We start from the raw sequence: 57,671 nt of genomic DNA, 5'->3' as shown, positions 1-57,671 counted from the left end.
CGCGCCATCGACATGGCCCGCGTCAACCTCCTGATCGCGGACGATGTCGGTCTGGGCAAGACCATCGAAGCCGGGCTCGTCATTCAGGAGATGTTGCTACGTCATCGGGCGCGAACCGTGCTGATCGTATGTCCCGCGTCATTGCAAGAAAAATGGCGTGTGGAGATGCTCGAAAAGTTCGGCCTTGATTTCCGTGTGGTCGATACCTCTTACGTCAAGCAGCTACGGCGTGAGCGCGGCATCCATGCCAACCCGTGGACATCCTATCCAAGACTGATCACGTCTATGGACTGGGCCAAAGGCGGAGAAGGCTTGCGCGCCCTGCGCGACGTGCTGCCGCCGCATCTCGGTTACCCGCGAAAGTTCGATTTACTCGTGGTCGATGAGGCTCACAACGTTGCGCCGGCCGCGAGCGTTCACTATGCCCTGGAGAGTCAGCGCACGCGGCTCATCCGTTCTATCGGGCCTCACTTCCAGCACCGGCTTTTCCTGACCGCCACACCGCACAACGGCTATACAGAGTCATTTACCTCGCTGCTGGAACTATTGGACGACCAGCGGTTCGCTCGCAACATCCTGCCGGACGAGAAGCAACTCGCGCAGGTGATGATCCGTCGCCTCAAGAGCGAGCTCGTCGATGCCGAGGGCGAACCGCTATATGCGACACGCAAGTTGCAGGCGCTCGAAGTTGCCTATACGCCGGAAGAGCGCGCGATGCACAGCAAGTTGAACGACTTCTGCGCCAGCCGCGAACAGAGCGCCCACGACAGCGGGTCGTCATTCGGGGTCTCGTTCGTCGATCAGCTCCTCAAGAAGCGTCTGTTCTCGTCCCCGGCAGCGTTCGCCGCCACTTTGGAGAAGCACCTTGCGACCTTGTCCGCGGGCAGGCAAAAGAGGGGTAAAGACCCGTTGGCCGAGCGCATTCTGCGCAAAGCCATCCTTCGGATCGAAGAAGACTACGCCGATGACCGGGATGTCGAGGAAGCGCAGTCCGACGCAGTCGAGGAAGCATCCTGCCAAGCTCCACCGCTGACGCCAGAGCAGCAAGAGATGTTGGCAGAACTGCAGCAGTGGGCGCAGCGAACCAAGCACCAAGCCGATTCGAAGGCCAAAACCATACTCGACTGGCTGTCGTCCAGCCTCAAACCGGAAGGACAGTGGAACGACCGGCGCGTCATCCTTTTCACCGAATACCGCACGACACACCAGTGGATGCACGAAATCCTGGCCAGCCACGGCTTCGGTGCGGAACGCTTGGCCATCTTGCACGGCGGGATGGATCAAAGCGAACGCGAGAAGGTCAAGGCTGCGTTCCAGGCTTCGCCCAAGGACTCCCCCATTCGCATACTGCTGGCTACGGACGCTGCATCCGAAGGTATCGACCTCCAAAATCATTGCAACTGCCTCATCCACCTTGAGATTCCGTACAACCCCAATGTGATGGAGCAGCGCAACGGCCGTATCGATCGCCACGGGCAGCGGCAGAAAGAGGTGTTGATTTGGCATCCCGTCGATGGCGGCGGGCCGGGCACTGCAACGATTGGCGGCCATGGCGACGACATCTTGCGGGCCCTGCGCAAGCTGGATTCGATGCGCGCCGACATGGGCAGCGTGAACCCGGTCATCGCTCCGCAGATGTCCGGCTTGATCGAAGGTTCTCTGAAAGACCTCGACACTCGTATCGCAGAAGCCAAGATCGCTAAGGCGCGGCGTTTTGTCCACGCCGAACGGGAGCTCAAGGATCGCGTCGCCAAGTTGCACGACCGCCTTCTGACCACGAAGCAGGATTTTCACCTCAGCCCAGACCACATCTACATGGCCGTCAAAGCCGGCCTGGCCTTGGCCGACAAACCGCCGCTGGAAGTGGTCGAGCTCGAAGGTGCACTCAACGGCACCGTCTTCAAGATGCCTGCTCTGTCTGGCTCTTGGGCGCGTTGCGCCGAAGGCCTACGTCATCCGCATACGCAGCGCACTCGCCCGATCACCTTCGATCATGAGGTCGCTGCCGGACGCGATGACGTGGTTCTGGTCCACCTCAACCATCGCTTGGTACAGATGTGCCTGCGCTTGCTGCGCGCGGAAATTTGGGCACAGGACGACGTGAAAAGGTTGCATCGCGTCACGGTGCGCGCCGTACCAGACGGTCTGGTCGATGGCCCTGCCGTGGTCGTCGTCTCCCGCCTAGTGATTACCGGTGGCAATCACCATCGCTTGCACGAAGAACTAACCGTCTCCGGGGGCTATCTGCGGGACCAGTCTTTCCGTCGAGAGGACAGCGTGACCCGCGTTCAGCAATGGCTCGACGGTGGCGAACCCATCATTGCTGATGCCGGACTGTTCGATGCGTTGAGGGTCCGGTTCGAGCGTGCGCGTGAGGCCGTACTCCAATCCGTCGATGCCCGCTCGAAAGACCGACTGAAGTTTTTGGCTAACACCCTCGAAACGCGCAAGCAGAAAGAGATCGCAGACATCGCCACTGTGCTCGATGAACTGGAAAAGGCGATCCGGGCAGAGCTCCGCAAAGACGAAGAACCCGAGCAGCTCTCCCTGTTCTCTGAGGACGAGCGTACTCAATTGCGACGCGATACCGCCGCCCTGGAAGCTCGACTCGCCCGCATTCCGGAAGAACGTACCCAAGAAACCGAGGCGATCGAAAAGCGCTTTGCCGGCTTCGTCGATCGCACTTTCCCGGTCGCCGTCATCTTCATCGTTCCTGTGTCAGCAGCCCAGGGGGGAAGTAGATGAACTGGCAGGAATATCAGGAAGCGGTTGCGGTGCTCTACGAGCAGGCGGATGGATTCGGCAACGTGCTCCGGAACGTGATGATCCCGGACAAAGTCACCGGACACGCTCGCCAAATCGATGTCCTGATCGAGCTCGAAGCGAAGGGGCATTCCATCAAGCTCGTCGTCGATGCCAAATTCCACTCTGAACCCATCGATGTCAGGGAGGTCGAGTCGGTTTTGGCGTTGGCTGATGCAGTCGGTGCTAGCAAGGCAGTCATTGTGGCGGCGAATGGCTGGACCTCGCCTGCGGAGATCAAGGCAAGTCATGCAGGCTGTGACCTGAGAATTCTCTCTCTCGAAGAAGCTCTCGATTTGATCGTACCGGACAAGTGGGAGATGTGTCCTTGCTGCCAACGTGACTGCATCGTCCTCGACCAAGACGGGGCTCTGATCACGGAAGACGGCCTGTTGTTCTGGTGGCTCGCCGGTCAATGTCGTGCATGTATGTATTCGTTCGCTTGGTGCCAAGAATGTGGCTCTTACTTGGAAATTCCACGTGGACAGACCGAAGAATGTACGTGCCGTCACCTATGGGAGAACTCGCAGGATGGAATGAACCTGACCTTGCGCGAGGAGCGGGACGATTTGCCGACTGAAGGAAACGAAGCCGAATGACACATCAAACTTCAGACTGGCTCTCGCTGATCGAGATTTCCGGCCCATTCCTGGCCGAGCCCGTATTAAAGGAAGTCTTCCCGCAAGGATTGGAAGAGCTAGATCCCGGCAAGCGCAAGCGGCTGCGACAAACCTATGAGGAATGGTGTGATGCGGTCGAAAGCGGCGATGAGCTGATCGACGCGCTGCATACGGCGTGGATCGATGAGGTGTTGGCGCGCACGCTGGAGCTCGATGAAGACGGCAAGGGAGACGTACTGAAGCGCATGGAGTGGTGTGCAGCACATCTCGCCACCACGCTGATTGAGCACGGGGTCGGCATCGCCCCGGACTATGCCGTGGTCGATGAGCAAAAGGACGACGCGCCACTGATGTTCGTCCACCGGTATGCACCTGATGTCGATCTGAACGATGCGCAGAAATTCGACGGTTGGACCGCCACGCCCGCCGAGCGCATGGTGGCACTGTGCCGGGCCAAGGGCTGCCGCATCGGCCTGGCCACCAACGGTGAGCGATGGATGCTGGTCGATGCGCCTGTTGGAGCTGTCACCAGCTTTGCGAGCTGGTATGCCCGTCTCTGGGTACAAGAGCCCGTCACTTTGCAGGCTTTCGTCCATCTGCTGCGATGCGGTCGCTTCTTCGGCAACGATGACGCAAAGCTGCCGGCGCTCATCGACCGGTCCTTGAGGTTCCAGGACGAGGTGACCGACGCCCTTGGCGATCAGGTCCGCCGCGCGGTCGAAGTGTTGATCCAGGCATTGGACAAGGCCGACCAAGACCGTGGCCGCGAACTTTTGCGCGGCATCTCCGAGCCGGAACTGTATGAAGCCGCACTGACGGTGATGATGCGGCTTGTGTTCTTGCTGTCGGCAGAGGAGCGCGGACTTCTCCTGATGGGAGACGGCAAGTACGAAGCCCATTACGCCATCTCGACGCTGCGATCTCAACTGGTGGTCGAAGAGCCGGAAATCCTGGAGAAGCGCAAGGATGCTTGGTCACGCCTGCTCGCCACCTTCCGCGCCGTATTCGGTGGAATCGAGCATGAAAACCTGCGCCTGCCAGCGCTCGGCGGCTCTCTGTTCGATCCGGATCGCTTCCCGTTCCTGGAGGGGCGCAGCGCCGGCACGACATGGCGCACTGATCCAGCCAAACCACTCCCCATCGACAACCGCACGGTCTTGTTGCTCTTGGAGGCCATCCAGCAATTCCAGGGACGCACGCTCTCGTACCGTGCGCTCGACGTGGAGCAGATCGGCTATGTGTACGAGGGCCTGCTCGAACGCACGGTCAAACGGACGGCCAATGTCACTCTGGACATCGGTGCGACGCTGAAAGCGGAAAAGCCGTTGGTGACGTTGGCCGAACTCGAATCGGCCAAGCTCGACGGAAAAGATCGGCTGGTGGCGCTACTGCGGGAACGCTCCGGTAGTTCCGAAAGCAGGGTGCGAAACGACTTGGCGAAGCCCGTCGATGATGCCTTGTCCGAAAGGCTGTTGACGGCCTGCCTCGGCGATACAGAACTCCTCGGTCGCATCAAGCCTTATGGGCATCTGCTGCGCACCGATCCTTGGGGCTATCCGTTGGTCTATCCGAAGGGCGCGTTCGTGGTCACAACGGGCTCCGACAGGCGCGAGACTGGCACCCACTACACTCCCAAATCGCTGACCGAGGCCATCGTCGCCGAAACGTTGACGCCGATCGCCTATGTCGGTCCCGCCGAGGGGCTGCCGCGCGCAGAGTGGCGACTCAAGTCGCCGGCCGAACTGCTCGACCTCAAAATTTGCGACCCTGCGATGGGGTCGGGCGCCTTCCTGGTACAAGCCTGCCGCTGGCTGGCTGAACGCCTGGCGGAAGCCTGGTCGCGAGCCGAGGACGCCGGTCAAGTCGTAAGCGTCGATGGCGAAGCACTGCCGAATGGGGCGACACAAGAACTGCTGCCTCGCGATGCCGAGGAGCGCATCATCATCGCTCGCCGTCTCGTTGCCGAGCGTTGCCTGTATGGCGTGGACTTGAACCCGCTGGCAGTGGAACTCGCCAAGCTCTCGATTTGGCTGGTGACGCTCGCGAAAGATCGACCGTTCGGCTTTCTCGATCACAACCTGCGCTGTGGCGACAGTCTGCTCGGCATCCATCGGCTGGACCAAATCACCCAGCTCTCGATGACGCCCAATGCCCAAGGCCAACTACGCCTGTTCGGCCAGAACATCGAGCAGGCCGTGCGTGAAGCGATCGAACTTCGGCTCCACTTACGCGAGATGCCCATCCGAGACATTCGTGACGTGGAAGCCATGGCGCATCTGGATGCCGAAGCCCGACGTAGGCTCGAAGTGCCGGAGTCCATTGCCGACGCTTTCATTGGCGAAGTTTTTACGTCCACTAGCAATGGGCCAGCATTGGGGCACAAGTTGGCATCACTATCCATTCGGGCTGGGGAGGCTATCGAGGGAGATCAAGAGGTGTTCGCCTCGTTGCGCAGGAGAGCCTCTTCAGCACTCGCAACTGATCTGCCCGCCGACAAGGCTGCGCGCCGGCCATTCCATTGGCCGTTGGAGTTTCCGGAAGTGTTCGCGCTTGAGCGCGGTGGCTTCGATGCGATCGTCGGCAATCCGCCCTTCTTGGGAGGGAAACGCATCACCGGTGTCGCGGGCACGGCATTCCGTGATTGGCTGGTCACGCATATCGCCGAGGGGCGACGTGGCTCTGCGGATCTGGTCGCCTACTTTTTCCTGCGCGCATGGACCCTGTTGCACGATGGCTGTAGTTTCGGGCTACTCGCCGTCAATACCATTGCGGAAGGTGACACGCGGCAGGTCGGATTGGAGGCGATGGTCGGCGCGGGCGCCGTCATCTATGCCGCCTATCCGAATGAACCCTGGCCTGGCAAAGCTGCGGTTGTCACCAGTCGAGTTCATGTCTACAAGGGTGAGTGGCGTGGCGAACGCTCGCTACTGGGGCGACCGGCTCCCTATATATCGGCGTTTCTTTCTAATCGGGAGGAGTGGAGCCCCAAACTGCTAAAAGCCAACGAGAGTATCGCCTATCAGGGTTCGATTGTGCTCGGTATGGGGTTCGTGCTTTCTCAGGAGGAAGCACGTCGGATGCTAGATGCCGATCCAAAGAATGTGGAGGTAATCTTCCCTTATATTAACGGTGATGACCTCAATTCAAATTCAGAACAACGCCCGAGTCGCTGGGTAATTAACTTCTGGGACTGGTCAGAGGAACGAGCGCGTCAATACGAACTGCCCTGGAAGTGGATAAGTGAACGCGTCCAGCCTGAAAGGCAACGTCGCAATGATCGGGGTGAATACGTGTTGCGCAAGCCACTTCCTGAACGTTGGTGGCAATACGCCGATAAGCGCCCAGCGCTTTATCACGCCATAGGTCGCGGGCAAAACTTCGAGCGCCATCCAGAGGACTGGTCGACTCAGCAGGGACGTTCAATTGCTCTAGGCACTGCGCGACTTTCAAAATTTCTAACATTCAGCCAGCTTCCGAACGATTTCGTCGCCTCTGATCAGATTGTCGTGTTTGCGGTGCCCGATGTTGGCTGGCAGACCCTACTTGATTCGGCGATACACCATGCATGGGCATGGCAGTACCGGTCAACCAGGGGCGTTGGTGTCGTAGGGCTGAGATACGCCCAAACTGATCTGTTTGAAACATTCCCTTGCCCAATAATTGACGCGGAGAATCGAAAGATATTGCTAGAACTTGGAGAGCGCTTGCACCTGACAAGAAAGAGGCTTTGCACTGAGATTTCTGGTGGGCTAACCAAATTGTATAACCTCTATCACGAGGCGTCTGGAAATGTCGAAGAATTGCGCAGCCTCCACGTGGAGGTGGATCGCGCCGTTGCCAAGGCATATGGGTGGGGTGACATTTCACTTGGGCATGGGTACCACGAAGTGCCATATCTCCCGGAGAACGATCGAGTTCGTTTCACGATCTCTGAGCCTGCGCGCGCAGAAGTGCTGCGGCGACTGTCGGAGTTGAATCGTCAACGTTACGAGGAAGAAATTGTCAGACGGGAGCATGCAGGCTCCAATCCGCGTGTTTCAACCCGTGTTCCGCGTACCAATCGCGCTATCGATGTCGCTGCGACTCAACCCTCATTTGACTTCGAGGGTGCCACGACCACCATCAATGGCGCGATGCCAGCCACATCAATCCTCAGTTTCCTGAGCACACACGTCGGCTGGCACGCCAAGGCAGACATCCTCGCAGCTACCGGCATCACGGACGGGCAATGGAACACTGCGATTGCCGACTTGATCGCCAGCGGCAAGGCCGACCGTCAAGGGGAACGGCGAGGGGCGCGTTACAGCGCAAAATCACAAAAGACACAAACCGGGGAGGCTTCGGAATGAGCCAAGGCAGCGCCGCACCGACGTTCGAGATGACGGTCGATCTGAATGTACTCGACCATTTGGGCATCAACCTTTACAGCAATATCGCAGCCGTTTTGACGGAAGCCGTCGCCAATGCTTGGGACGCGGATGCCGAGACCGTCAGTATCAAGGTCAGCGCTAGTAATGATCGAATAGAAATCGAAGACGACGGCATTGGTATGTCGGTCGAAGATTTGAATGCGAAGTACCTTCGTGTAGGTTACCGCCGCCGGGATGAGGATACGGAGCATGGCCGGAAAACTGCTAAAGGCCGCGCGGTCATGGGGCGTAAAGGCTTGGGGAAGCTGTCCCTATTCTCTATCGCCAACGTTATCGAAGTTCAGTCGTCCAAAGACGGGCAGGCACATGGCTTCCGAATGAGTGTCGACGGCATTCATCGCGCTGTTTCGAGAAAAGAGTCCTATCACCCAGAACCGCTCGCTGGCAGTGCCGTAGTGGTCACTCGTGGGACCAAGATCGTCCTCAGCGACATCAAGAGGCAGCGACTTGGAAAAGGTATGGTCGCCTTGCGCAAACGCCTTGCTCGTCGATTTTCGATTATCGGCGAGGCTAGTGGCTTCAAGATCGAGATCGATGGTGTACCCATCACGGCAGCCGATCGCGGTGATCTACCGAAAGTGCAATTTCTTTGGACCTTCGAGGGGAATGAACCAGAGGCTTCGACGATCTCTCATGTGCTCGAACGTGAATCGCTCCCCGCGCGGTTCGAGGCTTGGGATTCGACGTGGCGCGTTAGCGGATGGCTCGGCACTGCTCGCAAGCCCAAAGACCTCGACGATGACGAAGCCGGCAATCTCAATGGCATCGTCGTGTTCGCCAGAGGGCGGTTGTTCCATGAGAACGTTCTCGATCGGCTCAATGATGGACGCCTGTACACCAAATATTTGACGGGCCAGATTGAGGCTGACTTTTTGGATGCCGACGATCAACCGGACATCGCGACGAGCGATCGTCAACGAGTACAGGAGGACGACGAGCGTTACGTCCAATTGATTGCTTTCCTCCGTTCCAGCTTGAATCAAATCGAAAAGAAGTGGAACGAGTGGCGGCGAAAGCATGAGGTCGAGCAAGCCAAAGCAACTTCTCCTGCATTGAAAGATTGGCTGGACTCGCTTGGAGCGGGGTATCGGAAGAGTGCAGAAACGCTCATCGCCAAGCTCAGCGCCCTTCCTGTCGATGAAGAGGAGGATCGCAAGCTCTTGTATCGGCATGGGGTGCTGGCTTTTGAACGAATGAAACTCCGAGGTTCCACGGAGGAGCTTGCGGCCAGTATCGACAGCCTCGACAAGCTGCTGAAACTCCTGGCCGATCGGGATGCATTGGAGGCTTCCCTCTATCGGGACATCGTGAAATCCAGACTTGAGGCGATCGACAAATTCACGGGACTTGTAGATGAGGACGCCAAGGAAAAGGTATTGCAGCAGTATCTGTTCGATCACCTTTGGCTGCTGGACCCGTCGTGGGAGCGTGCATCGGGCAGCGAGCTCATGGAGAAGCGGCTTACGGAGGAAGGCATCATCGTTGACGACCTTACTGAGAAGGAAAAGCTCGGGCGGGTTGATATCAAGTACCGGACGACCGCCGGAAAGCACATCGTCGTTGAACTCAAAAAGGCAGGAAGGCGAATGGCGCTGCACGAGCTGGAGCAGCAAGGCCGTCTGTACGTTGACAAGCTCAAGAAGATCCTCGCCGCGCAGAACGAGTCGTCGCCGAATATCGAAGTTGTGTTCGTCCTTGGTAAGCCAGTGGAGGACGAGATGACCAACCCGGACAGAGTGAAATACGCAATGGCGAGCGTGTCGCCAGGAAGCCGCATCGTCCACTACGACACGCTGATTCATGGCGCTCAGGCGTCCTATTCCGAGTATCTCGAACGGAGCAAGAAGTTCGACAAGCTCGAAAAGATAGTCAGTGGAATCTAAATGACGATGAGCATGCAGAATACTTCCGAAGCCTGGATCACGGTCGATGCTGGACTCGCCACAATCAGCCGGTTCGCACGATTTCAACTCACTCTGACGGGCGACCGCTCTCTGTATCAGGCAGTCGCAGCCGATCACTGGGTACTAGTAGTGAATGGCAATGGCGGTATCACTCGCGTGGGCCGCGTACTGCGGATTCGTTCAGACCTCACGACCACTACGCTCTATTTCGACCGGCTGCTGCAGTTGCGTGAGCCGATTTCACTGGGCCTGACCACACTCTCGCTCCCGGCTTCAGGTAGCGTGGGACGAGTTCAATGGAGCGACTTACTGGCGACCTTGGATGGCGTGCTCCATACACCAATCGGCCGAGTGCCGCTGATCGGTGCAAACAGCGATCCACACGAACTCGCCTACATTCGCGAACTGCTACAACTGGCCGTCACGGACGACTTGTTGGGGCCGGCAGGGGAACCACATGAGCACATCGTGGACATGGGGGTGCGCGACCGGTATCTGGTTGGCAAGCTCGCCCCGCGTGACTCGGCACAGGGTGGAATCGAAGGGTTGGAAGGTCCACTCGCCGACGAAACTCCAGAAGTCCCCGATGCACCCATTGTCCCTGGTCGGCATGAGCCCGGCGCGGAGTTCGGCGGTGCTACGGGGCGGGTTGAGCCCGAGACGGATGCCTCCGACGAGATCGACGCCGCGAGTAACCAGTCGCTGGTCCCTTCCAGTTTCGGCATGACGTTTTGCGTCGCAGGCGACGTGGATCGAATCGAAGTGGAAGCGAGCTGGGGACGCTATGAGCCGCTGTCCCGCGACGATCACGAGTATCTGAAACGTGATGGCAAGAAAGCCAAGGTCTGGCAGCGTATTCCGTGTGGTGGCAAGCTGGTCGTGCCGCTGACGGAGGGGCCGATTCATCATCGCGCACCAGACGGCGATCGGCCAGCAGTGCGAGTGCAGGGCAACGTTCGTGCCCCCAATGCCAACGGCGACCGATTGGTGACCCTCTTTCTCGTCAACGCGCAGGACGATCCAGAGACCAATCGCGATTCCGCTTGGCTGTTCCAGCCCGAGCTTTCGGTACGCGCGGCGCCGGATTCACGCAATACGGCCATCTTCCGGCGCAAGCCGGTGCTGGACGCTACTGGCATGGACATGGAGCGCGAAGCGCTGGAGATGATCTATCGCAACCGGGTGGAGTTCGCGGTAGGTCATGGCGTCGCAGTGCATGCCGAATCGGCGGCCGATGTGACGCTAGCAACCGAAATACGCACGGTCGTCATGCCGCAATATGAGGTCCAGGTCACCGAAACGCCAGGGCTCGATCCAGCCGACAGGCCGGCCATGCGCGAGCTGGTCAAAAGCGGCTTGCTCGACATGCAACGCCTGGCCGAGATCGACAAGGCTGGATTGGTCGCGGCGCTGAATACGTTGACCACGGATTACGCTGCCTGGATCGCAGAGCAGCGGGCACGTATCGGCTCCGAGGTGGTCGGCTACGACGCACAGGCGGGCCAAACGCTCGATCATTGCGAAGAAATATTGGCGCGCTTGCGAAGCGGTATCGAGACGCTAGGTCGAGACGACAAGGCGCTTGCTGCGTTCCGATTCGCCAACCGCGCCATGGCAACCCAGCGTGTACGAAGCATCTATAGCCTTGCGATGCGCCGTGGAGAGAACAAGGCACTGGCCGATTTCGATGTGGCGAGAAATCGGAGTTGGCGTCCTTTCCAGCTTGCCTTCTTGTTGCTGTCGGTACCCTCGCTCGCCGACCCGATGCATCCGGATCGAACGCAGCCCGTCGAAGCATTTGCTGACCTGCTGTGGTTCCCGACTGGCGGCGGCAAGACGGAAGCGTATCTCGGCGTCGCTGCATTCACGATGGCAATCCGCCGCATGCAGGGCAAGCTGGGTGGCTATGACGGCTCTCGCGGTCTGGCGGTGGTCATGCGCTACACCCTGCGGCTACTGACCTTGCAGCAGTTCCAACGTGCCACGGCCCTGATCTGCGCGATGGAAGTATTGCGGAGAGAGGCCGTTGCCAAGGGCGACATGTCGCTCGGCACCGAGCCTTTCACCATCGGGCTATGGGTCGGCAACAAAGTCACTCCCGGCACGACCGATGAAAGTGCGCAAGCCATTGAGGCCATCCGCAATCCGGATCGAAACAAGGCGAGCTTTGCCTCGCCGGCTCAACTGACGAGCTGCCCTTGGTGCGGGTCCGAAATCGCCCCCGGCCGCGACATCAAAGTCGAAAAGGACAAGGATGGCGGGCGGACGTTGGTGTATTGCGGCGACAAAAAGGGGCGCTGCGATTTTTCCGAGGGCAAGTCGAGCAAGCAGCCGCATCCCGGTCTGCCCGTTCTCACCGTCGATGAAGAGATTTACCACCGTCCGCCGACGATGATGATCGCGACAGTCGATAAGTTCGCCATGATGGCGTGGCGGGGGCAGGTTCGCACTTTGTTCGGGCGCGTGAGTGAGGAGTGTCCTCGCCACGGCTTGTTGTGGCCCGGTGCTAGCTGCACTGGCAACCATACGGCTGGCAAGACGGGGCCAGCGACTAAGGTCAAAGCCATCTCTCCCATACGTCCGCCCGATTTGATCATCCAGGATGAATTCCACCTGATCAGCGGCCCGCTTGGCACCATGGTGGGGCTGTATGAATCTGCCGTAGATGAGCTCTGTAGCTGGCGGCTAGATGATCGGGTGGTCAAGCCCAAAGTCATTGCATCGACTGCGACGGTACGCAAAGCACAGCAACAGGTGAACAACGTGTTCATGCGGCGAGTGGCGGTCTTTCCACCGTCCGGCCTCGATGTCGAAGACAACTTCTTCTCGGTGCAACGCGCCATCGACGACAAACCAGGCAGACGCTATGTCGGGGTGTGCTCACCGGGCAGTAGCCGTCCCGCAATGCTGATCCGCGTGTACACCGCGTTCTTGACGGCAGCCCAGGCACTATTCGATCGCTTCGGTGCCGCAGCCGATCCGTACATGACCACGGTTGGTTATTTCAACTCGCTGCGTGAACTTGGGGGCATGAAACGCTTGGCGGAGGACGACGTACAAACTCGTTCTTATCGCGTCCAGATGAGCATGGTGCAGCGACCAGCACTTGCACAGCGCAGTGTCAGCAATATCCGGGAACTGACCTCACGGGTATCGAACCAGGACATTCCGAAGTACTTGGATGAGCTGGAGGTGAAGTTCAAGGCGCAGTTCGACGACACGGCAGGGAAGTACGTTTGCCGCTGGCAGGAAGGTGATAGCAGGGCCATCGACGTGGTCTTGGCTACCAACATGCTGTCCGTCGGGGTGGATGTGAACCGCCTGGGCTTGATGACCGTCAATGGGCAACCCAAGGGCACCGCAGAGTACATCCAGGCTACCAGTCGCGTGGGTCGATCATTCCCTGGCTTGGTCTGTACGGTGCTGACCTGGGCTCGCCCGCGAGACCTGTCTCACTACGAGACTTTCGAGCACTACCACGCGACGTTCTACAAGCACGTCGAAGCGCAATCGGTAACGCCGTTCTCGCCGCGCGCCATGGATCGCGGGCTGACTGGCGCACTTCTGAGCTTGATGCGTCTGGAACATGGGGCGTTCAGCCCGAATGAGGGCGCGGAGAGGCTCGACAAGGCGAACAGGCCGGAAATCACGGACGCTATCGGCATTCTGGTAAACCGCGCCTGGAACGTGAGTGAGCAAGCATCCACGAAGACACGCGCACAACAAGAGCTGAAGGAACGTGCAGACGAGTGGGCCAAGGAGGTTAGCAAAGGCGGCCGTCTGCTGGCCTATGAAAAGCGCGGTCCAAACAAAGATACGACCGTTGCCCTCATCAAGTCTCCCGGCATTCAGGCTTGGGATAACTGGACCGTGCCCATGTCGATGCGCGAGGTGGAGCCGGGCGTGAAGTTGATCATGAACACGGGGCGTATTTCGGACGACTACGAATGGAAGCCTCGTCCGGCAACGAAGGACGAAGACTGACTATGGCGATACAAGAAAAAACTCCAGTCGGTGAGGTGCGGCCAAGCCAACTGCTGTGGACTTATGGTCCTGGCGCATTGATCGATTTGCCCAGCTTGTCTGTGGTCACATTGGGCATCGATCGATGGGAAAAAGATCGCTGCCAGCCCATCCAAGAGGCGCGGTTGTTATCTGCCGTGCGAAAAGTGTTGGGTCAGCAGGTGGAAAGTTTGCGCATGCCGCCGTTCCAGAAGGGGGAACCGGCGGATGTATGGTCTGCCGAGGCCAACATCGGCGTGCCAGTGCGCCCCTTTCCGCGCTGGCTGCGTTGCGTGAAGTGCGGCCTGCTCGCGCCATACGACGGCGGCTTGTTCACGCTGAAAGAAAACCGCTATCGGCCGGAACGAACGCGCTTCGTGCACGCCGGTTGCACGGGCTCCAAGGGTGCCGACAAAGCGAAGGACGCCGATGCGGTACCGGCACGTTTTCTGCTGGCCTGTCGGAACGGCCACTTGGATGACTTCCCTTGGCACTACTTCGTCCATGGCGGTCCCAGCGACTGCAAGGGCACCTTGCGCTTCTTCGAAAGCGGAGCGTCTTTGCAGACCGAGAATCTGTGGGTGAAGTGCGATACCTGCGGCGTCTCGCGAAGCATGGCACATGCGTTCGGCAAGATCGGCAAAGAGAATCTGCCGGCCTGCCGTGGCCGACATCCACATCTCGACCAGTTCGAGCACGATTGTGATGAGGAGGCGCGTGCAGTGCTGCTCGGCGCGACGAACAGTTGGTTCCCGATCACCGTGTCGGCGCTCGCGATTCCACAGCCGAACGTGTCACCGCTCCATCAGATCGTCATCGACTACTGGGACGACTTCGCAGATGTCGAAGACATCTCGGAATTGAAGGGCACCATCAAGGCACTCAAAAAGCGTGGAGAAGCGCAAGGGATCGACAAGCATGAACCAGAGGCCGTCTGGGCGGCGATAGAGGCGCATCGGTCGGGCACGTCGCAGGCCGCCGTCGCCGAATCGGACATCAAAGGCCCCGAATGGGCGGTGCTGACCGAGGCCAATCCCCCGACCGACTACCCCCATTTTTTGAGTAAGCAGGTGGAGGTGCCTGGCGGACTAGAAAAGCTGATCGCTCGGGTGTTGTTGTTGGAGCGCTTGCGGGAAGTGAACGCCCTGCTGGGGTTCACACGGGTGGAAGCGCCAGAGGAATCATCCGATCCCGATGAGCGTGCCCCGATGGCCGACCTTGCTCGCAGCAAACCCGATTGGGTGCCTGCCAATCAGGTGCATGGCGAAGGAATTTTCATCCAGTTCGATGAGCAGGCGCTCAAAACCTGGGAGGGCCGAAAGGGGGTTGAGCGGCTCGACCAAAGGCTACGAGGTGGTCATCGTGGATGGCGAAACGCGCGGCACCTGAACCCAGACGATGGCTATCCGGGAATACGTTACGCCATGCTGCACACCCTGTCGCACTTGTTGATCCGTGAGCTAGCCCTGGAGTGTGGGTACAACGCGGCCAGCATCCGTGAGCGCATCTACGCAGATACGGATGGGGATGACTCGCAGGCCGGCATTCTCATCTACACGGCGGCAGCCGATTCGGATGGGACGCTAGGCGGTCTCGTCGATCTGGGCAAGCCGGAAAACCTCGGCCGCTTGCTGGGACAAGCCCTTGATCGGGCGAAGATTTGCTCATCGGACCCACTTTGCTCCGAACACGATCCCTGCAAGGATCGCTCCTTGCATGGAGCGGCATGTCACGCCTGTTCGTTGGTGGCTGAGACTTCATGTGAGCGAGGGAACCGCTACTTGGACCGCTCATTGCTCGTGCCGACGCTTGATTGTGCTGACGCCGCGTTCTTCCAAGGCTCGTGAATGGAAGCTCTATTGGATGCCGTTGCAGTCATTGCGAGCTTGGTTTCCCCTGAAAAGGTCAAGGCAATCGCTGCGCGGATACGCCAGACTGGTCCAGAGAAGGTTGGAACAGCACTTTCCGGCGTGCTCGGCACACCGGTGGCTGCTGCCGCCGTCGAACGCCTTATCGAGGCATGGAGAAGTACCTCGATCGGCGCAGACGAGTTGGCGTCTATGCTTCTCGTTTCCAGCCATGTCGTCACCAAGGCTGCGCGTGAGCAATGCGCCGAGCTTGTTTGGACAGGGCCAACCACTCCTTTCGTTTCAGCGCGGCGCACTGAACAGGCTCTTTTGCAGGTGATCGATTCTGCTCATTCGACCTTGTTCATCACCAGCTTTGTTGCTTACGACGTATCCAGCATCGTCGCCGCGTTGAATGCCGCCAGCGGGCGTGGGGTGTCTATCTCGATGCTGCTCGAATCGTCACAAGAGCACGGAGGCAGCATTTCCATGGATGTGATTGGCAAGATGCGAAACCTTGTTCCGGCTGCGCGGCTCTACGGCTGGCTGAACAAAACAGATGAGTTCGCCGACGGTCGAGTACATGCCAAAGTTGCCGTGGCGGATGGCAAGATGTGCTTCATCACCAGCGCCAATTTGACCGGGTACGCCATGGCAAAGAACATGGAAGCAGGCGTACTACTTTCTGGTGGACGCATCCCAAGCCTAGTTGAAGACCATTTAACTTCGTTGGTCAACACGAGGACCGTTCAGGCAGTTTGACCGAGAGCCGAAGTCTTCCACCCGTCCAGCTTATCCACCCAGTCTTGCATCATGACTCGCCGCTCGTCCAGGTAGGTGGCATGGTTGTATGTGCGCCGAACACTATTCGGCTCCGCATGTGCAAGCTGGGCCTCAATGGCGTCAGGCCGATAGCCCAGTTCATTGAGCCGGGTGCTGCCCGTGGTGCGCGTGCCATGTGGGCTGTACTTGGTTGCCCAACCGAGCTTCTTGAGGGCCTGTCTCAAGGCCGCGTCGGCCATGGGCCGCTGGCGGTCATCGCGGTTCGGGAAAACGAATTTCGTGTGACCCGTGATTGGATGCATGGCCTTGAGGAGTTCGACCGCCTGAGTCGGTAGCGGAACGACGTGCTCTCGCCGCGCCTTCATCCGACGTGCAGGAATGGTCCACAGCGCCTTGTCCAGGTCGAACTCGACCCACTCTGCTTGGACGGATTCATTTGGGCGGCTGAGCGTCAGCCACATCAGCTGGAAGGCCTTGATGGTCTGGAAGTTGCCGCCATGGCCATCAAAGTCGTTCAGCAGCTGGCCGACTTCCTCCGCGCCGAGGGCGCGCTTATGTTGCGTCTTGTTGGGCGGCAGCGCTTTGCGAACCGGCCAAACGGGGTCAGTGTCCGCCCGTAGCGTCGCGACTGCATGCTCGAACACGCCAGACATGGTGCGCTTGGCTTCAGCCGCTACGGTGGGGGCACCCCGCTTGACCGTCTTGTTGAGAATGTCGAGGACATGGGCCGGAGTGATCTGACGTACCGGCAGCTTGCCAATCGACGGGAAGACCACGCGCTCCAGCATGTCGAGCCGGCGCTTCTTGGTTACTTCCTCCCAGTCCTTCAGGGCCAGCCACTCTTTGGCAATGGCCTCGAATGTATTCGCTGAGTCTTGCTCGCGCTTGATGCGTTCGATCTGGCGATTCTGGACGGGATTGATGCCCTCCCTGACCAGCTTCCGCGCCGCCTCGCACTTATCTCTGGCCTCACCGAGCGTCACGCCAGGGTAGTCGCCAAGCGCGAACCACGAGGCCTTGTCATTGAGCTTGAAGCGATAGCGCCAAGCCTTGATGCCGTTGGGTTTGATTTCTAGGTATAGCCCCTTGTAGTCATTGAGGCGGTAGATGCCTTCTCTGGGCTTGGCGGCTCTGCACTGGGCGTCTGTCAGCATCGTGAAGCTCTCCTGTTCGTCCTCAGGGCTTCATCGTATACATCTTCTTCGGCCTGGCGCAAGATTCATATACACGCCCGTATTCACTTACGCAGCGCCATCAGGTGTCGTTGCATGCAACGAGCTGAAATGAAAAAGCCCCGTATCTACGGGGCTTTGCGTCAATTTCAGTGATGCATCTGCAAGCAGATGCAATCGCCTGAAATGGTTTGCTCGAATCAGACGTTGAACAAAAAGTTCATCACGTCGCCATCATGCACCACGTATTCCTTGCCTTCGGCGCGCATCTTGCCGGCTTCCTTGGCGCCGGATTCGCCCTTGTACTGGATGTAGTCGTCGTAGGCGATGGTCTGGGCGCGGATGAAGCCGCGTTCGAAGTCGGTGTGGATCACGCCGGCGGCCTTGGGGGCGGTGTCGCCGATGTGGATCGTCCAGGCGCGCACTTCCTTCACGCCGGCGGTGAAGTACGTCTGCAGGCCCAGCAGCTTGAAGCCGGCGCGGATCACGCGGTCCAGGCCCGGTTCACTCATGCCGAGGTCGGCCAGGAACTCGGCCTTGTCGGCGTCGTCGAGGTCGGCGATTTCGGCCTCGATGGCGGCGCAGACGGCCACGACCGGGGAGTTGGTCTGCTTGGCGTACTCGCGCACGGCGTCGAGGTGGGGGTTGTTCTCGAAGCCGTCTTCACGCACGTTGGCCACGTACATCGTGGGCTTGGCGGTGATCAGGCAGAACGGGCGGATGGCTTCCCATTCCTCGGGTGCAAGATCCAGCGTGCGCACGGCCTTGGCCTGGTCCAGCACGGCCTGGGCCTTCTCCAGCACGGCCACCAGGCGCTGCGCTTCCTTGTCGCCGGCGCGGGCCGGCTTGATGTAGCGGGCGTGGGCCTTCTCGACGGTGGCCAGGTCGGCCAGCGCCAGTTCGGTGTTGATGACCTCGATGTCGGACAGCGGATCGACCTTGCCGGCCACGTGGATCACGTTTTCGTCCTCGAAGCAGCGCACCACGTGGGTGATGGCGTCCGTTTCGCGGATGTTGGCGAGGAACTGGTTGCCGAGCCCTTCACCCTTGGAGGCGCCGGCCACCAGGCCAGCGATGTCCACGAACTCGACCGTCGCCGGCAGGATCCGCTCGGGCTTGACGATCTCGGCCAGCTTGGCAAGCCGCGCATCCGGCACTTCCACGACCCCGACGTTGGGCTCGATGGTGCAGAACGGATAGTTTTCGGCGGCGATGCCGGCTTTCGTCAGGGCGTTGAACAGCGTGGACTTGCCGACGTTGGGCAGGCCGACGATGCCGCATTTGAGGCTCATGGTGTCAGGCTGGAAATGGCGAAACCCGTATTCTAGCGGATGGGCGTCCCCGGCCGAGGGGGTTTGCGCGGGGCGCCCTGCGCAATGCCGCCCCCGTCACGTCGCTATAATCCAGCCATGTCCGGACCCGCCGCGCCGGCGCCTCGCGCCGCCGCCATATATATGTCGTCGAATCCAACCTCCCGCTTCCAGATCGCCGTCGTCGGCGGTGGCATTGTCGGCAAGGCGTGCGCGCTGTTGCTGGCCCAGCAGGGCATGCAGGTGGCGCTGGTGGCGCCCCGGCCCGTGGCCGGCACCGCCCGGACCGGCGAGGACGACTGGGACAGCCGCATCTACGCGTTCTCGGCCAGTTCGCAGGCGCTGCTCGAACGGCTGAGGGTCTGGGAGGCCCTCGACCCGGCGCGGGTCCAGCCGGTGCGCGACATGCGCATCTTTGGCGACGAGAGCGCCGGCGAGGACCGGCCGTCGCCGCATGGCGACCTTCATTTCTCGGCCTATGCCGCCGCCGTGCCGCAACTGGCATGGATCATCGAATCGGGCCACGTCGAGCGGGTGCTCGATACCGCGCTGCGCTTCCAGCACCAGGTGAAATGGTTCGACGAGACCGCCGACGAGCTGGCGCGCGATATCGACGGTGTCACGCTGACGCTGGCCAGCGGCGCCCGGGTGCGCGCCAACTGCGTGGTGGGCGCCGACGGGGCGCGGTCCTGGGTGCGGCAGCAGTGCCACATCGCCACCACGCAGCGGCGCTATCGCCAACTGGGCGTGGTGGCCAACTTTACTTGCGAATTGCCCCATCAGGAAACGGCGTGGCAATGGTTCCTGGGCGCGCCCGAGAAGCTGATGGCCGACGAGGAGCCCGCCAACGGCGAGATCCTGGCGATGCTGCCGCTGCCCGGCAACCGCGTGTCGATGGTCTGGTCCGCCGACGAGGCCCATGCGCGCGATCTGCTGGCGCTGTCGCCCGAGGCACTGGCCGCCACGGTGGCGCAGATGGCCAGCGGCGCCGTGGGCGCACGGTTCGGCGCCTTGCGTTGCATCACGCCGGCGCAAGGTTTTCCGCTGGTGCTGCAGCGTGCCGAGCAGTTCGTGATGCCGCATATCGCGCTGGTGGGCGATGCGGCGCATGTGGTGCATCCGCTGGCCGGGCAGGGCATGAACCTGGGCCTGCGCGACGTGGTGGAACTTGGCCGCGTGATGGCCGACAAAGAATCGTTCCGCCCCGAGGGCGACCTGCGCCTGCTGCGCCGCTACGAGCGGGCGCGCGCCACGGACCTGCTCTCGCTGACCGCCGCCACCGATGGGCTGCACCGGCTGTTCTCGCTGCCCGGCACGCCGGCCCGGATGGTGCGCAACCTGGGCATGCGCGCCGTGGGCGGTCAGGGGCTGCTTAAGCGTTTTCTGATTGGCCGGGCGCTGGGCTAGGCGGACAATCCCGGCAGGGGCCGCCGTGGCGGCCCGCCGCCTTCCGAATCACCGATCTATCCGGGCCGGCGCCTGACCGGCCTTCCGAAACTGGAGTCACTATGCTGCAACTGTTCCGCCGCCGATCCGCCCGCGTTGCCACCCTCGCCGCGCTGGCGGGCGGTGTGGCCGCCGCCGGATACGCCCTTCACGCGCTGGCCGCGGACGAGCCGGGTACGGACAAGATCAAGGCGTCGATCCAGAAGATGCTGGGCGGCCGCGCCGAGGTCAAGGGCGTGACCAAATCGCCGCTGCCGGGCCTGTACGAGGTCAATGTCTCGGGCCAGATCGTCTATACCGACGCCAGCGGCCGCTATATCCTCAACGGCGAGCTGATCGACACCAGGACCAATACGAACCTGACCGAAGAGCGCCTGGCCGAGATCAACAAGATCAAGTGGGCCGACCTGCCGCTGGCGCGCGCCATCAAATGGACAAAGGGCGATGGCAGCCGCACCGTGGCGGTGTTCTCCGATCCGAACTGCGGGTATTGCAAGAAGATCGAGCAGACCTTCCAGCAGATGGACAACATCACGGTCTACACCTTCCTGTACCCGGTGCTGTCGCCCGATTCGACGGTCAAGTCCAGGCAGGTCTGGTGCTCGGCGGACCGCACCAAGGCCTGGCGCGACTGGATGCTGAACCACACCGCGCTGAGCGGCAACGGCAGTTGCAGCACGCCGGTCGACCAGAACCTGGCGCTGGGGCAGAGCCTGAACATCAATGGCACGCCGGCGGTGTTCTTCACCGACGGCACGCGCATTCCCGGCGCGGCCGACGCCGCCACGCTCGAACGCAAGCTCGCCAGTTTGAAGAAATAACGATGCCGGACTGATCCGGCTGCCCGAAGCGGCCGGACCAGTCCGGCCGTTTTGCATGGCGACGCGCACCACATATTCATAACGGAGACACCGACATGACGTTCCAGGCACTGCTGCTGACCCAGGCCGATGGCAAGACGCAGGCGGAAGTGACGCGGATCGACGAAAACCAGCTGCCCGAGGACGGCAACGTGCTCGTGGCCGTCGATTATTCGACGATCAACTTCAAGGACGGACTGGCGATCACGGGCCGCTCGCCGGTGGTGCGCAAATGGCCGATGGTGGCCGGTATCGACGGCGCCGGCACGGTGCTGTCCTCGGACGATCCGCGCTGGAAGACCGGCGAGCGCGTGGTGCTGAACGGCTACGGCGTGGGCGAGACCCACTGGGGCTGCCTGGCGCAGCGCGCGAAGCTCAAGGGCGAGTGGCTCGTGAAGCTGCCCGACGCGTTCACCACGCGCCAGGCGATGGCGATCGGCACGGCCGGCTACACGGCGATGCTGTCGGTGCTCGCACTGGAGCGCGGCGGCGTGAACGGCCCGGTGCGGCCCGGCGATGGCGACGTGCTGGTCACGGGCGCCTCGGGCGGGGTGGGATCGGTGGCGATTGCCATCCTGTCGAAGCTTGGCTATCGCGTGACCGCCTCGACCGGCAAGACCGGCGAGGCCGATTTCCTGCGCGCGCTGGGCGCCGCCGAGGTCATCGACCGTGCCGAACTGGGCGTGCCGGGCAAGCCGCTGCAGAAGGAGCGCTGGGCGGCGGTGGTCGATTCGGTCGGCTCGCACACGCTGGTCAATGCGTGCGCGCAGGTGCGCTACGGCGGCGTGGTCACGGCGTGCGGGCTGGCGCAGGGCATGGACTTCCCGGCGTCGGTGGCGCCGTTCATCCTGCGCGGCGTGACGCTGGCCGGCATCGACAGCGTGATGGCGGCGATGCCGCTGCGCGAGACCGCGTGGAAGCGGCTGGCGCAGGACCTTGCCCCCGACCGGCTGCAGGCCATCACGCGCGAGATCAGGCTGGCCGAGGCCGCCGACGCCGGCCGCAAGATCGTGGAGGGCGGCATGCGCGGCCGCGTGGTGGTGGACGTGAACGGCTGACCGCGACAGAGTCTGCGCGGAGCGACGTTCCCGCCGCCTTTCGGAACGGGGCGCTACAATTCGCAACCATGACGCCGATCCGCTACGCCATCGCCCCGCTTCAACCCGAAGCCCACCTGTTCGCCGTCACCGTGACGGTGGATGTTCCCGACGCTGCCGGCCAGGTCTTCACGCTACCCGCGTGGATTCCCGGCAGCTACATGATCCGGGATTTCGCCCGCAACATCGTGCGCATCCGCGCCGATGCCGGCGGCGTGCCCGTGCCGCTGACCAAGCTCGACAAGCAGACCTGGCAGGCCGCGCCGCTGGCCGCCGGTGCCGGTCCGCTGACGCTGAGCTACGAGGTCTACGCCTGGGATTTGTCGGTGCGCGCCGCACACCTGGACACCACGCACGGCTTCTACAACGGCAGCTCGGTGTTCCTGCGCGTGGTGGGCCAGGACGACCAGCCGTGCACGGTGGACATCCACGCCCCGGCCGGCGAGCGCTTTGCCGACTGGCGCGTGGCCACGTCGCTGCCCGAGGCCAGGGGTCAGGGCGGCGCGCGCCGCTACGGCTTCGGCCGCTACCAGGCCGCCGACTACGACGAACTGATCGACCACCCCGTGGAGATGGGCACGTTCGAGCTGGCCAGCTTCCGGGCCTGCGGCGTGCAGCACGACGTGGTGTTCACGGGCCGCGTGCCGCAGCTCGACATCCAGCGCGTGTGCCGCGACCTGAAGCAGATCTGCGAGGCGCAGATCCGGCTGTTCGAACCGCGCACCGCCCGGGCGCCGATGCTCGACAGCAACCGCCGCTACGTGTTCATGACCATGGTCACGACCGATGGCTACGGCGGACTGGAACACCGCGCCAGCACGGCGCTGATGTGCGCCCGCAACGATCTGCCGGTCAAGGGCAGCAGCGAACAGAGCGAAGGCTATCGCACGTTCCTGGGCCTGTGCAGCCACGAATATTTCCACACCTGGAACGTCAAGCGGATCAAGCCGGCGGCCTATGTGCCGTACCAGCTGGCGCAGGAAACATATTCGCCGCTGCTCTGGCTTTTTGAAGGTTTTACGAGCTACTACGACGACCTGATCCTGGTCCGCACCGGGCTGGTCACCGAGAAGCAGTACGTGGACATGCTGGCCAAGACCTGGAACGGCGTGCTGCGCGGCAACGGCCGGACCAAGCAGAGCGTGGCCGAGAGCGCCTTCGACGCGTGGACGAAATACTATCGCCAGGACGAGAACGCGCCGAACGCCATCGTCAGCTACTACACCAAGGGGTCGCTGGTGGCACTGGCGCTGGACCTGACGATCCGCGAGAAGACGCGTGGCCGCAAATCGCTGGACGATGTGATGCGCGCGCTCTGGCAACGGTACGGGCGCGACTTCTACGCGCCGGGCGCCCGCCAGCGCGGCGTGACCGAGGCCGAAGTCCATGCGCTGTTCGACGAGATTTCGGGCCTGAAGCTCGGCAGCCTGCTGCGCGCGCTGACCGAGGGAACGGGCGAGATCGGCCTGGCGCCGCTGTTCCGCGCGTTCGGCATCCGGGCCGAGACGCAGAAGCCGGCGGCCACGGCGGCGCTGGGCATCAAGACCCGCACCGAGGATGGCTGGGTGCGCGTGACGCAGGTGCTCGACAACGGTGCGGGGCAGCGGGGCGGACTGTCGGCCGGCGACCTGCTGGCCGCCGTGGATGGCCTGCGCGTGGCACCGGGCCAGCTCGACAAGCTGCTGGGGCGCTACCGTCCGGGCGATGACGTGGCGCTGCACGTGTTCCGGCGCGACGAGCTGCACGTGCTGCCGGTGACGCTGGCGCGCGAGCCGGCTGTGCAGTACAAGGTGTCCGTCGAGGCTGACAAGCATGCGGGACGCTCGCGCTGGCTCGGCCAGTAACCTGCCTGTCGGGGTGCCGTCGCCCGCGAGGTGACGGTATCTGCACCCATTCACCGGCCGCATCGTTTCATGGAATACGCGCACGATCCCCGCACGTTCCTCTACTCGCACTACCTCTACCGGGGTCTGCGCTCGGCCACGGGCGTGATCGGCATCACGCTGGCCGCCATGCAGTTCCTCGACCTGCCCAGCGCCATGGTGGTGTCGGTCGGGGCGCTCTGCACGAGCCTGATGGACCTGCCGAACCCGCTGAACCACAAGTTCAACGAGATGCTGGCCAGCGTGCTGCTGTGCACGGCGGTCACGGCGATGGTGGCGCTGGTCACGCCGTTCCAGCATGCGCTGCCGTTCGTGCTGGTGCTGGTCACGTTCATGGCCGGCATGCTGACGGTGTACGGCAACAAGACCATGTCGCTGCAGTTCTCGATGCTGTTCGTCATGACGCTGACCAGCGGCGAGGAACTGGGCGTGGAGCAGGCGCTGGTGCATTCGGCCCAGTTCGGGATCGGCGCCCTGTCGTACCTCGTCTATGCGATGGGGGTGAGCTGGGTCACCGAGCGCCGCACGCGCCAGCAGGTGCTGGCCGAATCGCTCTACGAGATGGCGAGCTTCCTCGACATCAAGGCGGCCTTCTACGACGCCGGTACCGATTACGAGGAACAGTTCAACCGGCTGGTACGCCAGCAGAGCGTGGTGGCCGAGCGCCAGCAGGCGGCGCGCGACATGGTGCTGCGCGGCAACCGCACCCGGCATGACGGCCTGCTGGTGCAGGTGCACCTGCGCATGCTCGACCTCTACGAATTCCTGCTGTCGACCAATACCGACTATCCGCTGCTGCGCCAGACGTTCGGCGGCACGCCGGTGCTGGACGGCCTGCGCCGGCTGGTGCAGGGGCTGGGCAAGGACCTGGAAGAGATCGCCTACGACATCACGCGCGGCAAGCCGTCGTACAGCGCGTTCGACTACGGCGCGGACCTGCGCGCCGTCGAGTCGGAGATCGACCAGTTGCGCCACCACCATGTGTCGCCGGTGGCGATGGCTGCACTGCAGGAGACGCTGGAGATGATCCGCGGCGCCATCACGCTGCTGGGGCAACTGCACGAGGCGTCGCGCACGCCGGTGGAGCCGGCGCAGGTCCTGCCCGGCTCGGACATGACGCCGTTCCTGACGCGGCAGCGCTACGAGCTGGGCGTGATCCGCGACAACCTGCACTGGCGCTCGCCGGCCTTCCGCTTCGCCATGCGCATCACGCTGGCGGTGGCGGTGGGACTCTGGATCGGTGAGCGCCTGCCTTATTCATCACACGGCTACTGGATCCTGCTGACCATCGTGGTGATCCTGAAGCCCAACTTCAGCATGACGCGCCAGCGCTACAAGGACCGGCTGATCGGCACGCTGATCGGCTGCGTGATCAGCGTGGCGGTGCTGCGCTGGGTGCAGGCGCCGCTGGTGCTGATCGGCATCCTGTACGTGGCGCTGGCCGCCAGCATGGCGTTCGTGACGATCAAGTACCGCTACTCGGCCATTGCCTCGTGCGTGCAGGTGCTGATCCAGATCAACCTGCTGCTGCCGGGCAGCCAGACCGTAGTGGGCGAACGGCTGGTGGACACGATCATCGGCGGCGTGATCGCGTCGGTTTTCAGCTTCGTGCTGCCGAGCTGGGAGTACCGCTCGATTCCCAAGCTCGTGGAGAACGTGCTGCAGGCCAACCGCCGCTACATTGCCGCCACGCGCGACCTGCTGACCCGCAAGGCGCCCGACGACTTTGCGTACCGGGTGCAGCGCAAGCAGTTCATGGACAACCTCTCGACGCTGATCGGCTCGGTCCAGCGCATGCTCGACGAGCCGCGCAGCCACCACCGGGCCGCCGACAACCTGAGCCGCTTCATCAACCAGAACTATCTGGTGGCCGCGCACGTGGCCGCGGCGCGCATCCAGGTGCGGCAGTACTACGGCGAGCTGGATATCCCGGCCGCCGAGGCTGCCATCGTGCAGGCTACCGACGCCGCGCTGCGATCGCTGACGCTGGCCAGCGAGCGGCTGGCGGGCGAGGCGCGGCATGAATCGACCGGCGTGGGGTTCGTGCGCAGCCCGGCCGAGGCTGCCGTGGCCGGGGTGGATCTGGTGCACGAGACCGCGCCGTCCACGGCCGCCGATGCCGCCGCCGACGACGCCAGCGAGCGCCGCGCCCGCATCGCCGACTCCGCCGATCGCCGCCGCGCCGACGAACTGGTGCAGGCCGCCGCCGCCGGGGAGATTGGCGCGGACGAGCCGCTACAGAAATCGCAGGAAGAAAGCGCGGCCTCCAAGGCCAGTTCGTCCGGCCGCGCCGCCAACGCGCTGCTGGAGCGCCGGTTGCGCGCGCTGCGCGAGGACACGGCCAAGATCGCGCTGCGGACCGGGGCCATCGGCCACGCGGTCAGGACGCCGCTGCGGAAGCGGTAGCGTTCGTCCCACCGCTTTTGTTTTCTCCCCTCTGCCGCGTTGCGGGAGAGAGGGCCGCAAGCCAGCGCCAGACTTACGCCGAAGGCACCAGATCGGGCAGCATCAGCATGCCGCTGTGCAGCGAATACCCGTACACCTCGCCGAAGCGTCCCCAATCGATGGCGATGCGCAGCACGGTTTCGGCTTCCTCGGGCTTCAGGTACGCCTCCAGTTCGCGCAGTACCGCTTCCTCGCCCACTTCCCCGTGCTCACTTTCCTCCAGTTCGCGGCGGATATGGGCGGCCAGCGCCACGTGGGCCAGCAACTGCTTGCCGAACAGCACCTTGCGTTCGGGCGGCGGGGTCTGATAGTAGACGCGGCCCAGCGCGGTGGCCGAGATGTCGCCGCGTTCGATGTGCGCCAGGCCGAGCAGTTGCATGGCTTCGCAGGCGGGCAGCAGGTCGTCGTCGGTCAGGCCCGCTTCGGCGGCCAGGTGCGGCAGGTCGGCGCGGCCGAAGAACGGGGATTCGTGGAGCAGGTCGAGCACGGCTTCCATCTGGCCGATGTCGGCGTCGGGCAGGCGATAGCCCAGCGCCTGCGCGGCGGTGGCGGCCGGCACCCGCGGCCCCGGCGTGGCCGGCGAGGTCATCAGCGTGTAGACCTCGTCGACCAGCGCGCGCACCTGGGCGTCGTCGCGGTTGCGGGGGCGCGGGAACGGCACGGGCACCTCGGCACGCACGCGGCCCGGATCGCTCGACAGGATCACGATGCGATCCGCCATCATCACCGCTTCCTCGATGTTGTGCGAGACGATCAGGATGCTGCGGATGTTGGCGCGCCCTGACTGCCACAGGCCCAGCATCTCGTCGCGCAGCGTCTCGCCGGTCAGCACGTCGAGCGCCGAGAAGGCTTCGTCCATCAGCAACAGGTCCGGCTCGGTCACCAGCGCCCGGGCAATGCCCACGCGCTGGCGCATGCCGCCCGACAGCTCGCGCGGCAGGGCGCTGTTGAAGCCCGACAGGCCGATCATGTCGATCGCCGCCTCGGCCCGCCGCGTGCGCTCCGGCCCGGCCACGCCCTGGGCTTCGAGGCCGAGTTCGACGTTCTGCTGCACCGTCAGCCACGGGAACAGCGCGAACGACTGGAACACCATGGCGATCCCCTCGGCCGCCCCCTGCAGCGGCCGGCCCCGGAACTGCACGGTGCCACGGTCCGCGCCGACCAGCCCGGCCATGATCCGCAGCAACGTCGATTTGCCCGAGCCGGATTTGCCGAGCATCGCCACGATCTCGCCCTCGCGCAGCGTCAGGTCCACGCCTTCGAGCACCGCGCGGTCGGCACCGTCGGCCGTGCGGAACATCTTGCCCACCCCCTCGAGCGCAATGACCGGGGCTGCCTGGGTGTTGTCATGCAGAGCCATCGTCGTTTCCTTAAAACTTGGCGCTTCAGAGCCGGTTGCGTGACTGGGCGAGGTCGAACAGCCGGTTCCAGACCAGCCGGTTGCAGCCCACCACGAACAGCGCCATCACGCAGATGCCCAGCGCGATGCGCGGAAAGTCGCCGCGCGCCGTCATCTCGGCGATGTAGCTGCCGAGGCCGGTGGCCACGAGCGTGCGGTCGCCCCAGGTCACGTACTCGGACACGATGCTCGCGTTCCACGAGCCCCCCGCCGCCGTGACCAGCCCGGTCAGCAGGCTCGGGAACACGGCCGGGATCAGGAAGCGCCGCCACAGCAGCCAGCCCCGCAGCCCGAAGTTGCGCGCGGCCAGCCGCAGCTCGGCCGGGATGCCCGACGCGCCGGCCACCACGTTGAACAGGATGTACCACTGGGTGCCGAAGATCATCAGCGGGCTGAGCCAGATCTCGGGGTTCAGGCCGAACCGGACGATTGCCATCACCGCCAGCGGGAACATCAGGTTGGCCGGGAACGCCGCCATGAACTGCGCGATGGGCTGGGCAATGCGCGCGGCGGCGGGGTTCAGGCCGATGCGGATGCCGATCGGCACCCAGACCAGCGCCGCCAGCGCGATCAGCACCACCACGCGCAGCATCGTCAGCGCGCCGAGCCAGAGCACGTGCAGGGCCTCGGCCCAGCCCACCTCGCCCTGGACGAAAAGCACCACGCGCCAGAGTGCGGCCAGCGCCACGGCGACGATCAGTGCGTCGCGCAGGCGGTCGAGCCACGGGTGCCATCGGGCGGAAACCTGGGGCCGGGCCACCACGCGGCGCCGGCGTGCACTCCACGCCAGCGTGCGTGCGGCCAGCGCGGCGGTGCGCGCGAGCAGCGCGTGGACCCAGGCCGAGCGGCGCAGCAGGTTCAGCAGCCACGATTGCGGGGCGGCGTCCTGCGCCAGCGTCTCGAAGCGGAACCGGTCGGCCCAGGCCACGAGCGGCCGGAACAGGAACTGGTCGTAGATCAGGATGCCCACCAGCATGGCCAGGATTGCCCAGCCGATGGCGGCCAGGTCCTGCTGCTGGATCGCCAGCGCAATGTACGACCCGATGCCGGGCAGGCGGATGTCGCGGCCCGAGACGGAAATGGCCTCGGACGCCACCACGAAGAACCAGCCGCCCGACATCGACATCATCATGTTCCAGAGCAGGCCCGGCATGGCGTACGGCACTTCGAGCCGCCAGAAGCGCTGCCATGCCGAGAGCCGGAACATCGTGGCGGCTTCGAGCAGGTCTCCCGGGATGGTGCGGAACGACTGGTACAGGCTGAACGCCATGTTCCACGCCTGCGAGGTGAAGATGGCGAAGATTGCCGCGCACTCCACCCCGGCGAGGTTGCCCGGGAACAGCGCGATGAAGCCGGTCACGGTGACGGACAGGAAGCCGAGCACCGGAATGGACTGCAGGATGTCCAGCGCCGGCACCATGATCTTCTCGGCGGTGCGGCTGCGCGTGGCCAGTGCGGCGAACGCGAACGAGAACACCAGCGAGGCTCCCAGCGCCGCGAGCATGCGGATGCTGGTGCGCATCAGGTAGTAGGGCAGCCAGCCGGGTTCGAGGTGGATGGCCAGGTCCTGGCCGGGCTGGTAGGGCACGTGCATCTGCTGCGCGGCGTACGCGACGATCACGATCACGGCCAGGATGATCGGCAGCAGCGCGAAGTCGAACCGGTTCGGCGGCGCGGTCAGCAGCGGGGCGGTGTAGCCCGGGGGCGGGGTGCGGGGCGTTGGTGGCATCGATACGCCTTTGGGTTTGCTCCCCTCTCACGCAAGGCGGGAGAGGGGTTGGGGGAGAGGGCCAGCGCATCCAGCCCTGACCAGCGTGGCCAAGAACGTACGGCTTGCCCTCTCCCCCGCCCCTCTCCCGCAGGCCGGGAGAGGGGAGACCACCAACGGTGCGCGAGGCGGCTGGGGGTGAGGGCCAAGGCGTCGTATGCTCCTGACACCTGCCCCAACCCTAACGCCCAAACCGACTAGGTAGTTTACCTAGGTAAGGAGTTTTTCATGACAGCCCCCTCGGAAACCTGGCACCTGTTCGCCCACGGCCGCGTGCAGGGCGTCGGCTATCGCGCCGCGTGTGAGGCATGCGCCACGTCACTCGGTCTGACGGGGTGGGTCAGGAATCGCACCGATGGCACGGTGGAAGTGGTCGCCACGGGGTCGCCGGACCAACTGGCGGCGCTGCGGCGCTGGATGGAACAGGGGCCGCCGGCGGCGGAGGTGGCGAAGGTCGATCAGGAAAGCGTGGCGCCCCAAACCTTCGCCGCGTTCACCTTCGGCCCGACCGCCTAGGCATTCAGCCAGTCAATCCCCGGCCGCCCATGCCCTTCCAGCCACTGATTGGCCTGCCGGAAATGCCCGCATCCCAGGAACCCGCGATGCGCTGACAGCGGCGACGGATGCGGCGCTTCGAGCACGCAGTGGGTTTGCCCGGCGAGCAACGCCCGCTTGGCCTGCGCATGGCTGCCCCAGAGCATGAAGACGAGGTTAGGGCGCGCGGCGGCCAGCGCGTGGATCAGGCAGTCGGTCACCGCTTCCCAGCCGCGCTTGGCGTGGCTGGCCGCGTTGGCTTGCTCGACGGTCAGCACCGTGTTGAGCAGCAGCACACCCTGGCGCGCCCAGCCTTCGAGGTTGCCCGAGGCGCGCACTGGTTCCACGCCGTATTCGGCGCCGATTTCCTTGAAGATGTTGCGCAGGCTCGGCGGCACCTTGATGCCGTCGGGCACCGAAAACGCCAGCCCGTGGGCCTGCGGGATTTCCTTGCCGCCCACCGTGCCGGTGCCGTGATACGGGTCCTGGCCGAGGATCACCACCTGCACCGCCTCGGGCGGCGTCAGGTGCAGCGCGTGGAAGACCGTATGCGGGAACACTGGCTTGCCGGCCGCGCGTTCGCCATCGACAAAGGCGCAGAGCGCCCGCCAGTCGGCATTGCCGAGGCAGGGGGCCAGCAGCTTGCGCCAGCCGGCGGGCAGGGCATCGACCTGTTCCTGCAGGCTGGCCACCGCTGCGGCGGGGGAGGAAAGCGGGGTGTCGGTGGCGAAAAGATCGGTCTGCATCGAACGGCTCAGGCGGAAGGGGAGGAAGGATCGGAGAGCCGGTAGCCGCGTGCGGCCTTGCTGAGGTCGGAGGGCGTCAGCGCGGCCGCCTGGCCGAGCCGTTCGCCGAGGGCGCGCAGCGCGGCCACGCCGGTGGCATCGTCAGCGCCATCGCGCGGCAGCCATTCGAGTTCGAGTTCCTGGATGCGCTCGGCGCTCCCGTTGCCGGGCGCCGTGATCGAGCCGGTATCGAGCGCCGCCTCGATGCGCTCGCCATCCTGTTCCACGATCCAGATGCGGCGTGTGAAATCGGTCCGGAACACCGGCGCCAGGCCCTGCAACGGCGCCAGCACGGCGCGCGCCTCGTCCGGAAAGCGGTCGAGGTCGATCGCTTCGCCGCCGATCTCGGTTTCCCACTCGTGGCGCGCAGCCAGCCCGCCGCTGCTGGTGCCCGCCGTCTTCAGTGTCTGCAGCCACTGCTGGCCCTTCTTGCGCAGCCGCAGCGCGGCGCGGGCCCGCGCCAGATCGCGCGCGGGCGTGTCGAGGTAGACGTTCAGCAGCGTCGTTTCGCCCCGCGCCTGCCCGTTGGCGTCGAGCCACGCGGCCACGGCGGCCAGCGCGGCGTCCGGGACGGCGAGTTTCAGTTCGAGTTCGATGGCCATCGATGCAACCGCTCAGGCAAACAGCCGCGCCAGTTCCACGCCCGGTTCCGGCGCGCGCATGAACGCCTCGCCCACCAGGAACGCGTTGACGTTGGCATCACGCATGCGCTGGACATCGGCCGGGCCGAGGATGCCCGATTCGGTCACCACCAGCCGCTCCGCCGGCATCTGCGGCAGCAGGGCCAGCGTGTTGTCGAGCGACACCTCGAACGTGCGCAGGTTGCGGTTGTTCACGCCCACCAGCGGCGTCCGGAGGCGCAGCGCGGCGTCGAGTTCGTCGGCGCCGTGAACTTCCACGAGCACGTCCATGCCCAGTTCGTGCGCGCAGGCTTCGAGTTCGGCCATCAGGCCGTGGTCGAGCGCGGCCACGATCAGCAGGATGGCGTCGGCCCCCCAGGTGCGGGCCTCGTAGACCTGATACAGGTCAACCATGAAGTCCTTGCGCAGCGCGGGCAGCGGGCAGGCACCCCGGGCGCGCTTCAGGAAATCGGCGTGGCCCTGGAAGAAATTGACGTCGGTCAGCACCGAGAGGCAGGCCGCGCCGTGCGTGGCGTAGCTTTCGGCGATGGCTTCGGGCACGAAGTTCTCGCGCAGCACGCCCTTGGACGGCGACGCCTTCTTGACCTCGGCGATCACCCCGGCGTGGCCGGCGGCGATCTTGTCGCGCAGCGCGCGTTCGAAGCCGCGCGGCGCCAGGCCCGGTTCGGCGCGCAGCGCTTCGGCCTCGGCGCGCAGGCTGGGGAGATCGCGCTTCTTGCGCGCGGCGTTCACTTCGTCGGCCTTGACGGCCAGGATCTTGTCGAGAATGTCGGACATGGCGATTTACTTGAATTGCTGCGTGGCGCGCACGAACTGGTCGAGCTTCTCGCGGGCGGCGCCGCTGGCGATGGCCTCGCGGGCGCGTTCGATGCCGTCTTCGATCGAGCTGGCCACGTTGGCGGCGTACAGCGCCGTGCCGGCATTCAGCGTGACGATCTCGCGCGGCGTTCCCGGCACGTTGCCGAGCGCTTCCAATAGCATTTCCTTTGATTCCGTGGCGTCGGCCACCTTCAGGCCCCGGTTCGAGATCATCGACAGGCCGAAGTCTTCCGGATGGATCTCGTACTCGCGCACCTCGCCGTCCTTGAGTTCGCCCACCAGCGTGGCGGCGCCCAGCGAGACCTCGTCCATGCCGTCCTTGCCGTAGACCACGATCGCGTGCCTGGCGCCCAGCCGTTCCATCACGCGCACCTGGATACCGACCAGGTCGGGGTGGAACACGCCCATCAGGATGTTTGGCGCATCGGCCGGGTTGGTCAGCGGCCCCAGGATGTTGAAGATCGTGCGCACGCCCATCTCCTTGCGGATCGGCGCCACGTTCTTCATGGCCGGGTGGTGCGTGGGCGCGAACATGAAGCCAATGCCGGTCTGCTCGATGCACTGGCCCACCTGGTCGGGCGTCAGCAGGATGTTCACGCCGAGCGCTTCGAGCACGTCCGCGCTGCCCGATTTGGACGAAACGCCACGGTTGCCGTGCTTGGCGATCTTCGCGCCAGCGGCGGCGGCCACGAACATCGACGCCGTGGAGATGTTGAACGTGTGCGAGCCGTCGCCGCCGGTGCCCACGATGTCGACGAAGTTCTCGCGGTCGCTGACGCTCACATGGTTGGCGAACTCGCGCATGACCTGCGCGGCGGCCGAGATCTCGCCGATCGTCTCTTTCTTGACGCGCAGGCCGGTCAGGATGGCGGCGGCCATCACCGGGCTGATCTGGCCCTGCATGATCTGCCGCATCAGATGCAGCATCTCGTCATGAAAGATCTCGCGGTGCTCGATGCAGCGGGTCAGCGCTTCCTGGGGCGTGATGGACATGGCGGTTTCTTCAATTTTTTGGGCAGGGGCGGCGGAGGGGGCGTAGGCGGTGAAGTCGGCGCGCCTCATCGCGGGGCCTTGATGAAATTGGCCAGCAGCGCATGGCCGTGTTCGGACAGGATCGACTCCGGATGGAACTGCACGCCCTCGACGTTCAGCGTCTTGTGGCGCACGCCCATGATCTCGCCGTCGGGTGTCCAGGCCGTGACTTCCAGGCACTCGGGCAGCGTCTCGCGCTCGATGGCCAGCGAATGATAGCGCGTGACGTCGAAGTGCCGGGGCAGGCCGGCGAACACGCCTTCCTGCGTGGTTTCGATCTGGCTGACCTTGCCATGCATCACCTGCTTGGCGCGGATCACTTTTCCGCCAAATGCCTCGCCGATGGCCTGGTGGCCCAGGCACACGCCCAGCAGCGGCTTCCTGCCGGCGAAGTGCTTGAGCACTTCCACCGAAATGCCGGCTTCGCGCGGGCTGCACGGGCCGGGCGAGACGCAGATGTGGTCCGGGTTCAGCGCCTCGATATCGGCGATCGTGATCTCGTCGTTGCGGTAGGTCCGCACGTCGGCCCCGAGTTCGCCGAAATACTGGACGAGGTTGTAGGTGAACGAGTCGTAGTTGTCGATCATCAGCAGCATGTCATCTCTCCCGGGGCTCAGAGGTCGGCGTCCAGGCCGTCCTGGACCTGTTCTGCGGCGCGGATCACGGCACGCGCCTTGGCTTCGGTTTCCTTCCATTCGGCTTCGGGGTCGGAATCCGCCACGATGCCGGCGGCGGCCTGCACATAGAGGTTGCCGTCCTTGATCACGCCGGTCCGGATGGCGATTGCCAGGTCCATTTCGCCGCCGAACGAGAGGTAGCCCACGGCGCCGCCGTAGATGCCGCGCTTGCGCGGTTCCAGCTCGTCGATGATTTCCATGGCGTGCACCTTCGGCGCGCCGGACAGCGTGCCGGCCGGGAACGTGGCGCGCAGCACGTCGAGGTTGCTGATGCCGTCGCGCAGCGTGCCTTCCACCGAGCTGACGATGTGCTGCACGTGCGAGTACTTCTCGATCACCATCTTGTCGGTGACCTTGACCGTGCCGGTCTCGGCAATCCGGCCGATGTCGTTGCGCGCCAGGTCGATCAGCATCACGTGTTCGGCGATCTCCTTCGGGTCGTTGAGCAGTTCGTGGGCCAGTTGGGCGTCGCGCTCGGGCGTGCTGCCGCGCGGGCGGGTGCCGGCCAGCGGGCGGATCGTGACGATGCGCGCGGTGTCGCCGTCGCCGTTCGTGCCGCCCACCTTGCGTGTCTCCTGCCGCACCAGGATCTCGGGCGAGGCGCCCACCACCTGGAAATCGCCGAAGTTGTAGAAATACATGTACGGCGACGGGTTCAGCGAGCGCAGCGCGCGGTACAGCGACAGCGGCGAGTCGCGGTACGGCTTCATCAGGCGCTGGCCCACCTGCACCTGCATCATGTCGCCGGCCATGATGTACTCCTTGGCCTTGTGCACGGCGCTCAGGTAGTCGGCCTTGGCGAACTCGCGGTAGACGTCGGTCTGCACCGAGGGGCTCGTCACGGGCACGTCCACCGGCTGGCGCAGCTTCATGCGCAGCTCGCGCAGGCGCTGGCGGGCGCGCGGATAGGCCTCGGGCGTGGTCGGGTCGGCGTAGACGATCAGGTAGAGCTTGCCGGAGAGGTTGTCGATGACCGCCAGTTCCTCGCACAGCAGCAGCTGGATGTCGGGCAGGCCCAGGTCGTCGGGCTTCTGCGTGTCGGCCAGCTTCTTCTCTATATAGCGGACGGCGTCGTAGCCGAAGTAGCCGGCCAGGCCGCCGCAGAAGCGGGGCAGGCCCGGGCGCAGCGCCACCTTGAAGCGCTGCTCGAACGCGGCGATGAAGTCGAGCGGGTTGCCCTCATGGGTTTCCACGACCTTGCCGTCGGTGACCACCTCGGCGCGCTGGCCGTAGGCGCGGATCAGCGTGCGGGCGTGCAGGCCGATGAACGAGTAGCGGCCGAAGCGCTCGCCGCCGACCACCGATTCCAGCAGGAAGGTGTTCACGCCGCGTGTCTGCGACTGGGCCAGCTTCAGGTACAGCGACAGCGGCGTTTCCAGGTCCGCCAGCGCCTCGGCGATGATCGGAATGCGGTTGTAGCCCTGGTCGGCCAGCGATTTGAATTCGAGTTCGGTCATGTCGTTCCTCTCTTGCGGCGCCGGCCGGTCAGGTCGGGTCAGGCGGCACCGGGATGCTGTGTCGGCGGGGCAGGCGACAACCCGCCCCTGGGGCGGTCCGTGGTGCACATGACAATGCCGCGCACACGGCCAGGGGGTGGCGTGTGGCGCGTTCTCGAGGCTAACCGTAGCACAGGCGCACAAGCGCGAGCCGGACTACGGTGCTGGCGGAGGATTCTGCCGGGAAGGCCGGTCGCCGCCTGGGAGGGGGACCGGTCCGGCGGAGCCTGCGGGCCGCGCAATTCCGCGCGTGGTGGCGCGGATCGGCAATGCCCGGCAAGCCCGTCAGGAAACTCGCGAACGCACTTTACGCCTGTTCAGAGGCGCGCCAGCGACGCCAGGGCCAGGCCTGCCGATCACTGCCAGAAAAGATGCGTTTGCGGTTGAGGAACATTGATTGGTGTTCGGCTTCGGAGGAAGTCATCAGCATCAGATTCGACGCTGCGCACCCAGCAGGGCCGCAACGCGAACGATGTCGGGGACTATACCATCGGCGTCAACGGCTTGTACAGGGTTGCCATGGTTGTAGCCATAGGGCATCAACAGCACCCCCATGCCGGCTGCGCGGGCCGCCCGGGCGTCGTTTTCGGAGTCGCCGATGGCCAGCACGGCCGCCGGATCGAGCCGGAATGCCTCGGCCACCTTGAGCAGCGGGAACGGGTCGGGCTTGCGCAGCGCGAAGGCATCGCCGCCGTAGACCACCTCGAAATACTGGGCCAGGCCGGTCTTGGCCAGCAGCGGCTCGGTGAAGTTCCAGGGCTTGTTCGTCACGCAGGCCATGCGCAGTCCCAGCCGCTTGAGCGCCGCCAGGCCCTCGCGCACATTCGGGTAGACATTGGAGAACTGCCCGTTGATGCGCACGTACTCGCGGTCGTAGAGCGCGTAGGCGTCCGCGAACAGGCCGTTGGCGTGCAGCGGGCTGAAGCGGGCGTCCAGCACGCGGCGGATCAGGTTTTCCGAGCCCTTGCCGACGAAGCTGACGATCTCGGCGGCCGACATCGGCGCCACGGACCCCAGGTGCGGGTGCTGGTGCGCCAGCGCCAGCAGCATCGCGTTGACGGCGGCGTGGAAGTCGCCGGCGGTATCGACCATGGTGCCGTCCAGGTCGACGATCACCGCCTGGATGCCGCTCCAGTCCGTGCGGCGCAGGATTTCGTCGGCCATCTTACTTGCCAACCGTCGCCAGCTTGTCGCGGAACGTCCGGATGATGCCCTGGTAGCCGCCGTCGGCATCCGGCTTGCCGAATACGGCGGAGCCGGCCACGAAGGTGTCGGCGCCGGCCGCGGCGATCTCGGCGATGTTGTCGGGCTTCACGCCGCCGTCCACTTCCAGCAGGATCTGGCGGCCGGTGCGGGCCGTGTATTCATCGATGCGGGCCCGCACGGCGCGCAGCTTGACCAGCGTCTCGGGGATGAACGACTGGCCGCCGAAGCCCGGGTTGACGCTCATCAGCAGGATCACGTCCAGGCGGTCCATCACGTGGTCCAGGTGGTGCAGCGGCGTGGCCGGGTTGAACACCAGGCCGGCCTGGCAGCCGTGGTCGCGGATCAGCGCCAGCGAGCGGTCGATGTGATCGCTGGCTTCCGGGTGGAACGTGATGATGTTGGCGCCGGCCTTGGCAAAGTCCGGGATGATGCGGTCCACCGGGCGCACCATCAGGTGCACGTCGATCGGGGCGGTCACGTGCGGGCGGATGGCCTCGCAGACCAGCGGGCCCACGGTCAGGTTGGGCACATAGTGGTTGTCCATCACGTCGAAGTGGATCCAGTCGGCGCCGGCTTCGGTGACGCGGCGCACTTCCTCGCCCAGGCGGGCGAAGTCGGCGGACAGGATGGACGGGGCGATACGGTAGGTGGGGTGGCTCATGGCTAGGCTCTGGAAGCGGGGCGGCACGGGGCCGGCGCGGCATCCGCCGCGGGAATGGCGCGTATTTTACGCCCAACGGCGCCCATCCTGCCCGGCCGGGGCCGGCCGCCCGGAGAATGCCCCGCTTGCCGCTGCCAAGGGCTTGCCGCACAATGCGGACACCCGAGCCGCGCCCCACGGGGGCGGCCTGCCGACCATCCTCACCCGTCGACCCATGAGCGAGTACGCTTTTTCCGTGGCCGTGCGCACGCAGTATCTGCCCGACCAGTCGGACCCCGACCGTGGACGCTATGCGTTCGCCTATACGATCACGATCCACAACACCGGCGAGGTGGCCGCGCAGCTGATCTCGCGCCACTGGATCATCACCGACAGCGACAACGGCACGCAGGAAGTGGCCGGGCTCGGCGTGGTGGGGCACCAGCCGCTGCTCAAGCCGGGCGAGCATTTCGAGTATTCGAGCTGGGCCACGATCTCGACCCCCGTGGGATCGATGAAGGGCGAGTACTTCTGCGTGGCCGAGGATGGCCACCGCTTCGAGGTGCCGATCCCCGAATTCGCCCTGGTGCTGCCGCGCATGCTCCATTGAGGCGCGCGGCGCCGGAACCTATGCGTCCGGCGTGCGGTCTGCTTCCTTCGGCGCCTGGCCGGCGCGCGACGGGTGGTCTTCCGGGGCGCGCGTGGGGCGGGGATGCTTCTTCGCCGTCCCCATCGTCCAGACCACGATGAAGATCAGCAGCAGCAGCGCCAGCCCGGCCTCGGCGGCCAGCAGCAGCGTGGGATGGTTTTCGAAGAACTGGCTCATCGCGGTATGGGGGCGCCCCTGGAAAGCCGGGGAAATCGACGGAACGGCTTCAGATTGTAGGACATGCGGGACGCGCTGCGCCGCCCGCCATGCGGAAGAATCGAACACGATGGCTTATCAGTTTTCCCTGCGCGGAACCCGCGCAACCCCTTCGACTGCCAGTGCCGGCGCAGCCTCGCGTGGCTGGCCCGGCCTGGCCGGCGCGGCGCTCGGCGCCGCGCTGCTGGCCGGCTGCATGAGCGGCCCGCCGCCGCGCATCCTGCCGCCGGGCGGCACGGGCACCACGCCGCCGTCCACCTCGCCCACTGCCGGCCGGCTGCAACCGGCGAGCTGGGCCGACATCGGCGGCTGGAGCCAGGACGACGTGCGCGCCGCCTGGCCCGCGCTGCAGGCCAGCTGCCAGGCGCTGAAGAAGAAGCCCGAGTGGAACCGCGTGTGCACGGTCGGGCTGATGGTCGATGCCGGCGACCTGCCGGCGCTGCGCACCTATTTCGAGACCCATTTCCAGCCGTACCGGGTGGTCAACCTCGACGGCACCGACAGCGGCCTGATCACCGGCTATTACGAACCCATCCTGCACGGCTCGCGCGTGCGCCAGGGGGCGTACCAGGTGCCGCTGTACCGCCGCCCGCCGCAACTGGGCAAGGGCGCGTTGCCGGCACGCGGCGAACTGCTGCAGAACCCGGCGATGCGCGGCAGCGAACTGGTCTACGTGGATGACGCCGTGGAAGCGGCCTTCCTGCAGATCCAGGGCTCGGGCCGCATCCGCCTGCCCGACGGCAAGATCATGCGCGTGGGCTTCGGCGGCACCAACGACCAGCCGTTCCGCTCGTTCGGCAAATGGCTGCTCGACCGGGGCGAGATCACGGCGTCCCAGGCCACGATGCAGGGCATCAAGGCGTGGGCGAAGGCCAACCCGGCGCGCGTCGAGGAAATGCTCAACGTGAACCCGCGCTTCGTGTTCTTCCGCGAACTGCCCCCGAACAACGACGGTCCGGTGGGCGCCCTCGGCGTGCCGCTGACCGCCGAACGCTCGATCGCCGTGGACCCCGCTACGATCCCGCTCGGCGTGCCGGTCTTCCTCTCCACCACCCGCCCGCTCTCGACGGAACCCATCCAGCGGCTGATGTTCGCCCAGGACACCGGCTCCGCCATCAAGGGCGGCGTCCGCGCCGACTTCTTCTGGGGCGCCGGCGACGCCGCCGGCGAAACCGCCGGCCGCATGAAGCAGGGCGGCCGCATGTGGGTGCTGATGCCGCGAGGATAAGTCTCCGGCATCCACATCACCCAATTGGGTGCTCCCCTCTCGCGCCTGGCGGGAGGGGGGCGCAAGAGAAGCAGCACCGCACGCTCCAGCACCGCTTACCCTTTCCCCGCATAGGGTCTTTTGCCCTCCACGCGGTCCGGCATCCCGTTTCTCCAACAGTTCCTGGGCCATCTGCGGCCATGCGCGGCGGCCCATCTGCGAAGTTCCTGACCACCTCTGCCGCAGTTGACGGCCATCAATCCCGCTTTCTCGCTTTATCACGATGATGGGCGCATCGGACGTGTCAACCACGCCAATGCATTTCCCACCCTCGCAAGAGCAGAAACATGAAAGCGACGAGATGGATGTTCCCCGCGCTGGCGGCGTTGCCGCTGGCTTTCTGGATGGTCCAGGGTCACGCGCAGACGGCCGCGCCGCCGCAGCATGCGGCGCCGAAGCTGACCGCTGACGAGTTCACCAAGGCCCGGCAGATCTACTTCGAGCGGTGCGCCGGCTGCCATGGCGTGCTGCGCAAGGGCGCCACGGGCAAGGCGCTGACGCCGGACATCACGCTGGCGCGCGGCACCGAGTATCTGAAGACGTTCATCAAGTACGGCAGCCCGGCGGGCATGCCCAACTGGGGCACGTCGGGCGATCTTTCCGATGCCGAGGTCGACCTGATGGCGAAGTACGTGCAGCTGGAGCCGCCGACGCCGCCCGAGTTCTCGCTCGCCGACATCGAGAAGTCTCGCCGGGACATCGTGCCCGTGGCCAAACGGCCCACGCGCAAGATGAACCAGTACAACCTTGAAAACCTGTTCTCGGTGACGCTGCGCGACTCGGGCGAGGTGGCGCTGATCGACGGCGACAGCAAGCAGATCATCAACATCATCAAGACCGGCTACGCGGTGCATATCTCACGGATGTCGGCGTCGGGGCGCTACCTGTACGTGATTGGCCGGGACGCGCGCCTGAACCTGATCGACCTGTGGATGCCCAAGCCCGACAACGTGGCCGAGGTGAAGATCGGGCTCGAGGCGCGCTCGGTGGAGACCTCGAAGTACAAGGGCTACGAGGACAAATATGCCGTGGCCGGCTCGTACTGGCCGCCGCAGTACGTGATCATGGAGGGCGATACGCTCAAGCCGCTCAAGGTGGTGTCCACGCGCGGCATGACCGTGGACAACGAGTACCACCCCGAGCCGCGCGTGGCGTCGATCGTCGCCAGCCACTACAACCCCGAGTTCGTCATCAATGCCAAGGAGACCGGCAAGATCCTGATGGTGAACTACGCCGATCTCGACAACCTGAAGACCACGACGATCGACGCCGCCAAGTTCCTCCATGACGGCGGGTTCGATTCCACGGGCCGCTACTTCCTGGTGGCCGCCAACGCCTCGGACAAGATCGCCGTGGTGGACACCAAGGAAGACCGCCTGGCCGGACTGGTCGACGTGGGCAAGACCCCGCACCCGGGGCGGGGCGCCAACTTCATCCACCCGAAGTTCGGCCCGGTCTGGGCCACCAGCCACCTGGGCGACGAGACCATCAGCCTGATCGGCACCGACCCCGTGGCGCACAAGCCGCAGGCGTGGAAAGTGGTGCAGACGCTCAAGGGGCAGGGCGGCGGATCGCTGTTCATCAAGACGCATCCGAAGTCGCACAACCTCTGGGTCGATACCCCGCTGAATCCTGACAACAAGCTCAACCAGTCGGTGGCCGTCTTCGACACGAAGCGGCTCGACGGCGGCTTCGAGGTGCTGCCGATCGCCCAGTGGGCCAACCTCAGGGGCGACGGGGCCAAGCGCGTGGTGCAGGCCGAGTACAACCAGGCCGGCGACGAGGTGTGGTTCTCGGTCTGGGGCACCAAGGACCAGGAATCGGCCCTCGTGGTGGTCGATGACAGGACCCGCAAGCTCAAGACCGTGATCCGGGACCCGCGCCTGATCACGCCGACCGGCAAGTTCAACACCTTCAACACGCGCCACGACGTCTATTGATCCGGCGCGGGCGGCTGGCGCGCTGGCGCCGGCCGCCTGCTCCGATCGGTCTTTTTTCAGGAGAACACTATGCATCCCGCAACCGTCCTCGGCGCCGCCCTGCTGGCCGTGGCGCTGCCGCTGTCCGCGCAGGCCAGCGCGGAACTGGCCAAGAGCAAGAACTGCATGGCTTGCCACGCCGTCGACAAGAAGGTCCTCGGGCCATCGTTCAAGGACGTGGCCGCGAAGTACAAGAGCGACAAGGGCGCCGCCGCGCAGATTGCGCAGAGCATCCTCAAGGGCAGCAGCGGCCGATGGGGCGGTATCCCGATGCCGCCGAACGCCGTCAGCGAGGCCGACGCCAACGCGCTGGCCAAGTGGGTACTCGGCCTCTGACCGATGACCCGGCGCCTCACATGGCTGGGCCTGGCGGCGGCCGTGCTCGCGGGCGGCGCGCCCGCTGCACCGCCCGAGCCGGCCGCGCTCCGCCAGGCCCAACTGGCCCGCTGGCTGCGCGATGACTGTGGCGCGTGCCACGGCATGACGCTGCAGGGCGGGCTGGGTTCGCCGCTGACGGCGCAGGCGCTGGCCGGCAAGCCGCGCGACGGCCTTGCGGCCACCGTGCTGCTGGGCCGGCCCGGCACCGCCATGCCGCCCTGGCAACCGTTCATGACGCAGGAAGAAGCCCAATGGCTGATCGATCGACTTCAGGCCGGCACCCCGCCCGCCGTCCCGCCGGCCTTCTCCGACGGCAACTGGTACGACTGAGCGGCCGCGCGGCGCCGTGGCTCGCGGCGGCCTGTGCCGCATCGGCGTGCGCACCGCTCGCGCCGCCCACGGACCTGCGGGGCACCGGTGACCTCGGGGTGGTGATCGAGCGCGCCGCCGGCCGCATCCAGGTGGTGGAAACCACGGGCAGGACGCACCTCGGCACGGTCGAGGGGCTGGGCGACCTGTCGCACGCGAGCGTGGTGTTCGGGCGCGACGGCCGCCACGCCTACGTGTTCGGCCGCGACGGCGGCCTGACGCGCATCGACCTGCTGACCCGGACCATCACCCACCGTATCAGGCAAGCCGGCAACAGCATCGGCGGCGCCATCCTGCAGAACGGCCGGGTGGTGGCGGCGCAGAACTACGCGCCGGGCGGGATCAAGCTGTTCGATGCCGATACGCTGGAACTGCTGGCCGAGATTCCGGCAACGGGCGCCGATGGGCGGCCGTCCAAGGTGGTCGGCCTGGCCGACCTGCCGGGGCAGCGGCTGGCCGCCAGCCTGTTCGAGGCCGGCGAGATCTGGATCATCGACGCCTCGGACCCGCGCCAGCCCGCCGTCACGAAACTGCCGGCCGGCAGGCAGCCGTACGACGCCCTCGTGACGCCCGATGGCCGCTGGTATCTGGCCGGCCTGTTCGGCGAGGATGGCCTGTCGCTGGTCGATCTCTGGCAGGCGCCGCCGGCCGCGCGCAAGGTGCTGTCCGGCTATGGCCGGGGCGAGGCACCGCTGCCGGTCTACAAGATGCCGCACCTGCGCGGCTGGGCGATGGCGCAGGGCCAGGCGTGGCTGCCGGCGATCGGGCGCCATGAACTGCTCGTGGCCGATCCGGCGCGGGGCTGGCAGGAACAGGGCCGCGTGCCCGTGGCCGGGCAGCCCGTCTTTGCGATGGCGCGGCCGGACGGGCGCCAGGTCTGGGTCAACTTCGCGTTCCCGAAGAACGACACGGTGCAGGTCATCGATACCGCCACGCGCCGCGTGGTGAAGACGCTGACGCCGTGCCGGGGCGTGCTGCACATGGAGTTCACGCCGAAAGGCGAGTCGCTCTGGCTGTCGTGCCGCGACGACAACCGCGTGGAGATCTACGACACCGCCACGCTGCGGCGCGTGGCCACGCTGCCGGCCGACCAGCCCTCGGGCATCTTCTTCACCGCACGCGCCCAGCGCATGGGCATGTGAGCGCCATGGTGGACGAGCAACGCTTCTACGACAGTATCCAGCGCGGATTCCCGATCGAGCCGCGCCCCTTCCGCAGCGCCGGCACGCCGCTGAACCTGACCGAGCATGCGGTGCTGAGCCTGCTGGCGCGCGATGTGGGCGCGGGCCGTGTCAGCCGGATTGGCGCCGTTTTCGCGCCGAACGTGATCGGCGCCAGCACGCTGGCCGCGCTGGCCGTGGACCGGGCCGACCTGGCCCGGGTGGCGGCCCGCGTGAACGCCCACGGCGCCGTCAGCCACAACTATGCCCGCAGCGGCCACCGCTTCAACCTCTGGTTCGTGGCGGGCGCCCGCCATCGCCCGGCGCTCGACGCGCTGCTGCGGGACATTGCCGAGGAAGTGGGGCAGACGCCACTTGACCTGCCGATGGAGCGCGAATACCACATCGACCTGGGTTTTCCGATGTCGGGCGCGCGCGGCGCGGCGGGCAACCCGCGCCGGCAGCCGGTGGCGGCCGAAGCACTCGACGACGCCGACTGGCGGCTCGTGGCGGCGCTGGAACGCGGGCTGCCGCTGACGCCGGAGCCGTTCCATGCGCTGGCGCGCCAGAGCGGCATACCGCTGCACCGCGTGCTGACTCGCATCGCGCAATGGCAGGCCAGCGGCGTGATCCGCCGTTTTGGCGCCATCCTGCACCACCGGCGCTTCGGCTACGGGAACAACGCGATGTGTGTCTGGGATGTGCCCGACAACCGCGTGGATGCGGTGGGCACCCGGCTCGCCCGCGTGTCTCCGGTCAGCCTGTGCTACCGGCGCGCACGCCGCGGCCCGGTCTGGCGCTACAACCTCTACGCGATGGTCCATGCGCGCAGCGAAGCCGAATTGCAGGGGGCGCTCGACCACTTCGACCGGCAGGCCGGCATGGCGTCGCTGCCCGGCCTGGTCCTGCGCAGCGGCACTTGCTACAGGCAGCGCGGCACCCGCTACAGCTGGGAGCCGGTGTGCGCATGACGCCGCTCGATCCGCTCGACCGCCAGGTCGTCAACGCCCTGCAGCGCGGGCTGCCGCTGACGCCGCGCCCGTATGCCGACGCCGCGGCGCGGCTCGGCATCGACGAGGCCGAACTGCTGCGGCGCCTGGCATCGCTGCTGGCGCGCGGCGTGCTGACGCGCTTTGGCCCGCTGTTCCAGATCGAGCGCGCCGGTGGCCAGTTCGTGCTGTGCGCGTGCCACGCGCCGGCCGGGCGGCTGGAAGCAGTGATTGCCGCGATCAACGCGCACCGGGAAGTGGCCCATCACTACGAACGCACGCACCGGCTCAACCTGTGGTTCGTCGTGGCGCTCGAAGCAGCGGCCGATCTGCCTGCAGCGCTGGCGCGCATCGCGGCCAGCGCGGGCGTGGAGATCCTGCCGTTCCCGAAGCAGCGCGAGTTCTTCGTCAACCTGTACCTGCCCGCCTGACATGCCCCGACCCGTCCCCATCGATCCCATTGACCCGATCGACCCGATCGACCCCATCGACCGCGCGCTGATCGCCGCCACCCAGGCCGGCCTGCCACTGGTGCCGGCGCCGTGGCGCGTGCTTGGCGAACCGCTGGGCCTGAGCGAGGCGCAGGTGCTGGCGCGCTTCATCGCCATGCGCGAGTCGGGGCTGCTGCGGCGCGTCGGCGCCGTGCCGAACCACTATGCGCTGGGCTGGCGCGCCAATGGCATGACGGTCTGGGACGTCGACGATGCCGAGGCCGGACGGCTGGGCGAACGCGTCGGCGCGCTCGCATTCGTCAGCCACTGCTACCTGCGCCCGAGAGCGCCCGGCTGGCCGTACAACCTGTTTGCGATGGTCCACGCCCGCTCGCGCGAGCTGGCCGCGCCGCAGATCGACCAGATCCGGGCGCTGCTCGGCCACGCCTGCCGCGCCCATGACGTGCTCTGGTCCACCCGCATCCTCAAGAAAACCGGCCTGCGGCTGTCGGCGCCGGGGAGATCCCACCATGTTTAGACTGTCCCGCTTCATGGAAGCGCTGCGCGACGGCGGCGCCGTGCCGGCACCACGCCGGCACGCTGGCCCGGTCGTGATCTGGAACCTGATCCGCCGCTGCAACCTCAACTGCAAGCACTGCTACTCGACGTCGGCCGATACCGATTTCAAGGGCGAACTGTCGACCGGGCAGGCGCTGGCCGTGCTGCACCAGCTCAAGGCGGCGCGCGTGCCGGCGCTGATCCTGTCCGGCGGCGAGCCGCTGCTGCGGCCGGACCTATACGACATTGCCGCCGAGGCCAGCGGGCTGGGCTTCCATGTCTCGGTGTCGTCCAACGGCACGCTGCTCGACGCCCGGCACGCCGCCCGGCTGCTGGCCTGCGGCGTGGACTACGTCGGCGTCAGCCTGGACGGGCTGCGCGCCACGCACGACCGCTTCCGGCGCAGTGAAGGCGCCTTCGACACGGCGCTCGCCGGCTTGCGCACCGCGCGCCGCGCAGGGCTGCGCGTCGGCGTGCGGATGACGCTGACCGAAGCCAATGCCGACGAGCTGCCCGACGTGGTGGCGCTGGCCGAGGCCGAGGGGATCGACAAGTTCTATCTCTCGCATTTCAACTATGCGGGGCGCGGCAGCAACCATCGCGGCGACGATGCCCATCACGCGCGTACGCGGGTAGCCGTGGACTGGCTGTTCGACCATGTCTGGGCGCGCACGCTGCAGGGCCGGGCCGGTGATTTCGTGACCGGCAACAACGATGCCGACGGGGTGGCGCTGCTGTACTGGATCGCGCGGCGCCAGCCGGGGCGGCTGGCCGACATGCGCGAGCGGCTGGTGAACTGGGGCGGCAACGCCACGGGCGTGGGCGTGGCGAACATCGACAACCTCGGCAACGTCCACCCGGACACGATGTGGTGGCACGTTTCGCTCGGCAACGTGCGCGAGCGGCCGTTCGGCGAGATCTGGGCCGACCGTGCCCACCCGCTGATGGCTGGCCTGAAGTCCAGCCCCCGGCCGCTCGAAGGCCGCTGCGCGACGTGCCGGCACCGCGACATCTGCAATGGCAACACGCGGGTGCGGGCCTTCGCGGTCAGCGGCAACCCGTGGGCCGAGGATCCGGGCTGCTATCTGTCGGATGTGGAGATTGCCGAGGTGCCGGGCGCGGAGGTGGCGGGATGAGAACGCTTCTGGCCGGCCTGCTGGGGCTGATGACGCTGGCGGCGATGCTTGCGGGCGGCCCCGCTGCGGCGGAGGCGGCCATCCCGGCAAAGCCGGACGTGGCCGGTATCTACGGCGGCCGGTGCGCGGCCTGCCACGGCGCCGACCGCCTCGGCGGCATGGGCCCGGCGCTGCTGCCCGAGAGCCTCGACCGGCTCAAGCCCGACGCCCTGCTCGACGTGCTGCGCCACGGCCGGCCCGCCACGCAGATGCCGGGCTTTGCCGGGACACTGACTGCGCCGCAGATCGCCGCGCTGGCGACGTGGCTGCGCACCGCGCCGTCGCATGTCCCGCGTTGGGAAGCGGACGAGATCCGGGCGTCGCGCACCGTGTTCCACGCGCCCGGCAGCCTGCCGGACCGTCCCGTGTTCAGCGCCGATCCGTCGAACCTCTTCCTGGTGGTGGAGTCCGGCACGCACCACCTGAGCGTGCTCGACGGCGACCGGCTGGAGCCGATCCACCGTTTCGCCACGCGTTTTGCGCTGCACGGCGGGCCGAAGTTCAGCCGCGACGGCCGCTACGTGTTCGTGGCCAGCCGCGACGGCTGGGTCAGCAAGTACGACCTCTGGAACCTGCAGCTCGTGGCGGAAATACGAGTCGGGCTGAACACGCGCAACGTGGCGGTCAGCGACGACGGCCAGTGGGTGCTCGCTGGCAACACGCTGCCGCAGACCATGGTGTTGCTGCGCGCCGACGATCTGGCGCTGGCGCGGATCTTTCCGGTGCTGGGGCAGGGCGGGGTGCCGTCGCGCGTCTCGGCGGTTTACGATGCCGCGCCACGCGGCGCCTTCATCGCGGCGCTGCGCGACATCCCGGAAGTCTGGGAAATTCCGTACGCCACGCTGGTCCCGCGCCGGATCCTGCTCGAAGACCGGCTCGACGATTTCTTCTTCGACCAGCCCTACCGGCACATCCTCGGCGCGTCGCGGGCGGGCGGCGGGCAGGTGGTTGATCTCGACGCCGGCCGCAAGGTGGCGGATCTCGCCCTGACCGGCATGCCGCACCTCGGCAGCGGCATCACCTGGCAGCGCGACGGCCGCGACGTGATGGTTTCACCCAACCTCAGGCAGGGCCTGCTGAGCGTGATCGACATGAAAAGCTGGCAGACCGTGGCGACGATACCGACCAACGGCCCCGGCTTCTTCATCCGCAGCCACGATGCCACGCCCTATGCGTGGACCGACGCGATGATGAGCCCACGCCGCGATACGCTGCAGATCATCGACAAGCAGTCTCTGAAGGTGGTGGGCACCGTGACCCCGTCGCCGGGCCGCACGGCCGCCCACGTGGAGTTCACGCGCGATGGCCGCCATGCGCTGGTCAGCCTGATGGAGCCCGAGGGCGCCATCGTCGTCTATGACGCGGCAACCTGGCGCGAGATCAAACGGCTGCCGATGGACCGGCCAGTCGGCAAGTACAACGTGTTCAACAAGACCACGCGTTCTTCGGGCACAAGTCACTGAATTGGATAAACGACGATGGATAGGAGCGAAATGCAACCCGGAAAAGTCTGGCTCGTCGGCGTGGGTCCGGGCGACCCCGAACTGGTGACGGTCAAGGCGGCGCGCGCCTTGGCGGAGGCCCGCGTCTGGCTCGTCGACGACCTGGTGCCCGCCGCGATGCAGTGCTACGCGAGCCCCGGCACGCAGATGGTGCCAGTGGGCAAGCGCGGCGGCCGCTGCTCGGTCAGCCAGGCCAGCATCCAGGCCCAGACGCTGGCGCATGCGCAGGCCGGGCACTGCGTGGCGCGCGTGAAAGGCGGCGACCCGCTGACATTCGGCCGGGGCGGCGAAGAGGCCGCCTTCCTGCGCGAACACGGCATCGAGGTGGAGGTCGTCAACGGCATCAGCAGCGGGCTGGCGGCGGCGCAGGCGCTCGGCATCGCCCTGACCCATCGCGCCTACTGCCACGGCGTGACGTTCGTGACCGCCCATACCCGCGACGACGGCGACCCCGACTGGCGCGCGCTGGCCGCCAGCGGCACCACGCTGGTGATCTATATGGGAATGCTCAGGATCGCGGCAATCCGCGATGCGCTGCTGCAGGCGGGAATGCGCGCGGACATGCCGGCGGCGGTGGTAATGCACGCCAGTTGCCGTGACGAACGGCAGTGGGCCGGGACACTGGAGACGCTGGCCGAGGCGCTGGCCGCCGGGCTGGAGAGCCCGGCGATCATCATGGTGGGGGAGGTGGTGGCGATGGCGGCGTCTTGCGCCCCTCTCCCGCATGCGGAAGAGGGGCAGGGGGTGAGGGCTGGCGGTTCTGCTTGCCGACTGGCCGCAATTTGAACCGCTGACCCTCTCCCCCGACCCCTCTCCCGCCTTGCGGGAGAGGGGAGACAACCTACTGCCGCGCCAGCCGCCCCGCCGCCACCTCCCTCGGCCCCCGCGACACCACGCCGCGCACCACCTGCCACGCGAACATCAGCGCCGCCACCAGGAACACCACATCGCCGAAGGTCCGCACCCAGCGCAGCGTCTGCAGCAGCGGCTGCTGCACGAACGCTTCGCTGCGGGCGTACCACAGCCCCTCGCTGATGCTGGCCAGCGCCTGGATGATGCCTACCGGCAGCAGGCTCGTGCCGATCATCAGCACCAGCCCGCCGTTGAGGCCCCAGAACGCCATCGACATCATGCGCTCGCCGGGCGCGTACGCCGGCCGCACGTAGCGCAGCACCAGCAGCGTGAAGCCCAGCGCCAGGAAGCCGTAGACACCGAACAGCGCCGCGTGGGCGTGCACTGGCGTGGTGTTGAGCCCCTGCACGTAATACAGCGAGATTGGCGGGTTGATCATGAAGCCGAACACGCCGGCCCCGAGCATGTTCCAGAACGCCACGGCCGTGAAGCACATCACCGGCCAGCGCAGGTTGGCCATCCACGGCGCGCGGGCCTTCAGGCGCCAGTTCTCCCAGGCCTCGTGCCCGAGCACGATCAGCGGCATGACTTCCAGTGCCGAAAACGTGGCCCCGATCGCCATCACCGGCGTGGTCGTGCCGGCGAAGTACAGATGATGGAACGTGCCCGGAATGCCGCCGAGCATGAACAGCGACGCCGAGGCCAGGCTCGCGGCGGTGGCCATCGGGCGCGAGACCAGCCCGAGCGTCGAGAAGATGAACGCCAGCGCGGTGGTGGCGAACACCTCGAAGAAGCCTTCCACCCAGAGGTGGACCACCCACCAGCGCCAGTACTCCATCACGGTCAGGCTGGTGCGCTCGCCGTAGAACAGCCCGGCGCCGTAGAACAGGCCGATGGCGACCACCGACGAGGTCAGCAGCGCCAGCAGGTTCTTGTCGCCGGCGCCGCGCGAGCGCAGGGCCGGGGCGATGCAGCGCATCATCAGCACGAGCCAGATCACGATCCCGGCCAGCTTGCCGATCTGCCACAGCCGGCCCAGATCCACATATTCATAGCCCTGATGGCCGAGCCAGAAGTTCAGGTTGGCCGGCATCTTCTGGGCGATGGCCAGGTAGTTGCCGACGAACGATCCGACCACCACGACCACAAGCGCCCAAAACAGCACATCTACGCCGAGCCGCTGGAACTTCGGGTCCTTGCCGCCGTTGATCAGCGGGGCCAGGAACAGTCCGGCAGCCAGGAAGCCGGTGGCAATCCAGAACAGCGCGCTCTGGATATGCCAGGTGCGCGTCAGTGCGTACGGGAACCATTGCGAGACATCGACGCCGTAGAATTTCTGGCCCTCCACGGTGTAGTGCGCGGTGAAACCGCCGATCAGCACCTGGAAGGCGAACAGCGCCACCACCAGGAACAGGTACTTGCCGAGCGCGCGTTGCGACGGTGTCAGCGCGAACGTGGTCAGCGGATCGCGCGCCGGCGGCGCCGGCAGCGGCTCCTCCTTGCCGCGCAGGAACGCCCAGGCCCAGATCAGCAGCCCCACGCCGGCCAGCAGCACCACCACGCTGGCCACTGACCAGACCACGTTCTCGGCGGTGGGCCGGTTGTCGATCAGCGGCTCGTGCGGCCAGTTGTTGGTGTAGGTGGCCGTGTGGCCGGGACGGTCGGTGGCGGCGGCCCATGCCGTCCAGAAGAAGAACTGCGTCAGGCTGGCGCGGCGCTCGGCCGAGGGCAGCGTGTTTTCCTTCATCGCAAAGCTCTCGCGGCTGCCGCGCAGCTCGGGCGCATCGGAGAACAGGCGCGAGTAGTAGTTGGCCGTGACCGCGATGGCCTTGGCGCGGCGGGGCGAGACGGTCAGCACGTTGCTGTCCGGGTCGGCCTGGTTGCCGCGATATTCGGCCTTGAGCTGAGCGCGCAGCGCCGCCTGCTCGCCCACGCCGAGCGCGGCGTAGTCCTTGCCGGACGCCTCGCGCGCTGCCAGGTCGAGCCAGGCGGTCAGCTCGCGGTGCAGCCAGTCGGCGGTCCAGTCCGGCGCCTGGTAGGCGCCGTGGCCCCAGACCGAGCCAAGCTGCATGCCGCCCACCGATTGCCAGGCGGTCTGGCCGTCGAGGATGTCTTCGGAGGTGAACAGCGTGGCGCCGTCGGGCGTGGCCACCCTGGCGGGGATGGGCGGCTGCTGCCGGTAGACCTCGGCGCCGTAGTAGCCGAGTAACGAAAACGTGACCGCCAGCACGGCGATCAGCGTGAACCATAGTTTCTTGTAGGGGCCCATGATGGGTGCGCGGGACGCGCGATTGGGTGAGTGGGGTGCGGCAGGCAGCGCCGCGCTGGAGTCAGGCGGCGTTCAGTGGCCGGGATGGGCCGGGTGGGCCGGCTGGGCGGCTGGCCGGACGGCGTTCTCGAACAGCACGTCGTTCTCCAGTTCGATATGGGCCTGCAGGTCGTCGCAGAACGCCTGCAGGCCGTCGTAAAGCGCGCGCCATGTGTTGCAGGCTTCGGCCGGCAGTGTCAGGCCGCCGGTCAGTTCGGCCAGGCGCTGCAACGCCGCGCCATGGTCGTCGTGCTCCATGCGCATGACGGTGATCGGCGCCGCGGCCATTGCGCCCATGCCGCGCGCGAGCATCGGAAAGAGCACCTGCTCCTCCTTCTGCATATGGCTCAGCAGCTCCTGCTGCATGACGGCGAGATGGCTGGCCAGGCCATTTGGACAATCGGGCCGGTCGCCGTGCACCGTCTCCACGCGTTGCGCCAGCCGGATCAATTCGGGCAGTTGCTCCCGGTGCCGGTCGTGGAAGCGCGACAGGATGTGCGCGATCAGCTCCACGGCAGGCGCGTCGCGCCAGTCTTGCGTGCTCATGATTTGCTCCTTCTCAATAAAGGCAGGCAACTCCTGTGCGATTCTCGTGCCGAGTAGAAATCTCTAAAGATTCAACGATTTACTGCCGCGCCGGGTTGTTCGAACCATCGCCGGGCGTGGTGAAATCAACCATTAAGGGGTGTTTTCAACCATGATTGGCGAGCTTCTCCTGGCCGACCTCTGTGCTGACCTGCCACCCGCCGTGCGCATGCAGCGGATGGTGGTCAGCCTGCGGGCGCAGTTCCGCTGCGGGGCCGTGGCGCTGTTGCAGCATGAGGAAGACCATCTGCGGCCCGTGGCGGTCGATGGGCTGGTGCGCGATGCGCTGGGCCGACGCTTTGCTGCCGGGCTGCACCCGCGCCTGGCCGCCATCGTGGCGCGGCGCGGCGTTACCTGCTTCCACCACGACAGCACACTGCCCGACCCCTACGACGGCCTGATCGACGAACGCGTGGGCGAGCCGCTGCCCGTGCATGACTGCATGGGCGTCAGCCTCCATGTGGAAGGCAAGCCGTGGGGCGTGCTGACGCTCGACGCGCTGGAGGTTGGCACCTTCACCGAGGCCGCGCAGGCGGCGCTGCAGCGGCTGACGCCGGTCATCGAGGCGGCGCTGCGCATTACCCGGCTCGAAGCCGAGATCCGCGCGCTGCGCCAGAGCCGCGCCGACGCGCCGGCGGGCGAGGTGGTACGCGACGATGGCGAGATCATCGGCCAGAGCGAGGCCATCGCCCATCTGCTGCACGAGTTGCGGGTAGTGGCCGATTCCGAACTGCCCGTGCTGCTGCTGGGCGAGACCGGGGTGGGCAAGGAGCTGTTCGCGCACCGGCTGCACCGCCAGTCGCGCCGCCGCAACCGGCCGCTGATTCACGTGAACTGCGCCGCGCTGCCCGAATCGCTGGCCGAGAGCGAACTGTTCGGCCATGTGCGCGGCGCCTTCTCGGGCGCCACGGGCGAGCGCCCGGGCCGCTTCGAGGCCGCCGACGGCGGCACGCTGTTTCTCGATGAGGTAGGGGAGTTGCCGCTGTCCATCCAGGCCAAGCTGCTGCGCACGCTGCAGAACGGCGAGATCCAGCGGCTCGGCTCGGACCGCCCGCGCCGCGTGGATGTGCGCGTGATCGCCGCCACCAACCGGCACCTGCGCGAGCACGTGCGCGCCGGCTCGTTCCGGGCCGACCTCTATCACCGGCTGTCGGTCTATCCGGTCCCCATCCCGCCGCTGCGCGAGCGCGACAACGACGTGTTGCTGCTGGCCGGGCACTTTCTCGAACTGAACCGGGCGCGGCTGGGGCTGCGCAGCCTGCGGCTGTCGGCCGCCGCCCAGGTGGCGCTGCGGCGCTATCCGTGGCCCGGCAATGTGCGCGAACTGGAGCACGTGATCAGCCGCGCCGCGCTGAAGCTCGTCAGCCGGGGCGCCAGCCGCAATGAAATTGCCACGCTCGATGCCGACCTGTTCGCCGATCTGTTCGCCGATGGGCTCGGCGCGCCGGTACCGGGCGAAGCCCCCGCGCCGCAACCGCTACCCGGCGCCGCCGACATGCTGGCGGCAACGCTGCGCGAGGCCGTGGATGCGTGCCAGCGCGCCTGCATCGAACGGGCGCTGGCTGCGCACGGCGGCAATTGGGCTGGCGCCGCCCGGCAACTGGGCGTGGACGCCAGCAACCTCCACAAGCTGGCACGCCGCCTGGGCTTCCGGCGCGAAGACGCCGGCCGGAGCCAGCGCCCCGCCCGGCGGGCCGCCTAGCGCGGCCGGTTGTCGACGATGCGCCGCGCCTTGCCCACCGAGCGCTCCACGCCGCCCTCGGGCAGGATCTCGATCCCGGCCGTCACGCCGATGTACGCCTTGATGTCATGGGCCAGCAGCGACTGCGCCTGGCCAGCCACGGATGGATCGGCGCCATGCGCGCACTCCACGCGCACGGTCAGCGTGTCCAGCGGCCCGTCCTTGGTCAGCACGCACTGGTAGTGCGGCGCCAACTCGCCATGCTTGAGGATCAGTTCCTCGATCTGCGACGGGAACACGTTCACGCCGCGCACGATCATCATGTCGTCGGTACGCCCCGTGATCTTCTCCATGCGGCGGAAGGCGGCCCGCGCCGTGCCGGGCAGCAGCCGGGTCAGGTCGCGGGTGCGATAGCGCACCACGGGCATCGCCTCCTTGGTCAGCGAGGTGAAGACCAGCTCGCCGAACTCGCCGTCGGGCAGCACCGCGCCGGTGTCGGGATCGATGATCTCGGGGTAGAAATGGTCTTCCCAGATGGTGGGGCCATCCTTGGTCTCGGCGCACTCGTTGGCCACGCCGGGGCCCATGACCTCGGACAGCCCGTAGATATCGACGGCCGAGATGTTCATGCGCTTCTCGATGGCCGTGCGCATCTCGGGCGTCCACGGCTCGGCGCCGAAGATGCCGATGCGCAGCGAGGTGGAGGCCGGGTCGATGCCCTGGCGCTCCAGTTCGTCGGCAATCGCCAGCATGTAGCTTGGCGTCACCATGATGATCTCGGGCTTGAAATCCTGGATCAGCTGCACCTGCCGCTCGGTCTGGCCGCCGCCGAACGGGATCGCGGTCAGCCCGGCCTTCTCCACGCCGTAGTGGGCGCCCAGCCCGCCCGTGAACAGCCCGTAGCCGTAGCTGATGTGCACCTTGTCGCCGCGCCGCGCCCCCGAAGCCCGGATCGAGCGCGCCATGACGGTGGCCCAGGTGTCGATGTCGCGCAGTGTGTAGCCCACCACCGTCGGCTTGCCGGTGGTGCCCGACGACGCGTGGATGCGCGCGACGCGGTCCTGGGGCACGGCGAACATCCCGAACGGGTAGTTGGCGCGCAGGTCCTGCTTGGTCGTGAACGGGAAGCGCGCCAGATCGGCCAGAGACTGCACCTGGTCGGGATGCACGCCGGCCTCGTCGAACTTGCGCCGGTAGACGGGCGAGTTGTCATAGGCATGGCGCAACGACCATTTCAGGCGGTCCAGCTGCAGCGCCTGCAGCTCCTGCCGGCTGGCGTGCTCGATCGGCTCGAGCGGCAGATCGGTGGGGCGGGTACTCATCGATGTCTCCACATTCCGGGATCGGTGCGCTACGTTGGCGCGGGCTTGGGCGGATGTCTGGCGAGGCTGCGAGGGGTCAGGCGTCGGGCGGCGGTACGACATGGCCCTTGATCTGGGCCGACTTGCCGCGGAACATCGCCACCGGCTCGCCGGCACGGTTGGTCACCTTGATGTCGTAGACGCCGTGCCGGCCGGACAGGATCTGCTCCTCGGCCTCGGCCGTCAGCACGTCGCCGCCGTGCACCGGGCGCAGGAACTCGATCGAGCAGCCCGACGCCACGGTATTGATATTGTGGCTGTTGCAGGCAAAGGCGAACGCTGAATCGGCGAGCGTGAACATCAGCCCGCCATGGCAAATGGCGTGGCCGTTCAGGAATTCGGGGCGCACCGTCATCGATAGCCGCGCGTATCCGGGCCGCACCTCGTCGACCGACATGCCCAGCCAGCGGCTGCAGGCGTCTGATTCGTACATGGCACGGGCGGCGGCCTCGGCCAGGGCCTGGGGATCTTGGGAACCGTGGGATTCGGGGGTCAAGCGCAACTCCTTGCCGCAGCGGGGAACAGGTCTGGTTCGGGTCAGGCGCCGGTGAAACGCGGCGCGCGCTTTTCGAGGAAGGCGTTCACGCCCTCGGTGTAGTCGTGCGAGCGGCCCAGGTTGCGCTGGAGATCGCGCTCCAGGTCGAGCTGGGTGTCCAGGGTGTTGGTGGTGCTGGCGTGGAAGGCCTGCTTGATCGCCGCCAGCGCCCGCGTGGGCTGGGCGGCCAGGTGCGTGGCCAGCGCCATGGCCTGCTCGGGCAGCAGCGGATCGTCCATCGCCTCCCAGATCAGGCCCCACTTCTCGGCGTCTTCGGCCGAAAGCTTGTCGCCGGTCATCGCCAGCCCCATCGCCCGCGCCATGCCGAGCCGCTTCGGCAGCAGCCAGGTACCCCCGGAATCCGGCACGAGGCCGATCTTGACGAAGGCCTGGATGAAGCTGGCCGAGCGTGCCGCCAGCACGATGTCGCAGGCCAGCGCCAGGTTGGCGCCAGCCCCGGCAGCGGTGCCGTTCACGGCGGCCAGCACCGGCAGCGGCAGCGCCTGCAGCCGGCGCACGAGCGGGTTGAACCAGGTGTCGATCAGTTCGCCGAGATCGGTGGCGTTTTCGGGCGTGAAGTCGAGATCGGCCAGATCCTGCCCCGCGCAGAAGCCGCGCCCCGCACCGGTCAGCAGCAGCGCCCGCGCGCCGCCTGCTTCCACCTCGTCGAGCGCCCGTACCAGCGCCCGGTGCATCTCGCGCGTGAAACTGTTGAGCTTGTCGGGCCGGTTCAGCGTGATCACGGCCACATCGCCCTGCCAGCGCAGCAGGATCGGACCGGCATCGAGAGTACCGCGCGGATGGGTTTGCGCCGCGTTGGGGGGCATGGTTGTCTCCTGCGCCATATTTTGTTCTCCAGGTCGGATGGGTCGCGTGAGCCATTGTAGAGAGCGCCGCGACAATTTAATAAACCGACCAGTCGGTCGGCAAATAGTAGAGGGGATGGCCGCGCGGCGCAAGCCTTGACCGGCGTCGCGGTGGCAGTGGAGTATCGGTTCCGCAAGCCAACAAGACGCCCTGACATAGGAGAAGACATGCCGTACGAGAACATCCTGGTGGAAACCCGCGGCCGCGTGGGCCTGGTGACGCTGCATCGCCCCAAGGCGCTGAACGCGCTCAACGACGCCCTCATGGACGAACTGGGCACCGCGCTGACCGCCTTCGACGCCGACGAGGCCGTGGGCTGCATCGTCATCACCGGCAGCGAGCGGGCGTTCGCAGCCGGCGCCGACATCGGCATGATGGCGAAGTACTCCTATATGGATGTCTACAAGGGCGACTACATCACCCGCAACTGGGAAACCATCCGCCGCATCCGCAAGCCCGTGATCGCGGCGGTGGCTGGCTACGCGCTGGGCGGTGGCTGCGAGCTGGCCATGATGTGCGATATCGTCATCGCCGCCGACAGCGCGAAGTTCGGCCAGCCCGAGGTCAAGCTCGGCACCATGCCCGGCGCCGGGGGCACCCAGCGGCTGCCGCGCGCGGTCTCCAAGGCCAAGGCGATGGACCTGTGCCTGACCGCCCGCATGATGGACGCCGCCGAGGCCGAGCGCGCCGGCCTGGTCTCGCGCATCGTCCCGGCCGAAAAGCTGCTGGACGAAGCCATCGGCGCTGCCGACACCATTGCTGGCTACTCCCTGCCCGTGGTCATGATGATCAAGGAATCGGTCAACGCGGCCTATGAGACAACGCTCAATGAAGGCGTCCATTTCGAGCGCCGGCTGTTCCATGCCACCTTCGCCACCGAGGACCAGAAGGAAGGCATGGCCGCTTTTGTGGAGAAAAGGGCGCCTGATTTCAAGCATCGTTGAGTCCGGAAGGGCGAATATAGGGAATACCCGAGGAAACCACGGGGTTATCCCGGGACTTCCGAGAGTTATTTTGAAGCCCTGTTTTCCTTTCGAATCAAGGGTTTGAATCTCCAGTGGGAGGGTTCGCAGCACGGCTCGGTGACATACGTGTTGCAAACCTTCCGGATCGGGCCTAATATTCGCCCCCTCGCAACACAAACCGCGCTGCAAACGCAGCAGCGACAAGGGTTGCGAGGCAGCAGTGGCGGGGGTTGCGAGGGTTTGCAG

44 protein-coding genes and 1 pseudogene (1 of these 45 running past the window's edge) are annotated in these 57,671 nt (G+C 65.8%); 27 read left to right on the top strand and 18 right to left on the bottom strand.

The annotated features are described in order from the left end of the window. The 7 genes in view from drmD to drmC are tightly spaced (at most 12 nt apart) and all read left to right on the top strand, a layout consistent with a single transcriptional unit that may run on beyond the window. On the top strand, positions 1-2,745 hold the 3' portion of the coding sequence (drmD, locus tag EV147_RS20370; RefSeq protein ID WP_130393046.1) for a DISARM system SNF2-like helicase DrmD. Its footprint begins 396 nt before the window's first position; only the last 2,745 of its 3,141 coding nucleotides appear in the window; the start codon falls outside the window, past its left edge; the stop codon is at positions 2,743-2,745. Then, on the top strand, positions 2,742-3,401 hold the full coding sequence (locus tag EV147_RS20365) for a restriction endonuclease (protein WP_130393045.1): 660 nt from the start codon (positions 2,742-2,744) through the stop codon (positions 3,399-3,401). Before drmD ends, EV147_RS20365 begins: the two co-directional genes overlap by 4 nt. Then, positions 3,398-7,771, top strand: coding sequence for an Eco57I restriction-modification methylase domain-containing protein (locus tag EV147_RS20360; protein ID WP_130393044.1), 4,374 nt, complete (start codon positions 3,398-3,400; stop codon positions 7,769-7,771). The genes EV147_RS20365 and EV147_RS20360 overlap by 4 nt, the downstream gene beginning before the upstream one ends. Continuing rightward, a complete protein-coding gene (locus tag EV147_RS20355) occupies positions 7,768-9,735 on the top strand; it encodes a BbrUII/HgiDII family restriction enzyme (RefSeq protein ID WP_235844871.1) in 1,968 nt (655 codons plus the stop codon). The genes EV147_RS20360 and EV147_RS20355 overlap by 4 nt, the downstream gene beginning before the upstream one ends. Positions 9,736-9,747: 12 nt before the next feature. Next, positions 9,748-13,740: a DISARM system helicase DrmA gene (gene drmA, locus EV147_RS20350; protein WP_130393165.1), complete on the top strand. Its 3,993-nt coding sequence runs from the start codon at positions 9,748-9,750 to the stop codon at positions 13,738-13,740. Beyond that, positions 13,704-15,605 (top strand): DUF1998 domain-containing protein, encoded by a 1,902-nt coding sequence (gene drmB, locus EV147_RS20345; protein ID WP_235844869.1) that lies wholly within the window; start codon positions 13,704-13,706, stop codon positions 15,603-15,605. The genes drmA and drmB overlap by 37 nt, the downstream gene beginning before the upstream one ends. Continuing rightward, positions 15,606-16,367 carry a DISARM system phospholipase D-like protein DrmC gene (gene drmC, locus EV147_RS20340; protein ID WP_130393043.1) on the top strand — a complete coding sequence of 254 codons (762 nt, stop codon included), beginning with the start codon at positions 15,606-15,608 and terminating at the stop codon, positions 16,365-16,367. On the opposite strand, the gene EV147_RS20335 is transcribed toward drmC, so the two are convergent. Continuing rightward, on the bottom strand, positions 16,355-17,542 hold the full coding sequence (locus EV147_RS20335) for a tyrosine-type recombinase/integrase (protein WP_130393042.1): 1,188 nt from the start codon (positions 17,540-17,542) through the stop codon (positions 16,355-16,357). The two genes, drmC and EV147_RS20335, sit on opposite strands and share 13 nt — an antisense overlap. A 218-nt stretch (positions 17,543-17,760) precedes the next feature. Further along, a complete protein-coding gene (ychF, locus tag EV147_RS20330) occupies positions 17,761-18,852 on the bottom strand; it encodes a redox-regulated ATPase YchF (RefSeq protein ID WP_130393041.1) in 1,092 nt (363 codons plus the stop codon). 162 nt (positions 18,853-19,014) lie between these two features. Here ychF and EV147_RS20325 point away from each other — a divergent pair, with 162 nt between their 5' ends. The 5 genes from EV147_RS20325 (at position 19,015) to EV147_RS20305 (ending at position 26,562) form a co-directional block, all read left to right on the top strand. Continuing rightward, a complete protein-coding gene (locus EV147_RS20325) occupies positions 19,015-20,277 on the top strand; it encodes a UbiH/UbiF family hydroxylase (RefSeq protein WP_130393040.1) in 1,263 nt (420 codons plus the stop codon). Between the two features lie 101 nt (positions 20,278-20,378). Beyond that, a complete protein-coding gene (locus EV147_RS20320; protein ID WP_130393039.1) occupies positions 20,379-21,137 on the top strand; it encodes a DsbC family protein in 759 nt (252 codons plus the stop codon). Between the two features lie 95 nt (positions 21,138-21,232). Then, complete coding sequence (gene acuI / locus EV147_RS20315; protein WP_130393038.1) at positions 21,233-22,234, top strand: acrylyl-CoA reductase (NADPH); 1,002 nt, start codon at positions 21,233-21,235, stop codon at positions 22,232-22,234. A 68-nt stretch (positions 22,235-22,302) separates the two neighbouring features. Beyond that, entirely contained in the window at positions 22,303-24,117 is a 1,815-nt protein-coding gene (locus tag EV147_RS20310; RefSeq protein ID WP_130393037.1) for a M61 family metallopeptidase, read from the top strand. Positions 24,118-24,186: 69 nt separating this feature from the next. Next, positions 24,187-26,562 carry an FUSC family protein gene (locus tag EV147_RS20305; RefSeq protein WP_130393036.1) on the top strand — a complete coding sequence of 792 codons (2,376 nt, stop codon included), beginning with the start codon at positions 24,187-24,189 and terminating at the stop codon, positions 26,560-26,562. 73 nt (positions 26,563-26,635) lie between these two features. Here the strand turns inward: EV147_RS20305 and EV147_RS20300 are convergent, their stop codons facing one another. Continuing rightward, positions 26,636-27,961: an ABC transporter ATP-binding protein gene (locus tag EV147_RS20300; RefSeq protein ID WP_130393035.1), complete on the bottom strand. Its 1,326-nt coding sequence runs from the start codon at positions 27,959-27,961 to the stop codon at positions 26,636-26,638. A 25-nt stretch (positions 27,962-27,986) separates the two neighbouring features. Beyond that, on the bottom strand, positions 27,987-29,729 hold the full coding sequence (locus EV147_RS20295) for an ABC transporter permease (RefSeq protein ID WP_130393034.1): 1,743 nt from the start codon (positions 29,727-29,729) through the stop codon (positions 27,987-27,989). Between the two features lie 267 nt (positions 29,730-29,996). On the opposite strand from EV147_RS20295, the gene EV147_RS20290 reads away from it, so the two are divergent. Next, on the top strand, positions 29,997-30,284 hold the full coding sequence (locus EV147_RS20290) for an acylphosphatase (protein WP_130393033.1): 288 nt from the start codon (positions 29,997-29,999) through the stop codon (positions 30,282-30,284). On the opposite strand, the gene EV147_RS20285 is transcribed toward EV147_RS20290, so the two are convergent. The 8 genes from EV147_RS20285 to rpe all read right to left on the bottom strand — a co-directional run bounded on the left by EV147_RS20285 (position 30,281) and on the right by rpe (position 37,619). After that, on the bottom strand, positions 30,281-31,048 hold the full coding sequence (locus tag EV147_RS20285; RefSeq protein ID WP_130393032.1) for a uracil-DNA glycosylase: 768 nt from the start codon (positions 31,046-31,048) through the stop codon (positions 30,281-30,283). The two genes, EV147_RS20290 and EV147_RS20285, sit on opposite strands and share 4 nt — an antisense overlap. Positions 31,049-31,056: 8 nt before the next feature. Then, a complete protein-coding gene (locus EV147_RS20280) occupies positions 31,057-31,689 on the bottom strand; it encodes a CYTH domain-containing protein (RefSeq protein ID WP_130393031.1) in 633 nt (210 codons plus the stop codon). A gap of 12 nt (positions 31,690-31,701) precedes the next feature. Beyond that, positions 31,702-32,505: an indole-3-glycerol phosphate synthase TrpC gene (trpC, locus tag EV147_RS20275; protein WP_130393030.1), complete on the bottom strand. Its 804-nt coding sequence runs from the start codon at positions 32,503-32,505 to the stop codon at positions 31,702-31,704. A gap of 6 nt (positions 32,506-32,511) precedes the next feature. Continuing rightward, the gene (trpD, locus tag EV147_RS20270) at positions 32,512-33,540 is read right to left on the bottom strand and encodes an anthranilate phosphoribosyltransferase (RefSeq protein ID WP_130393029.1); all 1,029 of its coding nucleotides are present in this window, start codon (positions 33,538-33,540) and stop codon (positions 32,512-32,514) included. Between the two features lie 65 nt (positions 33,541-33,605). Beyond that, complete coding sequence (locus EV147_RS20265) at positions 33,606-34,175, bottom strand: aminodeoxychorismate/anthranilate synthase component II (RefSeq protein ID WP_130393028.1); 570 nt, start codon at positions 34,173-34,175, stop codon at positions 33,606-33,608. A gap of 17 nt (positions 34,176-34,192) precedes the next feature. After that, positions 34,193-35,713, bottom strand: a complete 1,521-nt coding sequence (gene trpE, locus EV147_RS20260; RefSeq protein ID WP_130393027.1) for an anthranilate synthase component I — start codon at positions 35,711-35,713, stop codon at positions 34,193-34,195. Positions 35,714-36,181: 468 nt separating this feature from the next. Continuing rightward, entirely contained in the window at positions 36,182-36,916 is a 735-nt protein-coding gene (gph, locus tag EV147_RS20255; RefSeq protein ID WP_130393026.1) for a phosphoglycolate phosphatase, read from the bottom strand. Position 36,917: 1 nt separating this feature from the next. After that, positions 36,918-37,619, bottom strand: coding sequence for a ribulose-phosphate 3-epimerase (rpe, locus tag EV147_RS20250; protein WP_130393025.1), 702 nt, complete (start codon positions 37,617-37,619; stop codon positions 36,918-36,920). Positions 37,620-37,833: 214 nt separating this feature from the next. Between rpe and apaG the strand changes: the two genes are divergently transcribed. Next, positions 37,834-38,208 carry a Co2+/Mg2+ efflux protein ApaG gene (gene apaG, locus EV147_RS20245; protein ID WP_130393024.1) on the top strand — a complete coding sequence of 125 codons (375 nt, stop codon included), beginning with the start codon at positions 37,834-37,836 and terminating at the stop codon, positions 38,206-38,208. An 18-nt stretch (positions 38,209-38,226) separates the two neighbouring features. On the opposite strand, the gene EV147_RS20240 is transcribed toward apaG, so the two are convergent. After that, positions 38,227-38,424 (bottom strand): hypothetical protein, encoded by a 198-nt coding sequence (locus EV147_RS20240; RefSeq protein ID WP_130393023.1) that lies wholly within the window; start codon positions 38,422-38,424, stop codon positions 38,227-38,229. A gap of 109 nt (positions 38,425-38,533) precedes the next feature. Here EV147_RS20240 and mltA point away from each other — a divergent pair, with 109 nt between their 5' ends. The 11 genes from mltA to cobA all read left to right on the top strand — a co-directional run bounded on the left by mltA (position 38,534) and on the right by cobA (position 49,057). Continuing rightward, positions 38,534-39,691, top strand: a complete 1,158-nt coding sequence (gene mltA, locus EV147_RS20235) for a murein transglycosylase A (protein ID WP_130393022.1) — start codon at positions 38,534-38,536, stop codon at positions 39,689-39,691. 326 nt (positions 39,692-40,017) lie between these two features. Next, positions 40,018-41,670, top strand: a complete 1,653-nt coding sequence (locus tag EV147_RS20230) for a nitrite reductase (RefSeq protein ID WP_130393021.1) — start codon at positions 40,018-40,020, stop codon at positions 41,668-41,670. Positions 41,671-41,739: 69 nt separating this feature from the next. Beyond that, positions 41,740-42,045 carry a c-type cytochrome gene (locus EV147_RS20225; RefSeq protein WP_130393020.1) on the top strand — a complete coding sequence of 102 codons (306 nt, stop codon included), beginning with the start codon at positions 41,740-41,742 and terminating at the stop codon, positions 42,043-42,045. A 3-nt stretch (positions 42,046-42,048) separates the two neighbouring features. Beyond that, on the top strand, positions 42,049-42,417 hold the full coding sequence (locus EV147_RS20220; RefSeq protein ID WP_130393019.1) for a c-type cytochrome: 369 nt from the start codon (positions 42,049-42,051) through the stop codon (positions 42,415-42,417). Then, a complete protein-coding gene (locus EV147_RS20215) occupies positions 42,339-43,598 on the top strand; it encodes a cytochrome D1 domain-containing protein (protein WP_130393018.1) in 1,260 nt (419 codons plus the stop codon). Before EV147_RS20220 ends, EV147_RS20215 begins: the two co-directional genes overlap by 79 nt. A 5-nt stretch (positions 43,599-43,603) precedes the next feature. Next, entirely contained in the window at positions 43,604-44,587 is a 984-nt protein-coding gene (gene ahbB / locus EV147_RS20210; protein ID WP_130393017.1) for a siroheme decarboxylase subunit beta, read from the top strand. Next, the gene (locus EV147_RS20205; RefSeq protein WP_130393016.1) at positions 44,584-45,036 is read left to right on the top strand and encodes an Lrp/AsnC family transcriptional regulator; all 453 of its coding nucleotides are present in this window, start codon (positions 44,584-44,586) and stop codon (positions 45,034-45,036) included. Before ahbB (EV147_RS20210) ends, EV147_RS20205 begins: the two co-directional genes overlap by 4 nt. A gap of 1 nt (position 45,037) precedes the next feature. Next, the gene (ahbB, locus tag EV147_RS20200) at positions 45,038-45,574 is read left to right on the top strand and encodes a siroheme decarboxylase subunit beta (protein ID WP_130393015.1); all 537 of its coding nucleotides are present in this window, start codon (positions 45,038-45,040) and stop codon (positions 45,572-45,574) included. Continuing rightward, positions 45,567-46,730: a heme d1 biosynthesis radical SAM protein NirJ gene (gene nirJ, locus EV147_RS20195; protein ID WP_130393014.1), complete on the top strand. Its 1,164-nt coding sequence runs from the start codon at positions 45,567-45,569 to the stop codon at positions 46,728-46,730. Before ahbB (EV147_RS20200) ends, nirJ begins: the two co-directional genes overlap by 8 nt. Further along, positions 46,727-48,232: a cytochrome D1 domain-containing protein gene (locus EV147_RS20190; protein WP_130393013.1), complete on the top strand. Its 1,506-nt coding sequence runs from the start codon at positions 46,727-46,729 to the stop codon at positions 48,230-48,232. Before nirJ ends, EV147_RS20190 begins: the two co-directional genes overlap by 4 nt. A 30-nt stretch (positions 48,233-48,262) precedes the next feature. Next, on the top strand, positions 48,263-49,057 hold the full coding sequence (gene cobA, locus EV147_RS20185) for a uroporphyrinogen-III C-methyltransferase (RefSeq protein WP_130393012.1): 795 nt from the start codon (positions 48,263-48,265) through the stop codon (positions 49,055-49,057). 55 nt (positions 49,058-49,112) lie between these two features. Here cobA and EV147_RS20180 read toward each other — a convergent pair whose 3' ends face one another. Continuing rightward, positions 49,113-51,392, bottom strand: coding sequence for a nitric-oxide reductase large subunit (locus EV147_RS20180; RefSeq protein WP_130393011.1), 2,280 nt, complete (start codon positions 51,390-51,392; stop codon positions 49,113-49,115). Positions 51,393-51,464: 72 nt separating this feature from the next. Beyond that, positions 51,465-52,004, bottom strand: a pseudogene (ytfE, locus tag EV147_RS20175) (iron-sulfur cluster repair protein YtfE); the annotation flags it as partial. A 124-nt stretch (positions 52,005-52,128) separates the two neighbouring features. On the opposite strand from ytfE, the gene norR reads away from it, so the two are divergent. After that, a complete protein-coding gene (gene norR / locus EV147_RS20170) occupies positions 52,129-53,718 on the top strand; it encodes a nitric oxide reductase transcriptional regulator NorR (RefSeq protein ID WP_130393009.1) in 1,590 nt (529 codons plus the stop codon). On the opposite strand, the gene paaK is transcribed toward norR, so the two are convergent. The 3 genes from paaK to paaG all read right to left on the bottom strand — a co-directional run bounded on the left by paaK (position 53,715) and on the right by paaG (position 56,438). Then, positions 53,715-55,019 (bottom strand): phenylacetate--CoA ligase PaaK, encoded by a 1,305-nt coding sequence (gene paaK, locus EV147_RS20165; RefSeq protein ID WP_130393008.1) that lies wholly within the window; start codon positions 55,017-55,019, stop codon positions 53,715-53,717. The two genes, norR and paaK, sit on opposite strands and share 4 nt — an antisense overlap. Positions 55,020-55,095: 76 nt before the next feature. Then, positions 55,096-55,491, bottom strand: coding sequence for a hydroxyphenylacetyl-CoA thioesterase PaaI (paaI, locus tag EV147_RS20160; protein ID WP_198680313.1), 396 nt, complete (start codon positions 55,489-55,491; stop codon positions 55,096-55,098). 104 nt (positions 55,492-55,595) lie between these two features. After that, on the bottom strand, positions 55,596-56,438 hold the full coding sequence (gene paaG / locus EV147_RS20155) for a 2-(1,2-epoxy-1,2-dihydrophenyl)acetyl-CoA isomerase PaaG (protein WP_130393007.1): 843 nt from the start codon (positions 56,436-56,438) through the stop codon (positions 55,596-55,598). Between the two features lie 189 nt (positions 56,439-56,627). On the opposite strand from paaG, the gene EV147_RS20150 reads away from it, so the two are divergent. Next, positions 56,628-57,404 carry an enoyl-CoA hydratase gene (locus tag EV147_RS20150; protein WP_130393006.1) on the top strand — a complete coding sequence of 259 codons (777 nt, stop codon included), beginning with the start codon at positions 56,628-56,630 and terminating at the stop codon, positions 57,402-57,404. The last annotated feature ends 267 nt before the right edge of the window (positions 57,405-57,671 follow it).

It is taken from the genome of Cupriavidus agavae (assembly GCF_004217045.1).
Classification (GTDB): Bacteria; Pseudomonadota; Gammaproteobacteria; order Burkholderiales; family Burkholderiaceae; genus Cupriavidus; species Cupriavidus agavae.
This window is presented reverse-complemented; position numbering and strand designations above follow the sequence as displayed.

Excerpts from the sequence above, each read along its gene's own strand:
- norR (WP_130393009.1), top strand. The coding sequence starts at position 52,129 with ATGATTGGCGAGCTTCTCCTGGCCGACCTCTGTGCTGACCTGCCACCC.
- ychF (WP_130393041.1), bottom strand. The coding sequence starts at position 18,852 with ATGAGCCTCAAATGCGGCATCGTCGGCCTGCCCAACGTCGGCAAGTCC.
- EV147_RS20225 (WP_130393020.1), top strand. The coding sequence starts at position 41,740 with ATGCATCCCGCAACCGTCCTCGGCGCCGCCCTGCTGGCCGTGGCGCTG.
- EV147_RS20190 (WP_130393013.1), top strand. The coding sequence starts at position 46,727 with ATGAGAACGCTTCTGGCCGGCCTGCTGGGGCTGATGACGCTGGCGGCG.
- EV147_RS20355 (WP_235844871.1), top strand. The coding sequence starts at position 7,768 with ATGAGCCAAGGCAGCGCCGCACCGACGTTCGAGATGACGGTCGATCTG.
- ahbB (WP_130393017.1), top strand. The coding sequence starts at position 43,604 with ATGGTGGACGAGCAACGCTTCTACGACAGTATCCAGCGCGGATTCCCG.
- trpD (WP_130393029.1), bottom strand. The coding sequence starts at position 33,540 with ATGTCCATCACGCCCCAGGAAGCGCTGACCCGCTGCATCGAGCACCGC.
- EV147_RS20230 (WP_130393021.1), top strand. The coding sequence starts at position 40,018 with ATGAAAGCGACGAGATGGATGTTCCCCGCGCTGGCGGCGTTGCCGCTG.
- cobA (WP_130393012.1), top strand. The coding sequence starts at position 48,263 with ATGCAACCCGGAAAAGTCTGGCTCGTCGGCGTGGGTCCGGGCGACCCC.
- EV147_RS20180 (WP_130393011.1), bottom strand. The coding sequence starts at position 51,392 with ATGGGCCCCTACAAGAAACTATGGTTCACGCTGATCGCCGTGCTGGCG.
- EV147_RS20300 (WP_130393035.1), bottom strand. The coding sequence starts at position 27,961 with ATGGCTCTGCATGACAACACCCAGGCAGCCCCGGTCATTGCGCTCGAG.
- EV147_RS20295 (WP_130393034.1), bottom strand. The coding sequence starts at position 29,729 with ATGCCACCAACGCCCCGCACCCCGCCCCCGGGCTACACCGCCCCGCTG.
- drmA (WP_130393165.1), top strand. The coding sequence starts at position 9,748 with ATGCAGAATACTTCCGAAGCCTGGATCACGGTCGATGCTGGACTCGCC.
- EV147_RS20240 (WP_130393023.1), bottom strand. The coding sequence starts at position 38,424 with ATGAGCCAGTTCTTCGAAAACCATCCCACGCTGCTGCTGGCCGCCGAG.
- nirJ (WP_130393014.1), top strand. The coding sequence starts at position 45,567 with ATGTTTAGACTGTCCCGCTTCATGGAAGCGCTGCGCGACGGCGGCGCC.
- paaK (WP_130393008.1), bottom strand. The coding sequence starts at position 55,019 with ATGAGTACCCGCCCCACCGATCTGCCGCTCGAGCCGATCGAGCACGCC.
- gph (WP_130393026.1), bottom strand. The coding sequence starts at position 36,916 with ATGGCCGACGAAATCCTGCGCCGCACGGACTGGAGCGGCATCCAGGCG.
- EV147_RS20310 (WP_130393037.1), top strand. The coding sequence starts at position 22,303 with ATGACGCCGATCCGCTACGCCATCGCCCCGCTTCAACCCGAAGCCCAC.
- EV147_RS20280 (WP_130393031.1), bottom strand. The coding sequence starts at position 31,689 with ATGGCCATCGAACTCGAACTGAAACTCGCCGTCCCGGACGCCGCGCTG.
- trpE (WP_130393027.1), bottom strand. The coding sequence starts at position 35,713 with ATGACCGAACTCGAATTCAAATCGCTGGCCGACCAGGGCTACAACCGC.
- paaG (WP_130393007.1), bottom strand. The coding sequence starts at position 56,438 with ATGGCGCAGGAGACAACCATGCCCCCCAACGCGGCGCAAACCCATCCG.
- EV147_RS20285 (WP_130393032.1), bottom strand. The coding sequence starts at position 31,048 with ATGCAGACCGATCTTTTCGCCACCGACACCCCGCTTTCCTCCCCCGCC.
- EV147_RS20220 (WP_130393019.1), top strand. The coding sequence starts at position 42,049 with ATGACCCGGCGCCTCACATGGCTGGGCCTGGCGGCGGCCGTGCTCGCG.
- EV147_RS20215 (WP_130393018.1), top strand. The coding sequence starts at position 42,339 with ATGGCTGATCGATCGACTTCAGGCCGGCACCCCGCCCGCCGTCCCGCC.
- drmC (WP_130393043.1), top strand. The coding sequence starts at position 15,606 with ATGGAAGCTCTATTGGATGCCGTTGCAGTCATTGCGAGCTTGGTTTCC.
- EV147_RS20290 (WP_130393033.1), top strand. The coding sequence starts at position 29,997 with ATGACAGCCCCCTCGGAAACCTGGCACCTGTTCGCCCACGGCCGCGTG.
- EV147_RS20320 (WP_130393039.1), top strand. The coding sequence starts at position 20,379 with ATGCTGCAACTGTTCCGCCGCCGATCCGCCCGCGTTGCCACCCTCGCC.
- ahbB (WP_130393015.1), top strand. The coding sequence starts at position 45,038 with ATGCCCCGACCCGTCCCCATCGATCCCATTGACCCGATCGACCCGATC.
- apaG (WP_130393024.1), top strand. The coding sequence starts at position 37,834 with ATGAGCGAGTACGCTTTTTCCGTGGCCGTGCGCACGCAGTATCTGCCC.
- paaI (WP_198680313.1), bottom strand. The coding sequence starts at position 55,491 with ATGTACGAATCAGACGCCTGCAGCCGCTGGCTGGGCATGTCGGTCGAC.
- EV147_RS20265 (WP_130393028.1), bottom strand. The coding sequence starts at position 34,175 with ATGCTGCTGATGATCGACAACTACGACTCGTTCACCTACAACCTCGTC.
- acuI (WP_130393038.1), top strand. The coding sequence starts at position 21,233 with ATGACGTTCCAGGCACTGCTGCTGACCCAGGCCGATGGCAAGACGCAG.
- EV147_RS20365 (WP_130393045.1), top strand. The coding sequence starts at position 2,742 with ATGAACTGGCAGGAATATCAGGAAGCGGTTGCGGTGCTCTACGAGCAG.
- EV147_RS20150 (WP_130393006.1), top strand. The coding sequence starts at position 56,628 with ATGCCGTACGAGAACATCCTGGTGGAAACCCGCGGCCGCGTGGGCCTG.
- EV147_RS20205 (WP_130393016.1), top strand. The coding sequence starts at position 44,584 with ATGACGCCGCTCGATCCGCTCGACCGCCAGGTCGTCAACGCCCTGCAG.
- EV147_RS20335 (WP_130393042.1), bottom strand. The coding sequence starts at position 17,542 with ATGCTGACAGACGCCCAGTGCAGAGCCGCCAAGCCCAGAGAAGGCATC.
- trpC (WP_130393030.1), bottom strand. The coding sequence starts at position 32,505 with ATGTCCGACATTCTCGACAAGATCCTGGCCGTCAAGGCCGACGAAGTG.
- EV147_RS20325 (WP_130393040.1), top strand. The coding sequence starts at position 19,015 with ATGTCGTCGAATCCAACCTCCCGCTTCCAGATCGCCGTCGTCGGCGGT.
- EV147_RS20360 (WP_130393044.1), top strand. The coding sequence starts at position 3,398 with ATGACACATCAAACTTCAGACTGGCTCTCGCTGATCGAGATTTCCGGC.
- rpe (WP_130393025.1), bottom strand. The coding sequence starts at position 37,619 with ATGAGCCACCCCACCTACCGTATCGCCCCGTCCATCCTGTCCGCCGAC.
- EV147_RS20305 (WP_130393036.1), top strand. The coding sequence starts at position 24,187 with ATGGAATACGCGCACGATCCCCGCACGTTCCTCTACTCGCACTACCTC.
- mltA (WP_130393022.1), top strand. The coding sequence starts at position 38,534 with ATGGCTTATCAGTTTTCCCTGCGCGGAACCCGCGCAACCCCTTCGACT.
- drmB (WP_235844869.1), top strand. The coding sequence starts at position 13,704 with ATGGAAGCCTCGTCCGGCAACGAAGGACGAAGACTGACTATGGCGATA.